The organism is Curtobacterium sp. PhB172, assembly GCF_003752545.1.
GTDB lineage: Bacteria > Actinomycetota > Actinomycetes > Actinomycetales > Microbacteriaceae > Curtobacterium.
The window spans coordinates 1-57671 of record NZ_RKIF01000008.1 but is presented as its reverse complement, the minus strand read 5'-3'; the positions used below and the strand labels follow the sequence as shown (position 1 = coordinate 57671).

Genomic DNA, 57671 nt, shown 5'->3' with positions numbered 1-57671 from the left:
TCGTCTCCGGCGGCGCCGCGCCGTCGCGGTCGCAGGTCATCCCGGGCGTCGTGCTCGCCGGTGCGCAGGAGGCACAGCGTGGTGACGACACCGCGGACGCCGCCCCCGTCGTCCGGCTGTTCGTCCCCGGCACGCAGTCGGCTCGGGTCACCCTCGGCATCTCCACGGCGGACGGCGGCGGTACCACCGTCAACGCCACCGCCGAGCCCGGGGTCGTGACCGACGTCGCGCTCGACGACTTCCCGGACGGCCGGTACTCGTTCACCGTCACCTCGACGCAGCCCGTCGTCGCCGGTGCCCGGACGACCACCCCGACGGCGGACGACGGCAGCGACCTCGGCTGGTTCGCCTCGGCCGAGCCCCTCGGCGACCGGGTGATCACGGCCGTGGCGCCGGGGGAGGGCGTCCGCCTGAACCTCGTCAACCCCACGCAGGAGGACCGGACGGTCACGATCCGCTCCGGGGACGAGAAGCGCACGGTCGAGCTGCTGTCCGGCGCCACGGCGACCGTCCCGGTGCAGACCGCGAAGCAGTTGTCGCTCTCCGGGACGGACGGTGTCGTCGCCGGTGTGACCTACCTCGGAGACGACGGCATCGCCGGGTTCCCGGTGCGGCCCTCGACCCAGGTGTCCACGCCGGTGCGGGTCTACCCCTGACGCCGAGGACGGTGCGGCGCCTCCGGGTGCCGCGGCGTCACCAGTGGCGGTAGCGCTCCGGCGCCAGGTCCCACGGGTCCTTGCCGATCAGCTCGCCGACGGCCCGGAACACGGCCGTCTCGATGATGATCCGCCGGTCCGCGTCGTCCTTCTCGGGGCTGCGGTTCACCCGCTCGACCGGGATCCGGAACACGGTGACCCTGCGGGTGTCGCGGTCGATCCGCCACCGGGGCATCGCGTCGGGCAGGGTGGCATCGGTCGGCATGTCGGCCACCTGGAACACCACGCCCGCCAGTTCGTCGGGCCACAGCCCGATCAGGTAGTGGGCGCTGTCGCCGACGATGCGGTCGAAGGCCTCGGCGCGGGTCGTGATCGGCGCGAGTTCGGGACCGGTCACGCTCGACCGCCCGCCGCGTCCGTGCCGGGACCGGCCTCGACCGCGGTCGACGGGAGTGACGAGGCGGGGCTTGCGACGCATCCCCACATCGTACGCGCGCACCGGGTGCTCCCGGGTGCTCCGCTAGGCTCCGTGTCGACATGGACGTGAGGATCTGCAGCAAGGTCGCGTGCGCCGCGAGCGCTTCGGCGACCCTGACCTACGACTACGGGGACTCCATGGTCGTCGTCGGGCCGCTCTCCACGCGGGTCGAACCGCACGGCTACGACCTCTGCACCCGGCACGCCGCCGGTCTGCGCGTCCCGCGCGGCTGGCAGGTGGTGCGGCGCGAGCCGCTGCAGCGCGAGACCGACTGACGGCTCGCGTCCGCGACGCACCAGCGGCGGTGCACGGGAGGCCCGTGGAACGTGACCGACGTCGGCTGGGGACCCGCGCCTCCCGGCATGGAAGACTGATGGGCATGCCCACCGAAGCCCAGACCGCAGCACCGTACCGCGTCGCCGACCTCTCGCTCGCCGAGGCGGGCCGCCACCAGATCCGCCTCGCCGAGAACGAGATGCCGGGCCTGATGGCCCTGCGCGAGGAGTTCGGGGCGGCGCAGCCGCTGGCCGGCGCGCGCATCGCGGGGTCGCTGCACATGACGGTGCAGACGGCCGTCCTGATCGAGACGCTCGTCGCCCTCGGTGCGCAGGTGCGATGGGCGAGCTGCAACATCTTCTCCACGCAGGACGAAGCCGCCGCGGCGATCGCGGTCGGCCCGACCGGCACACCGGACGCACCAGCCGGCGTCCCCGTGTTCGCGTGGAAGGGCGAGACGCTCGAGGAGTACTGGTGGTGCACCAGCCGCATCTTCGACTGGACCGCCGAGGCCGCTGCCGCCGGAGCCGACTGGGCCGGTCCGAACCTGATCCTCGACGACGGCGGCGACGCCACGATGCTCGTGCACACCGGTGCCGACGCCGAAGCCGCTGGTGCTGCTCCCGTCGCGGGTGCCGACGCGAGCGCCGAGTGGACGATCGTGCTCGACACCGTCGCGGCGTCGATCGAGACGTCGTCCGACCGCTGGACCCGCATCGCCGCGGACATCGAGGGCGTCACCGAGGAGACCACCACGGGCGTGCACCGCCTGTACGAGCTGTCGCGGAACGGACAGCTGCGGTTCCCCGCGATCAACGTGAACGACTCCGTGACGAAGTCGAAGTTCGACAACAAGTACGGCATCCGCCACTCCCTGCCCGACGGCCTGAACCGTGCGACCGACGTGCTGATGGGCGGCAAGGTCGCGTTCGTGGTCGGGTACGGCGACGTCGGCAAGGGTGCGGCGGAGGCACTGCGCGGCCAGGGCGCCCGCGTCATCGTCAGCGAGGTCGACCCGATCTGCGCGCTGCAGGCCGCGATGGACGGCTACCAGGTGGCACGTCTGGCCGACGTCATCGAGACCGTCGACATGGTCATCACGTGCACCGGCAACCTCGGCGTCGTGGGCGTCGACGAGATGCTCGGGCTGAAGCACCTGGCGATCGTCGCCAACGTCGGCCACTTCGACAACGAGATCGACATGGCCGGGCTCGAGTCGCTGCCCGGTGTCGAGAAGGTCGAGATCAAGCCGCAGGTGCACGAGTGGCGTCTGCCGACCGGCCGCTCGATCCTGGTGCTGTCCGAGGGGCGGCTGATGAACCTCGGCAACGCCACCGGGCACCCGTCGTTCGTGATGAGCAACTCGTTCACGAACCAGGTGCTGGCGCAGATCGAGCTGCACACCCGTCGTGACGAGTACCCGACGGGGGTCTACGTGCTGCCGAAGCACCTGGACGAGAAGGTCGCGCGCCTGCACCTCGGTGCCCTCGGGGTGGAGTTGACGACGCTGCGCCCGGAGCAGGCGGCGTACATCGGCGTGCCGGTCGAGGGCCCCTTCAAGCCCGAGCACTACCGGTACTGAGCCGGGGCGCGCCGGGCGCCGCGCTCGCGCGGGAAGCCCGGCGGCCGTGCCGACGCCGTCGCGCCCGCCTCGGTGAGCAACCCGACGCGGGAGCGCAGCGCCTGCACGTCCCGCCCACGGCGCAGCACGACGACCCCGGCGAGGAACACCTCGGCGGGCACCGGCGGCACCGGGTAGGCGAAGGGTGCGACGTCCGCGGCCAGCGCGCGGGCGGCGGACTCCCGGAGTTCGGGGCGCATCACGGCGGCCCCGCGGAAGAACGCGCCGAGCCGGTTCTCGAGTCGCTGTGGCAGCGCCGAGACGTCCGCGATCGTGGCCCAGGCCGTCAGCTCGGGCGGCAGCACCACCTGGGGGTCGCGCTGCTTCGGCAGCCGCTCGTGCTGCACGACGGTGCCGGCGAGCAGGTCCCCGAGGCGCCGCGGACGACTGCCGAACAAAGCCACGAGCAGCGCCACCGACCCGAACGTCATCCACAGCTCGAACAGCCCGACGAGCGCGCGGGTGAACGCGTGCCGGAACCCGATCGCACCGCCGTCGACCCGGACGACCCGCGTGCCGACGGCGTACCGGCCGACGCTGCGGCCCCGGGTCACCGTCTCGACGGCGGCCGGCACGAGCACGAGCACGGAGACGAACAGGGCGATGCTCAGCGCGGCGCCCCACGCCTCGTCGAGGCCGCTCGGCCACAGCCGGGACACCCCGAACACGAGCAGCAGGTACAGGACGAGCAGGCACACCCCGTCGAGGAGCGCCGACGCCAACCGCAGGACGAGTCCGGCGGGCTGCACGTCGAGCGCGACCGCCTCGCCGACCACGAGCTCGTCGGCGGTCTCGTCCAGGGCGAGCGAGAACCGGGCGTCGGCGAGGTCGCGCGGCGTGCGGGGCTTCGACATGGGATCATTCTGTCGGAAGTCGGCCGACACGAGGGGGAACACGTGGACCTGGACGCCTACGCCGAGGTGCACCGCGACCGGTGGCAGGAGCTCGACCGCCTCGCGCGCGCCCGGCACACCACCGGTGCCGACGTCGACCAGCTCGTCTCCGGCTACCAGGCCGCCGCGACGGACCTCGCCCGCATCCGCGGCGCCGCACCCCGCACCGCGACCGGCGACCGGCTGTCGCTCACGCTGTACCGCGCCCGCCTGCGCTTCACCGGCACCCCGGTCGACCCGCTCACCGCGGTCGCCCTGTTCTTCACCCGGCAGCTGCCCGCGGCGCTGTACCGGATCCGCTGGGTGACGATCTGGGTGGCGCTGGCGACCGTCGCGATCGGCGCGATCGTGGCCGTCTGGATCACGACGACACCGGGGGCGACGGCGACCTTCGGCACGCCGGAGGCGCTCCGCCAGTACGCCACCCAGGACTTCGTCGACTACTACTCCGACCACGGCCTCGGCGCGTTCACGGCGCAGGTGTGGACGAACAACGCCTACATCGCGGCCACCATGGTCGCGTTCGGCATCACGGGCGTCTTCGTGCCGTTCTCGATCATGCAGAACGCCGTCGGGCTCGGGGTCTCCGCGGCGATCATGCACTCGCAGGGGCGCCTGGCCGACTTCTTCCTCTACATCGCCCCGCACGGCCAGCTCGAGCTGTACTCGGTGTTCCTCGCCGGCGGGGCGGGCCTGATGATCTTCTGGTCGTGGGTCGCTCCGGGGCCGCACCGGACCCGTGCGCAGGCCCTCGCCGAGGACGGCCGTGCCCTCATCACGATCGCGGTCGGCCTGACGCTGACGCTGCTGCTGTCCGGCCTGGTCGAGGGCATCGTCACCCGTCAGGACTGGCCGTGGCCGGTCAAGATCGGCATCGGGACGATCGCGCTCGCCGCGGTCCTGGCGTACCAGTGGGTGCTCGGCGGTCGCGCGTACCGGGCCGGGGAGCGCGGCGACCTCGACGAGTTCGAGCGCGGCACGTCCGCCCTGGTCGCCGGGTAGCGTCCGCGCGGTTTCAGAGCCGGCCGGTCGCCTTCGCGCGCAGGTAGGCGTCGGCCACGAGCGGTGGGACGTCCTCCGGTGCGCCACGGACGACCTCGGCGCCGCTCCGGCGTGCGACGTCGGCGACGCCGTCGGCATCGAGCAGGGTGCGTTCGGCGGCTGCCCGCCGGTACACGTCGCGCTCCGCGCCGGTGGGGAGGCCCGGCACGCGTCCGCCCGGCGCCGTGCGGATCGTCGTGGCCGGGTCCACCCCGCCGCGTGCGGTCCGCTGCACCGCCGGGTCCTCGATGCTCGTCACCACGACGGCGTGCCGCCGGGTGAGCCGGGGCAGCACCGCCAGCAGGTCACCGGAGGCACCGACCGAGTCGAGGCTCGACGCCAGCACGACGAGCGCCCGCGAGGTCGTGATCGAGTCGACGAGCGCCGGCACGGCGGACCAGTCGGTGGCGGCGAGCCCGGGTTCCGCCATCGCGAGGGCCTCCCCGAAGCGCTGGACCACGTCGGTGCGGGTCGCCCCGTGCACACGGTCGTGGACGGTGTCGTCGAGGACCGCCAGGTCGACCCGGTCGCCGGCGGCCGCGGCCAGGGCACCGAGGAGCAGTGCGGACTCGATGAAGGTGTCGAGGCGCGGTTCGTCGGCCACCCGTCCAGCCCCGGCGCGTCCGGCGTCGACGACGACCACGACCCGACGGTCGCGCTCCGGGCGCCAGGTGCGGACCACGAGGTCCTGCCGTCGGGCGGTCGCTCGCCAGTCGATCGAGCGGACGTCGTCGCCCCGGACGTAGTCGCGCAGCGAGTCGAACTCGGTGCCGTGGCCGCGGAGCTGCAGCGTGGTCTCGCCGTCGAGTTCGCGCAACCGGGCCAGCCGTGACGGCAGGTGCCGTCGCGAGCGGAACGGCGGGGTGACGACGAGTTCGCCCGGCGCCGTGACGACCCGCTGGCGGGCGGCGAGACCGAGCGGACCGAACGCCCGGACCGCGACGCCGGCCGTGCGGCGCCGACCGCGGCGGAACGGGGTGAACCGCATGCGGGCGGTCCGCCGTTCGCCCGCCGGCACTGTCATCCGGACCCGGCGCGGCCGGTGTCCGGCCGAGGGCTCCCACATGTCGCGGACGATGCCCCGGAGCACCCGCCCGCCGTCGTTCGCGAGCACGAGCGTGCCGTCGGCGGTGCTGTCCCGACGGGCCAGTCGCGGCATCCGCCGTTCGACCCGCACGCGTGCCAGGTCGGCGGCGAGGAGCACGTCGAGGGCCGCGGCGAGCAGCACGACGACGACCCACGCCAGGCCGGCCCACCCGCTGGCGAGCAGCACGGTGGGCACGACGGCGACGGCGAGCAGCGCGACGAACCGGCCGGAGACCGCCACTAGATCGGCACCCGCACCTGCTCGAGCACCTGCTGGAGCACACCGTCGGCGCCGACACCCTCGAGCTCGGCGTCGGCGGCCACCCGGAGCCGGTGCCGCCAGACCGGCAGGGCCATCGCCTGCACGTGGTCGGGCGTGATGGCGTCGTAGCCGGTGAGCCACGCCCAGGCCTTCGCGGCAGCGAGCAGGGCCGTCGCACCGCGCGGGCTGACCCCGACGCGGACGGACGGTGCCTGACGGGTGGCGCGGGCGAGGTCGACGATGTACGCCAGCACGTCGTCACGGGCACCGACGGCCCGGACGGCGCGCTGCGCGGCGAGGACCTCGTCGACGCCGACCACGGGGGTGATGCCCGCCGACCGGACGTCCCGCGGCACGAAGCCGTCGGCGTGCCTGCGGAGGACCTGCCACTCGACGTCGCGCGGCGGGATGTCGAGCGTCAGCTTCACCAGGAAGCGGTCGAGCTGCGCCTCGGGGAGCGTGTACGTGCCCTCGAACTCGATCGGGTTCATGGTCGCGGCGACGAAGAACGGGTCGGGCAGCAGCCGGGCGTCACCGTCGACGCTGACCTGGCGTTCCTCCATCGCCTCGAGCAGGGCGGACTGGGTCTTCGGGGGCGTGCGGTTCACCTCGTCGGCGAGCAGCACGTTCGTGAAGACGGGGCCCTCGCGGAACGGGAACGTGCCGGTGGAGGCGTCGTACACGAGCGAACCGGTCACGTCGCCGGGCATCAGGTCCGGCGTGAACTGGATCCGCTTCGTGTCGAGGGACATCGCGGCGGCCAGGCTGCGGACGAGCAGGGTCTTGGCGACGCCGGGCACGCCCTCGAGCAGCACGTGCCCCTGTGCCAGGAGTCCGACGATCATGCCGGACACCGCGCCCTCCTGTCCGACGACGGCCTTGGCGACCTCGGCCCGGACCCGCCCGAAGGCGTCGCGAAGCCCGGGGTCGTGCTGGTTCCGGTCGTGCGGGGCGCGGTGACCCGGTGCGGGGTCGTGCTGGTCGGGGGCAGCTGGCAGGTCGGTCACGGTCGTGCTCCTGGTCGGTCGTGGTCGGTGCTGGGACGGTCGCCCGAGGTGGATCGTCGGACGGCCCGTTCGAGGTCGTCGAGTGCCCTCGTGCCGTCGACGAGGGCGCGGTCGTCGGAGGTCGGACCGCCGACGAGGACGGCGCCGACGCGGTCGTGCGGGATGCCGGTGGCGCGGGCCGCTGCGCGGACGACGTCGTCGACGTGCGCGGACCGGGGGAGTCCGAGCATCCGACCGATCCGGCGCACCGCGGCGACGCGGAGGGTGTCCAGGGCGTGGGTGCGGTCGTGGGTGCGGGCGTACATCCGGGCCCGGCCCTCGGTGGTCTCGGCGGCGCGGACCACGACGGGCATCCGTTCGACGACGAGCGGCCCGAGACGTCGGCCCCGCCACACCGCAGCGGCGACGGCCACCAGGGCGAGCAGCGCGATGCCGCTCGGCACCCACGGCGGTGCGAGGTCGCCGAGGGTCGGGGCGGCGTCGGGGGCGCCGACGGTCGGCGTGTACCAGGTGAGACGGTCGTCCGAGCCGAGCAGGCCGAGGGCGAGCGCGGCGTTCCCGGCGGTCGCGATCGTGTCGTTGCGGAACGCCGACGTGGTGCCGACGAGGGTGACGTCACCGCCGGGCGTCGCCGCGCGGACGAGTCCCCAGGCTCGGTCGTCGCCGCTGCCGGACGGCGCGCAGCGGTCCGCGTCGGGGTCGTCCACCGTGTAGCCGTACCCGGCGGTGGACACCCGCGCGGCCGACGCCGCGGCCGGGATCGCGCAGGACGCGGTGGACACGGTGTCGTCGCCCTCGGGCGCGGTGGCCGTGGTGACGTCGAGGCCGAACGACGTGAACGGCGTGGAGTCGACGCCCACCAGGACCACGTGGTCGGCGGTCCGGGCGATGCGCTCGGCGACGCCTGGGTCGAGGACGCCGTCGGAGTCGTCGACGAACACCGTGCCACCGTCGATCCCGTCGGCACGGTCGGTCACCCGGACGGAGGTGCCACGCTGCTCCAGGACACGGACCAGCGCGGCCGATCCGCTCGCGGTGGTCGAGGTCGGGTCGAGGGGGCGTCGCTCCGGGCCCTCGGCGCCCTGCACCACGGCCGTGAGCACCGCGAGCACGATCCCGACGAGCACGATGGCGATCCAGAAGCCGAACCTGAGTCGGCGGCCCTCTGGCCGGTCCGGCGACGGCGCACCCGTGCGCGGCGCGGCGGCGGTGGCAGTGCTGGCGGTCATGCCGGTACCACCGGCCCCGTGGACCTTGCCGGACGAGCCTGGCGCACGGCACGCTCGGTGTCGAGGACCCGGCGAGCAGTGGCCTCGTCGGCGTCGAGCCCGAGGTAGCGGACGGCGTCGAAGGCCGTCGCGGCGTCGTCGAGCGCCGGGGCCTCGGCGGGGAAGGGCGCGGCTCCCCGCACGGCGATGGTGCGTGCGGTGGCCCCGGGGACGTTCGGGACCAGGTCGCGCTCGCCGAGGCCGCGGGCGGTCGCACGGAAGCCGTCGAGGACCGCGGCCGACCAGTCGCCCCGGCGGATCGCGGACTGTGCGGCCTCGAGCAGTTCGCGGGCGGGCCGGAGGTCGTCGTCGTCGAACACCCCGCCGGTGTCGTCCGCGTCGCTGCGTGCACGACGTCGGGGGAGCCCGCGGGCCACGACGACGAGCACGACGACGGCGACGAGCACCACGATCGCGATCACCAGGGCCGTGCGTGCCGCGACGGGGGAGTCGAGCCCGTCGGCGCGGAGCGACCCGAGCCAGTCGAGGAACGTCCGTGACGCGCGGTCCCACCAGGTCACGTGCGCGCCGTCGTACGCGGGCCGGTCGAGTTCGCGTTCGAGCAGACGGCGGGCCTCGTCGGGGTCGACCGCGGTCATGCGGTCCCGTCCGGCGGGCGGTGCTGCCCCTGCTGCGGCGGGAGTTGCGGCCACGGTTGCTGCTGTCCGGGCCGGGGCTGCTGCGCCTGCTGCTGTCCGGGCCACGCCTGCGGGGGCTGCCCGGGCCACTGCTGCTGCTGCCACGGCTGCTGCTGCCCGGCCCACGGCTGCTGCGGCCACGGCGATCGGGCGACCGGCGCGGACGGTGCGAACGGGTCGGCCGGCTGCCCGGTGTCGAGGTGCGAGGCGATGCGCTGGTCGAGGGCCTCGGTCCGGATCCGTCGGTCGATGGTCAGGAAGGTGACGACCGCCGCGCTCAGCACGTCGGTGACGCACTGCACCGCGATCGCGAGCAGGCTGCCGATGACGATCAGGACGAGGGCGCCCGCACCGATGCCCGAGGACGCGTCGGTCTGCCCGAGCGGGTCGAACACCCCGCCGACGAGCACGGCCCCGATGGTGAGCGGCGCCGTGGCGATCGACGCCGCGACCCCGAACATCACCTGAACGAGCAGCAGGATGCCGAAGGTCCGCCAGAACGCACCTCGGGTGAGCCGCCACGACTGCGCGGCGGCGGCGAAGACCGGCCGGCCCTCGAGCGCGATGGTCGGCACGGTGAAGGCGAAGCGGATGCCGAGCCACGTCAGCACGACACCGAAGCCGAGCACCATCACGAAGACCGCCAGGACGAACCACCCGGCGCCGGCGTCCCCGGCACCGAGCGCCGCGAAGAACCCGACGAACACCACCGCGACGATGATCCCGACGACGAGCCCCGCGCCGATCTGCACGAACATCCACGCGACGACCGGCCACCGCCGCCCGGCGAGCAACGCCCACAGGCCCCGGAAGGTCGCGCGACGGCCGAGCACACGCTGGCCGGTGTCCGCGGCGACCGGTGCCACCAGGAAGCCGCGACCGAGGTACGCCAGGAACGGCAGGCCGATCGTCAGCAGGATCCACAGCGTCACCGAGCCCGCGACGATCGTGTCGCCACCACCGCTGCCGTCGAACGCCGTCATCATCCGCGACTGCAGCGCCTGCTGGCCGAACGTGCTGACGAGGGTGGAGAGCAGCCCGAGCACGCCGCTGAGCAGCACGCTCCAGAGCAGCAGGACGCGGGCGTTGCGGCGGAAGACCGTGAAGGCGCCGCCGAGCACGTCACCGAACCCGAGTGGGCGCAGGGGGATCACCGGACGCGAGCCGGACGGCGGACGACCGCCGGGGGGTCGACCCGGCCCCGGGGCGGGCGGCGGCGGCGCGGAGAAGCGGGGCGGGCCTCCCGGCTGTCCCTGCCACGCGCCCTGCTGCCCGGCACCCCGCTGACCACTGCCAGGCGTCTGCCAATCGGACATGACCTCGGCCCCCTTCGTCGTGTCGGTCCGCGCTGCGACGCGCGGTCCACCTCCATCCTGGCGGAAAACGCCGCGTGACGGGGCCTCGGCTATCGTGTGGGGACACGTGCCGACCCGGCACCACCCGCACGCCACACGGAGTCCACATCACATGACACCGCGCATCCTCGTCGTCGACGACGACCAGGCCCTCGCCGAGATGATCGGCATCGTCCTCCGCTCGGAGGGCTACGAACCCGAGTTCAGCGCTGACGGCAACGACGCCGTCGACGCGTTCCACAGCACGAAGCCGGACCTCGTCCTGCTCGACGTGATGCTCCCGGGCATCGACGGCATCGAGGTCTGCAAACGCATCCGTGCCGAGAGCGGCACGCCGATCATCATGCTCACCGCCAAGAGCGACACCGCCGACGTCGTCCTCGGCCTCGAGAACGGTGCCGACGACTACGTCGTCAAGCCGTTCAACCCGAAGGAACTCGTCGCCCGCATCCGCACGCGGCTGCGGCCGAGCGCCACCGACGCCACGGTGCTGCACGTCGGTGACGTGACGGTCGACGTCGCCGGGCACGAGGTCCGCCGCGGCGACACCGTCATCGCGCTCACCCCGCTCGAGTTCGACCTGCTCCGCGCGCTCGCCGAGAAGCCGAACCAGGTCTTCACCCGCGAGATGCTGCTCGAGCAGGTCTGGGGCTACCACTACAAGGCCGACACCCGCCTGGTGAACGTGCACGTCCAGCGCCTGCGCGCGAAGATCGAGCACGACCCGGACAACCCGAAGACCGTCACCACGGTCCGTGGCGTCGGGTACCGGGCCGGAGGAGCCTGACCGCCGTGCCGCCCGCCCCGCCCGCCGGCACCGCTCCCAGCACGGCCACCGTGTCGATCGGGGTGGTCGGCCGCGGCCGACGACGGATGCGCCGGTGGGTCCGTCGCGGCTGGCGGCCCGTCGCGTACGTGTGGCGTCGGTCCCTGATGTTCCGCTCGGTCGCCATCACCGTGATGACGACCGGGCTGGCGGTCGGGATCATCGGCACCGCCGTCATGGTGAGCATCTCGACGAACGTCTACTCGCAGCGCCGCGACCAGATCGAGTCCGAGTCGGCCCGCGCGACCATCGTCGCGCAGGGGATCTTCGACGCCGCCACCGCGGCCGAGGACAACAACCAGTCGGAGCTCGAGACGCTGCAGAACGAGGCGCAGCAGGCGATCCTGTCGAACACGACGAGCCCCGGCGGCACGAGCATCGCGATCGAGCGGAGCCCGGACCAGTCGACCCCGCAGACGCTGCAGACCATCGCGAGCCAGGACTTCCCGGACGCCGTCATCACGGACGCCCTGCGCAAGGAGGTCGGCGCGAACACCGGCAAGCTCAGCCTGCAGCCGGTGCAGCTCGACGACGACGGCCGCCGCGTGCCCGGGCTGGCCGTCGGCTCGACGCTGCAGATCCCGAGCGCCGGCCAGTACGAGCTGTACCTCGTCTACGACCTGTCCGATGCCCAGCAGACCCTCGACTTCGTGTCGCAGACGCTCTCGATCGGCGGTGTCGCGCTCATGGTGCTCATCGCCCTGGTGACGTCGCTCGTGGTCCGGTTGGTCGTCGTCCCGATCCGCGAGGCGGCGGAGACGAGCCGCAAGATCGCCGCCGGACGCCTCGACGAACGCATCCCGGTGCGCGGCCAGGACGACCTGGCGACGCTCGCACGGAGCTTCAACGGCATGGCCGAAGCGGTCAGTCGGCAGATCACCCAGCTCGCCGAGCTCTCCCGCGTGCAGCAGCGCTTCGTGTCCGACGTGTCCCACGAGCTGCGCACGCCGCTCACCACCATCCGGCTCGCCGGCGACATGCTCTTCGACTCGCGGCACGCGTTCGAGCCCTCGGTCGGTCGCTCGGCCGAGCTCCTGCACGCCCAGGTGGAGCGGTTCGAGCTGCTGCTCGCCGACCTGCTCGAGATCTCCCGCTACGACGCCCAGGCCGTGCAGCTCGACACCGAGCCGTCGGTGCCGGCGGCGCTCGCCGCGGACATCGTCGAGGAGTTCCGGCCCCTGGCCGAACGCGCCGGCATCGACCTGCAGCTCGCCACACCCGGCGGCCACACCACGATGCGACTCGACGCCAAGCGCGTCCGCCGCATCCTGCGCAACCTGGTCGGCAACGCGATCGAGCACGGTGACGCCAAGCCCGTCCAGGTCGTCGTCGACAGCGATGCCCGCACAGTCGCCATCGCGGTGCGCGACCAGGGCGTCGGCATGCCGCCGGAGGACGCAGCACGGGTGTTCGACCGATTCTGGCGCGCCGACCCGAGCCGCAAGCGCACCATCGGCGGCACCGGCCTGGGTCTCGCGATCAGCCTGGGTGACGCGAAGCTGCACGGTGGTCGGATCGACGTGTGGTCCCGCCCCGGTCAGGGGTCGACCTTCGTGCTCACCCTGCCCCGCAACGAACAGGTCACCGCCGCGACGTCGGCGATCCCGCTGCCCGAGCTCGACGAGTCGTACGACGGCCCCCGCGCCGTGCGAGAGGAGTCCTGATGCGCCCCCGTCTCCGTCCCCGCTTCCGGCACGTCGTCGCCGCGGCACTGGCGGCCGTCAGCGTGCTGGCGCTCACCGCCTGCGCCGCGATCCCCGTCGACGGTGCCGTCCGCACCGGGCAGACGATCAAGGACGAGTCGCTGTCCGGTGTCGACTTCCGGCCGGACAAGCCGATCACCGGCTCCGACCAGACGGCGATCCTGCGCGGGTTCATCGCGGCGGCCACCGGCGCACAGGACAACTACGCCATCGCCCGGCAGTTCCTCGCCTCGGACTTCTCGCAGCAGTGGAACCCGCGGCGGGGCGTCACGATCCGCGACGGCAGTGGCACCGTCGAGCGCGCCGACGACCGCGAGCTGACGTACACGCTCACCGCGAGCGCGACGGTGGACTCCGAGGGGGAGTACACCCAGGCGGTCCGCCCGACCTCGTCCACGTTGACGTTCCAGTTCACCCGCGAGGACGGCGAGTGGCGCATCGCCTACGCCCCGGACGGCATCATCCTGTCCCCGGTGAGCTTCGACTCCGTCTTCCAGCAGCACGCCCTGTACTTCTACGACCCGACGTTCCGGTTCCTCGTGCCCGACGAGCGCTGGTTCCTCGCCCGCTCGTCCACCAGCACCCGCATCGCGAGCGCGCTGATGGCCGGTCCCGCCGACTGGCTGAAGGGCGCCGTGGTCTCGTCGTTCCCCGAGGGCACCCAGCTCTCCCTGAACGCGGTCACCATCGACAGCGGCACAGCACTCGTCGACCTGTCCAGCGACGCCCTGCGCGCCAGCACCGTCGACCGCGTCCGGATGCGCGAGCAGCTGAGCAAGTCGCTCGCCTCGGTCGCCACCATCTCGTCGGTGTCGATGACCATCGAGGGCGCGAGCCTGTCCGTCCCGGACTCGAGCGGGGCGAACGCGCAGCAGAACCCGGACGTCGACCCCCGCCCCCTCGTGGACGAAGACGGTGTGGTCGGCTACGCGGCCTCGGGCACCGGCAAGGTCTCGAAGCTCGGCGGTGGCGTCGGCGACACCGTGGCCGGCCTCGACCCGACCTCGATCTCGCTGTCCGCCTCAGGCACCGCGGCCGCCGTCGGCAACCGCGACGGTGCCGTCGTCGTCCGCGGCGACGACCACCTGCGCGTCGACGCCCGCGAGGACCTCGTCGCCCCCGCGATCGACGACCTCGGGTTCGTCTGGGTCGGCCAGTCCTCGGACACCCGCCGGATCACCGCCTACGGCCTCGGCGGCGACCCGCACCAGGTCGCGACGTCGTTGCCGCGCGGCGACCTCGTGTCGTTCCAGGTGTCCCGCGACTCGACCCGGGCACTCGCCCTGATCCAGACCGCCGACGGTCCCGGCCTGTACGTCATGGCGATCATCCGCGGGTCCGACCGCTCCCCGACGTCGTTCGGCGCAGCCGTCCGCGTGCAGGCGGCCACCGGCGACGCCGTCGGAGCGACGTGGGTGAGCGACACCGACGTGGCGTCGGTCGGGCAGACCACGGCCGGGCCGAACGTCGTCCGGACCACCATCGGCGGGCAGTCGAGCACGCTGCCGAAGCCGGACGGTCGCGCGACCTCGATCAGTGGCGGGAGTGGTGGTGCACTGCTGCTCCGGATGTCGAGCGGATCGGTGCTGCAGTCCACCGGCGGCGGCTGGGACACCACCGGCGTGACCGCGGACGTGCTCGGCGTCCAGCGCTGACGACGCGGTCACCCCTCCACACCCACCCCGGCCGGGAGGCCCGTCCACCGTCCGCACCGTCGGCCCACGACCGCCGTCCGGTCGCCACCACACTCGTCGCATGCGCACCGAGGACCCGCTCACCGAGGACCCGCTCACCGAGGACCCGCCCACCGAGGACCGGTCCACGGTGGACCCGCTCACGCCGTGGCGCGACGCGGCGCTCGCGGTGCTCGGCCTGTTCCTGCCGGTGGAGTGCCTGGGCTGCGGACGCCCCGACCGTGCGCTCTGCCGGGCCTGCCGCGCCGCCCTGGCCGTACGCCCGCGTCGGGTCCGACTCGTCGCGGGCGTGCGGCTCGACGCCGCCTTCGAGTACGAGGGACTCGTCCGGACCCTGCTGCTCGAGCTGAAGCTCCGCGGTCGGGTGGACGTCGCACGACCGCTCGGTGCTCGCTTCGGCTCGCTCGTGCGTGCCGCGCTCGCCGAGGCACCCGTGGGCACCGTCGTGCTGCGGGTCCCGCCGTCGCGGGCGGGGGCACGGCGTCGGGGGTTCGACCCCGTGGTGCTGCTGCTCGCCCGCGGCGGCGTCCGTGGCACCGGGCGGCTCCGACGGGTGCGGGTCCGGGGTGGACCGGCGAGCGGGGGGCCGGGCCAGAAGGAACGGACGGCGATCGAGCGGGTCGCCGCGACCGTCGGCACGCTGCGGGCGTGCGGGGTCGACGGGCGGGACGTGGTGCTCGTGGACGACGTCGTGACGACCGGCGTCACGATGGCCGAGGGGGTGCGGGCGGTCCGCGCCGCGGGCGGCCGGGTCGTCCGGTGCGTGGCCGTCGCGAGCGTCGAGGACTGACGGCTCGGTGAACACCGGGTGACCGCTGTGCGTCCGGTGGGTGTCCGGCGGACTCGCCGACGCACCGTGACGCGGGACCTGCGGCGGGTCTAGCCTCGCGGCAAGGCGTTCGGGTTCGCCGGATGGAGGCGACGCGCCGAAGCTCGATGGGAGCCGCGACATGGACGTGACGATCACAGGCCGGAACGTCGGGGTCACCGACCGATTCCGCACCTACGTCGAACAGAAGTCCGAGAAGATCGACGTGCTCGCTGACCGTGCGCTCGCCTTCGAGGTGCGCATCAGCCGCCACCACGAGAAGTCGGGCGGCAGCCAGGGCGAGGACCGCATCGAGCTGACGCTCATCGGTCCCGGGCCCCTCGTGCGGGCGGAGTCCGCGGCGTCCGACAAGTACGCCGCCTTCGACCTCGCCTTCGCCCGCATCATGGAACGGCTGCGTCGTGCTCGTGACCGGCGCAAGGTGCACCGCGGTCGTCACCGCCCGACCTCGGTGGCCGAGGCCGCAGGCAGTGGCTTCGACGGCATGGGGGTGGTCCCCGCTGACGGCCGCCTCATCGAGGACGTCGCCACCGGCGCGGTCCCGGTCGTCGACGCCGACGCACCGGAGGACGAGGACGACGAGGTCTACAGCCCCGTGGTCATCCGGCACAAGGTCTTCGAGGCCGCCCCGATGACCGTCGACGACGCGCTGTACTTCATGGAGCTCGTCGGACACGACTTCTACCTGTTCGTGGACGCCGAGACCCACCGCCCGAGCGTCGTCTACCGACGCAAGGGCTGGGACTACGGCGTGATCGGCATCGACGACCAGACCGGTGCCGCGGCGTCGGTGGACGTCGAGCCGGCCGCCGCGCTCGCCTGACGCGATCGCTGCGGACACCGTCCGACCCGTGTGTGCGCGGTCCGTTCGCGGGCCGCGCACACCGCTGCCCCCACACCGACACCCCTCACAGCGCACGGCACCGGGGGGTTGCTAGCATGACTGGTCGATCGGGCGCGCAGGTCGCGCACGACGACCCCGTAAGGAGCTCACGTGGCAAACGTGCTGGAGAAGGTCCTCCGCATCGGCGAAGGACGCACCGTCCGCCGGCTGAAGGCGTACGCCTCGGCGATCAACGACCTCGAGGACGACTTCTCGAGCCTCACCGACGAGGAACTCCAGGACGAGACGAAGGAGCTGCGCGAGCGGTACGCCAACGGCGAGACCCTCGACGACCTGCTCCCCGAGGCGTTCGCCGCCGTGCGGGAAGCAGCGAAGCGCACCCTCGGCATGCGGCACTTCGACGTGCAGCTCATGGGCGGGGCGGCCCTGCACCTCGGCAACATCGCCGAGATGAAGACCGGTGAGGGCAAGACCCTCGTCGCGACCACGGCGGCGTACCTCAACGCGATCCCGTCACGCGGCGTGCACGTCATCACGGTCAACGACTACCTGGCGTCGTACCAGTCCGAGATCATGGGTCGCGTCTTCCGCGCCCTCGGCATGACGACCGGCTGCATCATCGCCAACCAGACGCCGGCCGAGCGCCGCGAGCAGTACGCCGCGGACATCACCTACGGCACGAACAACGAGTTCGGCTTCGACTACCTGCGCGACAACATGGCGTGGCAGGCCTCCGACATGGTGCAGCGCGGCCACTTCTTCGCCGTCGTCGACGAGGTCGACTCGATCCTCATCGACGAGGCCCGCACGCCGCTCATCATCTCCGGCCCGTCCTCGGGCGAGGCCAACCGGTGGTTCACGGAGTTCGCCTCGATCGCCAAGCGCCTGACCCCGGGCGAGGACTACGAGGTCGACGAGAAGAAGCGCACCGTCGGCGTGCTCGAGCCCGGCATCGAGAAGGTCGAGGACTACCTCGGCATCGACAACCTGTACGAGTCGGCGAACACCCCGCTCATCTCGTTCCTCAACAACTCCATCAAGGCCGTCGCCCTGTTCAAGCGCGACAAGGACTACGTCGTGATGAACGGCGAGGTGCTCATCGTCGACGAGCACACCGGCCGCATCCTGATGGGCCGTCGCTACAACGAGGGCATCCACCAGGCGATCGAGGCGAAGGAGAACGTCGAGGTCAAGGCGGAGAACCAGACCCTCGCCACGGTCACGCTGCAGAACTACTTCCGGCTGTACCAGAAGCTCTCCGGCATGACCGGTACCGCCGAGACCGAAGCGGCCGAGTTCATGTCGACCTACAAGCTCGGCGTGGTCCCGATCCCGACGAACAAGCCGATGCAGCGCATCGACCAGACCGACCTGGTCTACAAGAACGAGAAGTCCAAGTTCGAGCAGGTCGCCGAGGACATCGCCGAGCGCCACGAGCAGGGCCAGCCCGTCCTCGTCGGCACCACGAGCGTCGAGAAGTCCGAGTACCTGTCGAAGCTCCTCGCCAAGAAGGGCGTGAAGCACGAGGTCCTCAACGCGAAGAACCACGCGCGTGAAGCCGCGATCGTCGCCCAGGCCGGCCGACACGGCGCCGTGACCGTCGCGACGAACATGGCCGGCCGAGGCACCGACATCATGCTCGGCGGCAACTCCGAGTTCCTCGCGGTGCAGGAGATGCACGCCAAGGGCCTGTCGCCGACCGAGACCCCCGACGAGTACGAAGCCGAGTGGGACGAGGTCTTCGCCCGCGTCAAGGCCGAGGTCGAGGTCGAGGGCGACAAGGTCCGCGAGGCCGGTGGGCTCTACGTCCTCGGCACCGAGCGCCACGAGTCGCGCCGCATCGACAACCAGCTGCGCGGTCGTTCCGGCCGTCAGGGCGACCCGGGCGAGAGCCGCTTCTACCTGTCGCTCACCGACGACCTCATGCGCCTGTTCAACTCCGGTGCCGCCGAGAGCCTCATGGGCCGCTCGAACGTGCCGGACGACCTGGCGATCGAGAACAAGCTCGTCGGACGCGCGATCCGTTCCGCCCAGGCGCAGGTCGAGGGCCGGAACGCCGAGATCCGCAAGAACGTCCTGAAGTACGACGACGTCCTGAACCGGCAGCGCGAGGCGATCTACAGCGACCGCCGCCACATCCTCGAGGGCGACGACCTGCACGACCGCGCGCAGTCGTTCCTCAAGGCCGTGATCGACGACGTGATCGACACCCACACCGGCGAGGGCTCGCCGGACGACTGGGACCTCGACGCCATGTGGACCGAGCTCGGCACGCTCTACCCGATCTCGATCTCCATCGACGAGGTCATCACCGAGGCCGGCTCGAAGGGCAAGGCCTCGCGTGACTTCCTCGGCCGCGAGATCCTCTCCGACGCCAAGCTGGCGTACTCCACGCGTGAGGAGCTCCTCGGCGACGAGGCGATGCGCGAGCTCGAGCGTCGTGTCGTGCTGTCGGTGATCGACCGCCGCTGGCGCGACCACCTGTACGAGATGGACTACCTCAAGGACGGCATCGGCCTCCGTGCGATGGCGCAGCGTGACCCGCTCGTCGAGTACCAGCGCGAGGGCTACGCGCTGTTCCAGACGATGATGGGCCAGATCCGCGAAGAGTCGGTCGGCTACCTGTTCAACCTCGAGGTCCAGGTGCAGTCCGACGGCGAGAACGCCGTCATCGAGGCCAAGGGTCTCGGCGAGGACGAGGTCTCCGGCCTCGAGTACTCGGCACCGTCGATCGACGGCGAGGTCGAGGTGCGCGACGAGAAGGGCCGCCTCGAGCAGGCGGCCACGGCGCGCGCACAGCAGGCCCAGGCCGAAGCCGAGGCAGCTGCCGAGCCCGAGCAGGGCTCCGCGTTCGGCAACGCAGCCACGGCCTCCGGCCAGGCTGCCGCGGCCGGCAACCGTGCCGAGCGTCGTCAGGCGTCGAAGAAGTAGTCCGCGTGCGCGACAGCGCATCGTGAGCAGCAATGGTCGGGTCCCGCGTCGGGACCCGACCATTGCTGCTCACCAAGCGCACCGACCGGCGGACGGGAGGCCCGTGGCGACACCGCCACGGGCCTCCCGTCCGCGTCAGGCACCTACAGGACGCCGATCGCGGTCGCGCGCCACCTGCCGTCCCGCGTCTCCAACCGCATCGCCACGGCGCGTGCATGACTGCGCGTGTGCACGACGACCGTGGCCTCGGCGACGCCGTCCGCCGGTCGGCAGACGAGCACGCTGCCGACCCGCAGCACCGCTCGGTTCCGCGACCGTCGGCGCACCGAGCGGGCGTGCGCGGCCACGGCTGCACGTTGCTGCAGGTGTCGGTGCACGTCGTCGGTGATCCAGCGGGCGATGCTGTCGACCTCGCGGGCCCCGGTCAGGACTTCGGCGACGCACAGTCCCAGGGCGCGTGCGGTGTCCGCCGGGTCCGGTGGGCCGCTCGCTGGTTGCTCGACCGGCTCTGGTTCGACGATCGTGAGCGGCGGCGAGTGCGCCGTCGTCGTCGTGTGGTCGATCCGGCGTGCCTGCTCCGCCACCCCTGCCCCTTCCGTTGCTGGTGCGAGCGTATGGGGCGTGCAACATGAGAAATACAAAGCTGCTGAGCCTGTGGAGAGGGCGACGTTGTCCACAAGTCGGCGCACCTAGACTGGCTGGGTGTCGACCCTCAGTGACCTCGTCCTCGCGCAAGGCCGTTCCTCCGAAGCCGACGTGGAGTGGCTCCACCTGCTCGTGGGGGACTGGCAGCTGCTCGCTGACCTGTCCTTCGCCGACATGGTGCTGTGGGTGCCGACTGCCGAGGACGGCTCGTTCGTCGCCGTGGCACACGCCCGACCGAGCTCCGCGGCCACGCTGTTCTACCGCGACATCGTCGGCCAGGAGATCCGCGAGGAGTGGCGCGGTCAGGTGACCGAGAGCTTCGCCGGCGCCCGCGTCGTCGACTCGGCCGAGCCCGACTGGTACGAGGACACCCCCACCCGGGTCCGCGCGATCCCGGTGCTTCGGCGCCTCAGTGCCAAGAGCGCGGAGACCACCGAGCGGCCGATCGCCGTCGTCACGCGGCACTCCAACCAGGACGAGATGCGAACGCCGAGCCGCCAGGAACTGAACTTCACCGCGAGTGCGAACGACCTGTTCGGCATGATCGCGACGGGCGACTTCCCGGACCTCGGCGCCCCGGCCGGTCCGCGTCGCGGCGCACCGCGCGCCAGTGACGGCCTGCTGCGCCTCGACACCGCCGGCATCGTGACGTTCGCCAGCCCGAACGGCCTGAGCGCCTTCAACCGGATGGGCTTCGAGGGGGAACTCGAACGGAAGTCCCTCGCCGAGGTCACCACCGAACTCATCGGCGCGCAGCTCGACGTCGACGAGTCACTGCCCCTCGTCGTCACCGGTCGCGCTCCGTGGCGGGCCGACATCGAGTCGAAGGGCGTGACGGTGTCGCTGCGGTCGATCCCGCTCCGCGACCACGGCGACCGCATCGGTGCGATCGTGCTCTGCCGCGACGTGTCCGAGCTCCGGCACCAGGAGCGCGAGCTCATCACCAAGGACGCGACGATCCGCGAGATCCACCACCGCGTCAAGAACAACCTGCAGACGGTGGCGTCGTTGCTGCGCATCCAGGCCCGCCGGACGCACTCCGACGAGGCACGCACGTCGCTGCAGAACGCGATGCGCCGCGTGGCAGCCATCGCCGTCGTGCACGACACGCTGTCGAGCGGCCTGAGCCAGACGGTCGACTTCGACGACGTCTTCGACTCGGTGCTCAAGCTCGTCACCGAGGTCGCCGCGTCGCACAACACCACCGTGCACCCGAAGAAGACCGGCGAGTTCGGGGTGCTGCCGTCCGAGGCTGCCACGCCGCTCGCACTCGGGCTCACCGAGCTCGTCACGAACGCCGTCGAGCACGGGCTGGACGGCCGCGACGGTGAGGTCGAGATCGTCGCCCGCCGGTTCGACGACCACCTGGAGATCGAGGTCCGTGACAACGGCGTGGGCCTGCCCGAGGGGAAGGTCGGCTCGGGTCTCGGCACCCAGATCGTCCGCACGCTCATCCAGGGCGAGCTGGGCGGCACGATCGACTGGCACACCCTGACCGGTAGCGGCACCGAGGTGACGATCACCATCCCGTTCCGCTGGCTGACCGCTCCCGCCTAGCCCCTGCGCCGCGCCGCGCCGCGGGAGTGGTGCGTCGGGTTCGCGCCCGCTCACGGGCATTGCGCCCCGGCTCTTCGGGGCGCAATGCCCCTGCGGGGGCGCGCACGGGCGCCCGCTTCGGGGGGGGGGGCACCCGCCTCCGCGCCCGCTCGTGAGGTTCCGAGATCTGCGCATCTCGGCGGGCGATCGCGCGTGTTCTGGAACCTCGACGGTCGGCGCGCGGCAGGTTGCGGAACCCCGAGGATCAGCGCACGGCGTGCCGCTCCGCCCCGCGCTCCGGTCGCCGCCGCCCACGCGCACGACGACGCCCGCCGCCCCCGAAGGGACGACGGGCGTCGGTGCGTCGGTGTGTCAGTGCGCCGAGCGGACCCGGTCAGGAAGCGCGGCGGGCGCGGGCGGCGCGACGCTTCAGCGCACGACGCTCGTCCTCGCTGAGGCCGCCCCAGACACCGGAGTCCTGGTTGTTCTCGAGGGCGTACTGCAGGCACATCTCGGTGACCGTGCAGCGCGCACAGACCGACTTGGCCTTCTCGATCTGATCGACGGCGGGCCCGGTGTTCCCGACGGGGAAGAAGAGCTCGGGGTCCGCGGTGAGGCAAGCTGCCTTGTCACGCCAGTCCATGTGTGGTGCTCCTTGATGTCGATGCTCGAACGGCAGGCCGGGGCCGGGGTTCGGGGGATCGGAACGCTGACCATGCATGAGGCATGAGGGGACAACTGTGGGGAGGAGTCCGCTGGAAGCGAGTCTGACGCCCGCGTGACGCTCGGGGGAGGAGCGACGAACCACGGGAGACGCACACCACATCGTGCCGTCCAAACGACCTCGAATATCGTTCCATACTGGTAGGGGCAAATCAAGGGTTCCGATGCTGGAGGATCACTGTGCACGATGACGACCCGACCGCGGTCGACCGTCCTGAGCGACGCTCAAGCGCGCTGATCGGCCTGCTGGTGGTGGTCGGCCTCGAGTTCGCGGCGCTCGTCGTGGTCACGGTTGTCCTGGTCGTCGAGTTGATCGTCGCGCCGGCGTCGAGCCTGGCCTCCGGGATCGCGCTGACGATCCTGTCGGCCGTCGCGGCGCTCTGGCTCGGTGCGCTCCTGAACGGCCTGTGGAAGCGTCGCGCCTGGGTGCGCTCGGGGATCATCGTCTGGCAGGTCCTGCAGGGTGCGATCGCCATCGGCGCGTTCCAGGGTGTCTTCCGTGAGCCGGCGGTCGGCTGGGTCCTGCTGATCCCCGCCCTGCTCGGCATCACCTTCGTGCTGTCGCGGTCGGTGACGGCCGCGCTCGCGCGTCCCGTGGAGTGAACGCGACCGACAGACGGACGGGAGGCGCGGTGCCAGCTGGCACCGCGCCTCCCGTCTCGCTGTGGTCCGGTCCTCAGACCAGGCCGAGCTTCTTCCGCAGGCTCGCCACGTGTCCGGTCGCCTTGACGTTGTAGAGCGGCAGCTGCACGCTGCCGTCCTCGTCGACCACGATCGTGGAGCGGATCGTGCCGGTCACGATCTTGCCGTAGTTGTTCTTCTCGCCCCACGCGGCGTAGGCCTTGTGCACCGCCAGGTCGGGGTCGCTCAGCAGCGGGAACGTGAGTGCCTGCTCGTGCTGGAAGGTCTTGAGCTTCGCCTGCTCGTCCTTCGAGACGCCGAGGACCTCGTAGCCGGCTGCCTGCAGTGACGACATGTTGTCGCGGAAGTCGCAGGCCTCGGTGGTGCAACCGGGGGTGGACGCGGCCGGGTAGAAGTACACGATGACCTTCTTGCCCCGCAGTGCGGCGAGCGAGTGTTCGACGCCGTCCTGGTCCGGCAGCGTGAAGTCGGGGGCGGTGTCGCCGGCGGCGAGACGGTCGGTCATGGTGCTCCTGTTCGTTTGGTGCCCACGAGTGGTCGTGAGGGCGCAGAACCCATGCTATTGTTGATTCCCGTTGCGGCACGGAAGCCGGAACATGCACCTCTAGCTCAATTGGCAGAGCAACTGACTCTTAATCAGTGGGTTCTCGGTTCAAGTCCGAGGGGGTGCACCACGACCACGAAGGCCCCGACTCATCGAGTCGGGGCCTTCGTGCGTTCCGGGCGTGTGCACGCGTTCCGAACGGGACACGCCCGAGGTGCTTCCGGCGGTCGGATTCAGTCGGCGGCGACGTCGACGATCCGTTCCGGGCCGACGACGAGGTCGACGGCGCCGGCGGAGGCCGCTGCGAGGTCCGCGGTCAGGATCGCGAGCGCGTCGGCGGGCACCCAGACCTCGAACGTCGCCGCGCGCCCGTAGGCCGTCGCACCGAGGGTCGCGTGGTGGTGCCGGACCCAGTCGCGCAGGACGTTGTCGAGCCGGCCGGCCTCGGCGTGCGGGGCGTCGAAGTGCACCTGCGTGAGCGCCTCGCGTCGGACGAGCGCGGCGGTGTCGAGGGCCTCGGAGACCGAGGTCGAGTAGGCGCGGACGAGTCCGCCGGCGCCGAGCTTCACGCCGCCGAAGTAGCGCGTCACGACGGCGACCACGTCGGTGAGGTCGCGGCGGCGGAGCACCTCGAGCATCGGCACGCCAGCCGTACCCGACGGTTCTCCGTCGTCCGACGACCGGGCCTGGTCGCCGAGGGTGCCGGTGACCATCGCGGTGCAGTTGTGCCGGGCGTCCCAGTGGCGGCGTTTCACCTCGGCGATGACCCGCTCGGCGTCCGCGACGTCCGACACGGGGGTGACCGTGGTGATGAACCGCGACTTCGTGATGACGATCTCGTGCTCGACCGGCTCGGCGATCGTCGCGGGGAAGCTGCGGGCCATGCCCACGAGGCTAACGGCGTGCACCGTGTCCGCCGCGCTACGATGTCGTGCACGCACGGCTGGGGAGGAGTCCGACATGGAGACCGGTGATCCGAGGGGCGGGGTCCTGGACGCCGCCGAACTCGCACGGCGCATCAACCTGCTGCTCGACTTCGAGGAGTCCCAGCGTGGTGCTCCGGTGCCGTTCGCCTCGATCGAGGAGTACGTCGCCGCCCACGGCGGTTCGCTCTCGCGGGCGAAGTGGACCTACATGCTCTCCGGCGACGGCCGACGCAACCGCGACACCGAGCTCCTGCGGCTGCTCGCCGGGTTCTTCGAGGTCGACGAGCGCTTCCTGCTCGAGGACAGCGACGTCCCCGAGCGCATCGGCGCCCAGCTCGCCCTCGTCCGCTCCCTGCGTTCCGCCCGCGTGAGCGGGTTCGCTGCACGCACCTTCCCCGGCGAGCTCTCACCCGAGGCGCTGCGGCGCATCGCCGAGGTGCTCGAGGAGGAATCACAGCGCGGGAGCGTGGCGTGACCGACCCGCTGCTCGAGTCCTTCTGGGCACGCGGTGCGGTCGAGGGGTGGTCCGACGTCGACCAAGCCGTCGCAGCCGCAGCCGTCGTCGTGGACAAGCCCATCGTCGTCCGCGAAGAGGCGTTCCTGGCGACGGAACCCGTGTGCGGCTTCGTCGCGACGCTCGAGCACGCCCACCTGATCATGATCTCGCCGACCGCGTCGCCGACCTTCCGGGCGTTCGTCATCGGCCACGAGCTCGGCCACGTCCTGCACCGGCACCAGGAGCACGCGCCCCAGTCGGCCTACATCCGCGACGTCATCCCGGACCTGCCCGAGTACAAGGTCGAGCGGGCACTGGCGCGGGGGATGTTCTCGAACGCGTACGAGCACGAGGCCGAGGTCTTCGCCGACGCGCTCGCGACGCTCATCCGGCGGCACCGCGGCCGCCCGAGCGCCTTCCGCGGGGTCTTCGGGTGATCGTCGCCGTCGTCCAGGCGGTGCTGCTCATCGCCGGGACGATCGCGCTCTTCGTCCTGCAACGCGGGCAGGACCGCACCCTGGCGGTGACCTTCCTGCTGTTCGCCGGCACCATCGTCACGAACGTCGACCCGCTGTACCGGTGGCTCGACCCACTGCTCGGCGGCTCCAACGTGGTCACCGTGGTCAGTGACTGCCTGATGGTCGCCGGTACGAGCACGCTGCTCTGGGGCGTGGCGAAGGCGGTCGGGGCAGCCCGGCCGTGGCTCCGGAACGCGATCGTGGTGTCGTGCGCCGCGGTGGTGGTCGTGGTGGTCGTCGCCTTCTCGGTGCTGGACAAGCCCGCCACCACGACGACGTTCATGCTCGACGCCGGGTCGCACCCGGCCGCGACCGTCTACTCGATCGCGCAGACGGTGTACCTCGGGGTGGCGCTCGGCGCGACGGGCCTCATCTGCGTCCTCCGCCTGCGCGAGGCCCGGACGACGACGGACCTGGTCGGGCTGTGGGTCCTCGTGCTCGGCGGCGTGCTGGGGGTCGTCCGGATGGTCGTCGTCGTGGTCATGGACCTGGCGCACGTCACGGGGGACCTCGACCGGATGCGCTCCCTCGCGCTGCCGTACGACGTCACGACGCCCGGCGCCGTGATCTGCGTCTCGACGGGGATGCTGCTGCTCGTCGTCGGACACCGGGTCTCGCGACGTCGGCGCACCCGTCGGGTCGACGCGGCGCTGCGACGTCTCGCGCCGCTGCACGCGCGGATCGGTGCCGACAACGCCTACCCGTCGACCGAGGATCCCGCCACGCGGTTGAGCCGCGCGATCGTCGAGGTCAACGACGGGCTCCGGCGGACGCGTGCGCCGTTGACCGATGCCGAGCGAGCCGTCCTCGCCGAGGCCGAGGCCGCGCTCGACTCCGCGTAGCCCGAAGGGGTGGCTCGACGGTCTCCCGACGCCCGTGTAGGGTTTGTAGCAAGTGCTACAGATCCTGTGGCTCGTCGGTGGGACTCGGCCGCGTTGGGGGCGGCCGAGCACCACCGACACTCGTTGTCTAGACTCGGACGGTGCTCGTCTTCGCCGCAGTCGTCCTGTTCATCGGTGCCGTCTTCAACGTCGTCACCTGGCCGCGCTTCTTCCAGCGCGTCGCGAAGGACACCCGCGCGCGGGACGCCGCGGGCAAGCCGACGACGTTCTACACGGTGCACCTCGTGCTGCTGCTCATCGCGCTCGCCATCGCCGTCGCCGCGGTCGTCGCCGGGATCTTGCTGCTGGTCTGAGCCGTCCGCCGTCCGCCGTCGGGCGTCGCTTCAGCGCTGCTTCAGGGCGGCACGGCAGGATCGTCGCCATGCGTGTCCTGGCGGTCGATGACGAGGTGCGACTCGCCGACGGCGTCCGTCGCGGCCTCGAGGCCGAGGGGTGGGCGGTCGACGTCGCCCACGACGGCGTCGACGGCCTGTGGCACGCCCGCGAGTTCCAGTACGACGCGATCGTCCTCGACCTGATGATGCCGGGGATGAGCGGATGGGCGGTCTGCGCCCAGCTCCGGGCCGACCAGGACTGGACGCCGGTGCTCATGCTCACCGCCAAGGACGGCGAGTGGGACCAGGTCGAGGCTCTCGACGCCGGCGCCGACGACTACGTCACGAAGCCCTTCTCACACCCGGTCCTCGTCGCCCGGCTGCGCGCGCTCGTCCGCCGTGGTGCGCGGGAACGCCCGGCGGTGCTGACCCTCGGCGACCTGGTGGTCGACCCGGCCGCACGGACGGTGACGCGTGCCGGGACCCCCGTCGACCTGACGAGCCGGGAGTTCGCGGTGCTCGAGTACCTCGCGCGGCGCTCCGGGCAGGTGTGCTCGAAGCGCGAGGTGATCGAGAACGTCTGGGACGTCGACTTCGAGGGCGACCCGAACATCGTCGAGGTGTACGTCGGGCACCTCCGGCGCAAGCTCGACCGGCCGTTCGGACGGACGTCACTCGAGACCGTCCGCGGTGCGGGCTACCGACTGGCGGCCGACGGTGGCTGACCGGGGGACGGGGCGCAGGCGCCGCTTCCGGTCGGTGCGCGCGCGGACCACACTCGGCGCCGGCGTGGTCGTGCTCGCCGCCCTGGTCGTCGGTGCCGTGGGGTTCGTCGTGGTGCTCCGCCTGGTGCTGCTCGACGGGGTGCGGACGTCCGCCGAGGCCGGACTCGAACAGGTGTCGTCACGGGTCGAGTCCGACGGTGCCGGTGCGGTGACCGACTACGAGGACGTCCTGGTGCAGGTGGTCGGTGCCGGCGGCTCGGTCCTCGCGCACGGTGAGGACGCCGACGCTCCGGCCCTGCCGACCGCCGACGAGTCCCGGTGGTCGCACGACGGCGAACGCTGGTTGCTCGTCGCCGACGACGTCGACCTGCCCGGTGGGGGTGAGGCGACCCTGGTGTACGGCGTCTCCCTCGAGCAGACCGACACGGCCATCCGGACCGCCGTGGTGCTCCTCGCCGTCGGGGTGCCGGTGCTCGTCCTCGTGCTCGGGGTCGTGACCTGGTCCGTGACCGGGCGGTCGTTGCGGCCGGTGGAACGGATGCGCACCGAGGTCGAGACGATCCGTGCCGCGCAGCCCGATGCCCGCGTGGTCGTGCCGGACACCGGCGACGAGATCGCCCGGCTCGCGACGACCATGAACGCCATGCTCGACCGGCTCGACCGATCCGCGGCGGGGCAGCGGCAGTTCGTGTCTGACGCCTCGCACGAGCTGCGGTCGCCGATCGCTTCCCTCCGTCAGCACGCCGAGGTCGCCGTCGCGTACCCGGGCCGGACGGACGTGGCCGAGTTCTCCGACGTCGTGCGGTCCGAGGCCGTGCGCCTGCAGGACCTCGTCACCGGGCTGCTCGAGCTGTCACGGCTCGACGAGGGCGGCGCGGGTGTCCGTCGTCCCGTGGACCTCGACGACCTCGCACTCGAGGCCGTCGCGCGGGCGCGGGCCCGGGTGCCGGGTGGTGCGACCGGCGACCGTGCGATCCGGGTCGACGGCTCCGGGATCTCCGCCGCACGCGTGCTCGGCGACGAACGGCTCCTCACCGGCGTGGTCCGGAACCTCGTCGACAACGCCGTCCGGCACGCCACGTCGCGCGTCGCGGTGGCCCTGGTCGAGCAGGACGGCGCCGCGGTGCTGACCGTCGACGACGACGGCTCCGGGATCCCGGCGGCCGAGCGCGACCGGGTGTTCGAGCGGTTCGTCCGGCTCGACGAGGCCCGCAGCCGCGACGCCGGTGGTGCCGGCCTCGGTCTGGCGATCGTGCGGGACGCCGTCCGGGCGCACGGAGGCGAGGCGATGGTGGCGGACTCGCCGCTCGGCGGGGCGCGGTTCGTCGTGCGCATCGCACTCGGCGGCTGAACAGGCGGCTTCAGGTCTGCTTCAGCACCCCGCCGACATGCTCGTCCCATGACCTTCCGCACCCAGCTCCAGAAGCCCTCTGCCCGCCGCATCGCCGCCCTCGCCGCCCTCGCCGCCCTGCCCGTCGTGGCCGCGCTCGCCCTCACCGGCTGCTCCACCGACGGGTCGTCCGACTCGGCGGCATCGTCCTCGAACGGGTCGGCCGCGACGGACGCCACCACCGGCACGTCGGGTGGCGCGTCCGCGACCGCCGCCTCGGCCACGTCGAACGACGCCCTGCTGGCCGCCGTCGCGACCGCACGCGGGAGCGTCGGCTCCGGCACCGTCATCTCGGTCGAGCAGGAGCAGCGTGGCAGCGCGTACGAGGTCCTCGTCGTGACGAAGGACGGCACCGAGCACGAGGTGCACACCGACGCCGCCGGCACCGGGGTGACCGGTACCCCGCAGACGGAGGCCGCGGACACCGACGACCGTGCCGAGCACGACCGGTTCGTCGCAGCGGCGGACCTCGACGTCAGCAAGGCCGTCAGCGCCTTCGAGGACCTGCACGCCGGTTCGATCACCGAGCTCGGCCTCGACGACCACCTCGGCACGGTGGTCTGGGAGGGTGACGTCGTCGACGGATCCGGCACCAAGCACAGCGTCCGGATCGACGCCGGCTCGGGCGACGTCGTCACCGACCAGGTCGACACCGACGACTGACCCGGCGACCGGCCCGGCGACCGGCCCGACGACCGGCCCGGCGACCGGCCCGGCGACCGACCCGGCGACCGACCCGGCCGACGTCGGCGGTCAGCGGTAGACCTGGGGCATCCGACCTCGGCGTCGGCGACCTCGGGAGACACCATGACGGACCAGATCCCTCGCACCTACCCGCAGGGCGTGCCGAGCTGGATCGACGGACGACACCCGGACCCCGACGCCGCGCAGGCGTTCTACGGCGGCCTGTTCAGCTGGGACTTCGAGGAGCGCCTGCCCCCCGGTGCCCCCGGCTCGTACCGGATCGTGAGCATCGACGGCCGCGAGGTCGGCGCGATCGCCTCGGGTGACGAGCCGGCGTCGTGGACGACGTACATCGCCGTGGACGACGCCGACGCGGTGGCCGCTCGGGTCGTCGAGCTCGGTGGCACCGCCGCTCCGGCGGAGGACGCCGGGCCGGGTGGCGCCGCGGGCCGCAGCGTCGACTGCGTCGATCCGCGCGGTGCGGCGTTCGGACTCTGGCAGGCGCGCGACCGGCTCGGGTCGCAGCACATCAACGCCCCCGGCGGCTGGGTCTTCAGCGACCTCCGCTCGACCGAGCCGGAGCAGGCGATCTCGTTCTACGAGCAGCTGTTCGGCTGGCGGGTTTCGGGCATCGAGGAGGGCCCGAGCGCCATGGTCCGGCTGCCCGGCTACGGGGACCACCTCGCGGCCACCTCCGACCCCGACATCCGCGATCGGCAGGTCGGCGCACCGGAGGGCTTCGCGGACGTCATCGGCGCCCTCGCCCGACTCGACGACGGGCCGGACGACTGGCACGTGTCGTTCAGCGTGGCGGACCGTGACGCCGCCGCCGCACGGGCCGAGGAGCTCGGCGGAGCCGTGCTCGATACCTGGCAGGGCCCGTGGACGCGTGCGGCCGAGCTGCGGGACCCGCAGGGCGCCACGTTCCGCGTCACGCAGTTCGCCCCGGAGGGCGACGCCTGAGCGCAGCGCCCGTGGACCGTCAGCCGGTGGTGAGCGGCGGTCCGAGCACCTTCCGGATCGCCAGTGCGGCGAGTTGCTCGTCCGAGGTGTCGAGCAGCACGCGGAAGGTCTCCGGCTCAGTGACGAACTCGACGCAGACGGCGTCCTCGTCGCACGGTCCGAGCCGCCACCCCGACACCGCGTCCATCGGAACCGAGACCCGCGCCTCGCGCTCGTAGTCGGTCTCGGCCTCCAGGCGGTCGGGGAACACCCGCAGGCGTCCGTACGCGCCTCGCCAGCTCAGCTGGAGATCGAGGGTGGGGGGAACAGACGCAGGGGAGACAGAGCGGTCCGGCACCCGCCGATCGTACCGACGGGTGCCGGACCCACTGCACTCGGCGCGCGACGTGCTGCGCTCCGGGGACAGATCAGACGGTGTCGTCGGACCCCTTGTGCTCGCCGCCGTCCTGGCCGTCGCGACGGACCTGGTTCGCCGGGTCACGGACACCGATCGGGTACGGACCGGTGACGCCCTGTCGGAGCGACGCGATGCGCAGGATGCGGTCGCGCTGCAGGAACCAGCCGACGACGAGCAGCGGGATGACGATCACGAGGGACGCGATCGTGTAGGTGCCGACCGGGTAGTCGATCGCCATCAGCACGATGACCGACGCCAGGAACGCCAGGGTGAGCCACGCGGTCACCGGGGCGCCGGGCAGCTTGAAGGACGGCTCCTTCGCCAGTCCCTGCTTCGCCCACGACCGGAGCCGCATCTGACAGAGGATGATCGTGCCCCACGCCGTGATGATGCCGAGGCTCGCGATGTTCAGCGCGATCTCGAACGCCTGGCTCGGGACGAAGTAGTTCAGGACGACGCCGGCGACGGTGAAGCCGGCGGTGAGCAGGATGCCGGCGTACGGCACACCGCCCTTCGACATCTTGGTGGTCCACTTCGGCGCCGAACCGTTCATGCCCATCGAGTGCAGGGCGCGACCGGTCGAGTACAGACCGGCGTTGAGCGACGACAGGGCCGCCGTGAGCACCACGAAGTTCATGATGCCGCCGACGATCGACCCGACCTGCGGGTTGCCGAGCGACGAGAAGAACGTCACGAACGGGCTCTCGCCCTCCTTGTACGCCGTGTACGGCAGGAGCAGGGAGAGCAGGATGATCGACCCGACGTAGAAGACCGCGATGCGGAACACGACGGAGTTGATGGCGCGGGGGATGACCTTCTCGGTGTTCTGCGTCTCACCGGACGCGGTGCCGACGAGCTCGATCGCCGCGTACGCGAACACGACACCCTGGATCACGATGACCGCGGGGAGCAACCCGTTCGGGAACAGTCCGCCGTTGTCGCCCCAGATCGAGAAGCCCGTGCGGACGGCTTCGCCGCCGGCCTCGACCGGGAACGCGAAGACGAGCCAGATGATCGCGACGACGAGGAACGCGACGAGTGCCGCGACCTTGATGAGCGCGAACCAGAACTCGAGTTCGCCGAACACCTTGACCGCGACCATGTTGGCGGCGAGCACGACGACCAGGGCGATCAACGCGAGGAGCCACTGCGGTGCGGCGGTGAACGCGGACCAGTACTGCAGGTAGATCGCGACGGCGGTGGTGTCGACGATCGAGGTCATCGCCCAGTTCAGGAAGTACATCCAGCCGGCGGCGTAGGCGAACTTCTCGCCGTAGAACTCACGCGCGTAGGAGATGAACGACCCCGACGACGGACGGTGCAGCACGAGCTCGCCGAGGGCGCGCAGGATGAAGAACGCGAAGATGCCGCAGATCAGGTAGGTCAGCGCGAGCGCGGGGCCCGCGGTGTGGAGTCGTCCACCCGCACCGAGGAAGAGTCCGGTGCCGATGGCCCCACCGATCGCGATCATCTGCAGCTGCCGGGGCTTCAGACCGTGCTGGTAGCCCTCTTGCTCGTGCGAGAAGTCGTTCGCCGGAGCACGGTTCACGCCCGTGTCGTTCTGCGCTGTCATGCGCGCCAACCTACATGCGCACGGAACCGGGGCGGCACACAAACCTCCGAACGAGCTGATCTGTAACGAGACGGTCACGATCGCGATCCCCATGTGCGTGGGCGACACGCCGACGACGGGGTACAGCGGTGCCGGGATTCCGGCGGACGTCGATTGTGATCGGGGGACAGGAGACCGTTAGGTTTGAACGTCCCCACAGGCCCGACGGCCGGGGACACGACGACCAGAACGCGTCCGCGGCCAGCAGCGCCGCAGCCGTACGGTCGGCCGGACCGGGACCGCCCCGAGCGTGGTCCCCGCGTGCGTGATCGCTCGCCCTGCGCCGTTGCGCGGGCTCGACGTGGCCGCGCGCACGGTCCCGGACGACCCGTTCGCAACCACACCGTCGCCGCACGTGCGCTCCGTCCGCCGTGGCGACGCGAGGAGCCCAGTTGTCCATCGCACCACCCCAGAGCCGGCACACCCCGTCGCCGGACCCCACCGGCACGTCCCCGGACCCCACCACGTCGCCGGCGGTCAGCGTCCGCGACGTCTACAAGGTGTTCGGCCGCCGACCGGCCGAGGCCGTCCGCCGCCTCGCCGCCGGTGCCACCCGCGACGAGGTCCGCGAGCAGGGATCCGCCGCGGTCATCGACGCGTCCTTCGACGTCCGACCCGGCGAGATCTTCGTCGTCATGGGGCTGTCCGGCTCCGGCAAGTCCACCCTCATCCGGATGCTCAACGGCCTGCTCGAGCCCACCGCCGGCAGCGTCGAGATCGGCGGCCGCACGGTCACCGGCGCGACGCCGAAGGGGATCCGCGACATCCGCCGGTCCAGCGTGTCGATGGTCTTCCAGCACTTCGCCCTGCTGCCGCACCGCACCGTGCTCGAGAACGTCGCGTACGGCCTCGAGGTGAACGGTGTCGACAAGACGACGCGCCTCGCGAAGGCCCGTGAGGTCATCGACCTGGTCGGCCTGGACGTCTGGGCCGACGCGAAGCCCGACGAGCTGTCCGGCGGCATGCAGCAGCGCGTCGGCATCGCCCGCGCCCTCGCCGCCGAGACCGACGTCCTGCTGATGGACGAGGCGTTCAGCGCGCTCGACCCGCTCATCCGCCGTGAGATGCAGGAGCAGCTCGTCGACCTGCAGCAGCGGCTCGGCAAGACCATCGTCTTCATCACGCACGACCTCAACGAGGCCATGTTCCTGGGGGACCGCATCGCCGTGATGCGCGACGGCCGGATCGTGCAGATCGGGTCGCCGGAGGAGATCCTCACCGACCCGGCGAACGACTACGTCGCCCAGTTCGTGCAGGACGTCGACCGTGCCCGTGTGCTCACCGCCGCGAGCGTCATGGAACCGGCCCGCGCCACCGTCCCGCTGACCGTGGGTCCTCGTGGCGCACTGCGCACCATGCGCGACCTGCAGACGGCCGCGCTCTTCGTCACCGGTCGTGGCCGGAAGCTCGAGGGCTGGGTCCGCGACCGCCACGTGATGCGCCAGGTGAAGGCTGGCGACACGAACCTCGATGCCATCGTGAACACCGAGTACGCGCGGGTCGCCCCCGACACGGCGCTGACCGACCTGTTCGAGCTCGCCGTCGAGTCGCCCCTGCCGATCGCCGTCGTCGACGACGAGCAGCGCCTGCTCGGCGTCGTGCCCCGCGTCACCCTGCTGGCCGCGCTCGGCAACGTGCCGACCGCGACGATGCCGATCCCGGTGCTCGAACCGGTCACCCGCATCTCCGACTCCGACATGGACTCGACCCTCGCCGCGACCGGCGAGACGCCTGCCCACACCGGCGAGCCCGCCACCGAAGGAGACCACGCATGATCACCCCCGGTACCAACTCCTTCGGCGACTTCCACCTGCCCCTCGGCACCTGGGTCGCCGCGGTCGTCGACTGGATCACGACCTACCTGTCCGGCTTCTTCGACGTCGTCCGCTACGTGTTCACGTGGATGGACGCGTGGATGGAGTACTTCCTCTCCATCCCGCCGTTCTGGGTCGTCGTCGCGGTCCTCGTCGTGCTCGCGTTCCTGGCGAAGGGCTGGAAGCTCGCGCTCGGCGCTGCCATCGGTCTGCTGTTCATCGTCAGCGTCGGGCAGTGGACGAACGCGATGAACACGCTCGCGCTCGTCGTGGTCGCCGCCGGTCTGGCCGTCGTCCTCAGCATTCCGCTCGGGGTGTGGGCCGCCCGGTCCGACGCCGCGAGCCGGATCATCCGCCCGGTCCTGGACTTCATGCAGACGACCCCGGCGTTCGTCTACCTGATCCCGGCGCTGCTGCTGTTCCGCGTCGGCGTCGTCCCCGGCATCGTCGCGACGATCGTCTTCGCGATGGCCCCCGGCGTCCGGCTCACCGAACTCGGCATCCGCGGGGTCCCGAGCGAGGTCGTCGAGGCCGGTGCCGCCTTCGGGTCGAGCCCGTGGCGCATCCTCCGTCAGATCCAGCTGCCGTTGGCGAAGGCCAGCATCATGGCCGGCGTCAACCAGGTCATCATGCTGTCGCTGTCGATGGTCGTCATCGCCGGCATGGTCGGCGCTGGCGGCCTCGGCGAGCAGATCGTCGCCTCCCTGAACCGCATCGACGTCGGTCTCGGGGCGGAGGCCGGTCTGTCGGTCGTGGTCCTGGCGATCCTGCTGGACCGCCTGACCGCAGCGCTCGGCGGCGACGCGAGTGGTGCCTCCCGGCCGTGGAAGCGCAAGCGCAAGCCCACCGTGACCGCGACGCCGAACGCGGCGACCGCCCAGACCGCCGCCACCACCGAAGCAGCCCCGGCCGACCGCCGGCGCGAGCCGCAGACGACCAGCGCGTGAGGAATGACCACATGATGAAGCGAACCAAGCGCACCCTCGCGGCAGCCGCGCTCGCCGCGGCGACCGCCGTCGGCCTGTCCGCCTGCATGCCGCCCGGCTACTACGGTGCCTCCGGCACCGTCGACAACGGTGACCAGAAGTCGATGCACGTCGTCGTCTTCAACGGTTGGGACGAGGACACCGCCGCCAGCTACCTCTGGAAGCACGTGTTGGAGCAGAAGGGCTACGACGTCCAGCTCACGAACTCCGACGTCGCACCCGCCTACACCGGCCTCGCGTCCGGCGACTACGACGTCGTGTTCGACACCTGGCTGCCGAACACGCACAAGGAGTACATGGACACCTACGGCAAGGACCTGACGGACCTCGGCGCCTGGAACGAGCAGGCGTCGCTGGAACTGGCGGTGCCGGAGTACTCGGACATCGACTCGATCGACGAGCTCAAAGCGCACGCGTCCGACTTCGGCAACAAGATCATCGGCATCGAGCCCGCCGCCGGTGAGACGAAGGTCGTGTCCGACCAGGTCATCCCGCAGTACGGCCTGGACGGCATGGACTTCATCACGAGTTCGACGCCGGCGATGCTCGCCGACCTCAAGGCCTCGATCGCGAAGAAGGAGGACGTCGTCGTGACGCTGTGGCGTCCGCACTGGGCGTACGACGCCTTCCCGATCAAGGACCTGAAGGACCCGAAGGGTGCGCTCGGCAAGAACGAGGAGATCCACACGATCGCCAAGAAGGACTTCGAGCAGGACTTCCCGCAGGCGTCGAAGTGGATGGAGGACTTCTCGATGGACTCCGACACCCTCTACTCGCTCGAGAACGCGCTCGTGAACAGCGGCGCGAAGGCCAGCGAGTACCCCGCGATCACGGAGAAGTGGGCCTCCGAGCACCAGGACTTCGTCGATTCGCTCACGTCCGGCAAGTAGTCAGCAGGTCGGACAGGAGGCCCGGTGCGCGTCGTGCGCACCGGGCCTCGGTCGCGCGCGGGGCCGGTTTTCCTGAACGACGCCTGTCGTTTCGTTGCTTGCATGGAGGGATGGACATCCTCCTCCGACTCCTGGTCGCGATCGGGTTCGCCCTCCTCATCACCGCCGTCGCCGCGGTCGTCCTGCACCTGGTGCTCCGGACGGTCGCGCGACGGGAGCGGTGGGCCGGCGTGCTCTCGCGCCGGGCGAAGCACCCGTTCCGCACCACCCTGCTCGTGGTCCTGCTCTGGATCGCGTTCACCTCGAGCGTCCCGCGCGACGCCGACGCGTACCCGTGGCGCGACGAGGTCGTGCACGGGTTCCTCATCGTCACGATCGCGGTGGGCTGCTGGCTGGCGTGCCAGATCGCGATCTTCCTCGAGGACCTCGGCCTGCACCGGTTCCGCATCGACGTCCCCGACAACCGGCAGGCCCGCCGCATCCGCACGCAGGTCCTCATCATCCGGCGGCTGACGGTCGCCGTGCTCGTCATCATCGCCGTCGGCGCGATCCTGCTCACCTTCGACGGGGTCGAGGCCGCCGGCGCGAGCGTGCTCGCGAGCGCCGGACTCATCTCGGTCGTCGCGGGTCTGGCGGCGCAGTCGACGCTCGGCAACGTCTTCGCGGGCATGCAGCTCGCGTTCTCCGGGTCGATCCGCGTCGACGACGTCGTCGTGGTCGAGCAGCAGTGGGGGCGGATCGAGGAGATCACCCTGACCTACGTGGTCGTGCACCTGTGGGACGACCGGCGCTTCGTCCTGCCGTCGACGTACTTCACGAGTACCCCGTTCGAGAACTGGACGCGCACGAACAGCGAACTGCTCGGTGCCGTCGAGATGGACCTGGACTGGCGGGTCCGGCCGGGCGAGATGCGCGAGGAACTCGACCGGATCCTCGACCGCACCGAGCTGTGGGACCGCCGCGTCAAGGTGCTGCAGGTCACCGACGCCGTGCAGGGGTACGTGCGGGTGCGGGTCCTCGCGACGTCGCACGACGCACCGTCGCTGTTCGACCTGCGCTGCTACATCCGCGAGGAACTCGTCGAGTGGATCCAGCGCACCCACCCCGACGCCCTGCCGGTCCAGCGCGTGCTCATGGTCGACGAGACGGCACCGCGGCGGCGCACGGCGTCGACCGCTGCCGACTCGGCGCTGTTCGCGCCGGGGCAGGAGGACCGCGCGGCACTCTTCACCGGCCCGATCCAGACGTCGGACATCCCGCCTGCGGAGCGCTGACGGGCTCGGGACCCGACACGGGACGGACGGGAGGCCCGGTGCCAGCTGGCACCGGGCCTCCCGTCCGTCGTGTGGTCGCGGCCTGGACCTACGGCTGGCGCGCCTTGACGGCGCGGTCGTCCTCGACCACCGTGCCGATCGCCACGATCGTGGTCGCGATCCACGCGACCCACGTCAGGGCGAGCCGCCAGTCGCGGGGTCCCTGGCGGGTGGTCTGGAGCACGCTGTAGCCGCTGATGAGCGAACTCCACACCGCACCGTTGAACATGAACTTGCGCACAGAGGCCTCCTGTCGTCGTGCTGCCAACGCTACCGGTCAGTACATTGGAGCGCCGCCGGACACCCTGCCCGGCGCACTCGTGGAGGAGCGCCCGTGCGTCAGGCCGTCATCGGAGCAGTGCTGCTCGTCATCGGCGCGGTGTGCGTCGCGCTCGGACTGCTGCCACTCGACGACCTCGGGGTCCTGGCCGAGCGGGTCCTGCCCGTCCTCGGGTTCGTCCTCGGGCTGACGATCGTCGCCGAGCTCGCTGCGGACGCCGGGGTGTTCGACCGACTCGCCGACGTCGCGGCACGTGTCGGCGGCGGACGCACCATCGGGCTGTGGGGCGCGGTCGTCGTCCTCGCCGTGCTCTGCACGGTCTTCCTGTCGATCGACACGACCGCGGTGCTGCTCACCCCGATCGTGATCTCACTGGCGCGCCGGGTCGGGCTGCCGCCGATGCCGTTCGCGCTCACCACCGTCTGGCTCGCGAACACCGCGTCCCTGCTGTTGCCGGTGTCGAACCTGACGAACCTGCTCGCCGTCGACCGGATGGGCCTCGGCGGCCCGCTGCCCTTCGCCGGGCTGATGGCCTGGCCCGCCGTCGCCGGGGTCGTCGTGCCGTGCGCCGTCCTGCTCGTGGTGTTCCGCGGCAAGCTCTTCGGGCGCTACACGCCGGTGTCGGTGCGGCGTCCGTCCGACCCGGTGTCGTTCTGGGCGGCGTCCGGTGTGCTCGTCGCGCTCGTCGTGGCGCTCACCGCCGGGGTGACGGTCTGGATCGCGGCCGTGGCCGGTGCCCTCGTGCTCGTCGTCGTCGCGGCGTTCCGGTCGCCGGCGGAGCTCCGGCCGTCGCGGGTGCCGTGGTCGACGCTGCTGTTCGCCGCCGGGCTCTTCGTCGTGGTCGAGACCCTGCACAGCACCGGGCTCACCGACCCGATCGTGCGGGCGCTCGGCGACGGCACCGGAACGGGGCCGCTCCTGCTGCTCGGCGCCGGGGGAGCGGTGGCGGCGAACGCGATCGACAACCTGCCCGCGTACCTGGTGCTCGAGCCCGCCGCCGGTCACGAGGCCGTGCGGTACGCGGCGCTCCTCATCGGCGTGAACGCCGGGTGCCTGGTCACGCCGTGGGCCTCGCTCGCCACCCTGCTGTGGCACGCACGGCTGTCGGCCGAGGGCGTGCACCTGTCGTGGGGCAAGTACATGCTGCTCGGGTGCATCGCGGCTCCGCTCACCGTGGTCGCCGGGGTGCTCGCGCTGGCGCTCTGACGCGGGGCCGCTGGGGTGCTCGCGCTCCGACGCGCGGTCGCGGTCAGAGCCAGTCGCGGGCCTTGAAGACGCGGTAGAGCACGAGCGACGACGCGACGATGAGCGCGAGCGAGACGTACAACCCGCTCCACGCACCCTCGCCCGGGAACGTCACGTTCTGCCCGAAGAAGCCGGTGATGGCGGTGGGGATCGCGATGATCGCGGCCCAGCTCGTCACCTTCTTCATCACGGTGTTCTGCCGGTTCGACGCCAGGTTGAGGTTCGTGTCGAGGACACTCGAGACGGCGTCGCGCAGTTGCTCGACGGAGTCCGAGATCGACACCAGGTGGTCCTCGACGTCGCGGAAGTAGGGCCGGATGCCGTCCGAGATCGTCTCCGCGTCGCCGTGCAGCAGCGACGCGACGCTGTCGCGGGTCGGGACGACGAGCCGCCGCAGCACGCCGAGGGCCTTGCGGAGGCGGAACGACCGGCGTTGGATCTGCTGTTCGCGGGCGTTGCCCCGCTCGAACAGGTCGTCCTCGAGGTCGTCGATCCGTCGCTCGATGTCCTCCACGGTCTCGGTGGCGTGGTCGACGACGGCGTCGAGCAACGCCCAGACGAGCCACGGCACACCGTGCTCGGCCACGTCCGCGTTCGCGTCGAGCCGGTGCTCCATCGCGGCGGTGTCGACGTCGGCCCCGTGGATGGTGACGAGGGCGTGCTCGGTGACGAACGCCTTCACCTCGTGGGTGACGAGCTCACCGTCCTCGCCGAGACCGCCGACGTCGTAGACCACGAGGAACAGGCTTTCGCGGTACCGGTCGAGCTTCGGGCGCTGGCCCTGCTCGACGGCGTCCTCGACGGCGAGGGCGTGGATGCCGAGCTCCTGTTCGACCTGCACGAGGTCGTCGTGCACCGGGTCGGTGTAGTCGACCCAGACGAAGGTGTCCGCGTCGGCGACGAGGTCCGAGACCCGGTCGACCGGGAAGTCCCGTTCCGCCGCGTCGCCGTTCCGCCACGCCCGTGTCCTGACCATGCGCGTCAGCCTAGTGAGACGGCCGGCCCGGGGATCCCAGGCCGGCCGTCGTCGCGTGCGGTGGTGCGTCAGTAGGCGGAGACGAGCTTCCCGTCCTCGACCTTCAGGTACTGGTTCACGTCGAAGCTGTCCTCACCGTGCTCCGCGTCCCCGAAGTACGAGGTGTAGTCGTACTCGACGACACCGTCCTTCGTGCTCTGCACGACGACCGTGCCCGAACCGGAGGCCTCGACCTCGATCTCCGGCATGGTCGTGACGTCGTAGCGCACCGCACCGTCGGCGTCGTACGGGCCGTACCAGGGGCACCCGCTCAGTGCGCTGAGGTCGGTCTTCTCCGCGCAGCCGTCGATCAGGTCGGACACGTACCGCTCGGCGTCCTGCTGCAGCGCCTTCGTGGCGGTGGGGGTGAAGTCGACGTACCCGGAGGACGTCGCGCCGACCGACACCTGCTCGGTGCCGCCGGTGAAGTACTTCGTCCCGCCGACCTGCACCTCGTAGGTGCCGGGGTAGGCGAGCGAGGTGAACCGGCCGTCGCTGATCTCGCCGATCTCCTTGCCGCCGACCGTGACCGGTGCGCCCTCGAGCACCTCGGACGCGGTCAGGGTGACGGTCTGGGCGAGCGGCTCGGTGACGCGCCACTCGTCCTTCACCAGGAACGCGGTGCCGGTGCGGCGGAGGCTGACCGGGCCGGAGCGGTTCTTGCCGTCCTGGGTGTAGCTCACCGTGGCCACGGCGTTGTCACCGCTCGTCGAGACGCGGCCCACGCGGATGTCCGACGGGCGGTCCTTCGCGCTCTTCAGCACCGCGGTGTCGAGCATGGCGGCGTCGGCCGGTACCTCGCTGAGTCGCGCGGCGGTGTCGGCGTCGCCCTTCGCGATGGCCTGGACGTAGGACTTCACGGTCGGGGCCGGACCCCACACGTTGGCCCGGAGCACCCCGGTGGTGACGGCACCCGCGATGACGACGACGACCACGGCGCCACCGGCGATGAGCGAGCGGACCAGGACCTTCTTGGCGCGCGGCGACATCGGAGCGGGTGCGGGAACGCCGCCGCCGACGAAGGGCTGTTCCGGCTGACCGGGGTGGCCGACGCCGGGCGTCGCCGCCCACGCTGCTGCTGCCGGGTCGCCCGCGGGCGCCGCCGACGGGAACGCAGGGTCTGCCGGCGGGAACGCCGGGCCGGCCGGCGGAAATGCCGAGCCGGCCGGCGGGGACGCCGGAGTCGCTGCCGGGAAGGTCGGTGCGGCCGTGGGGCGCGGGTCCGCTCCGACGAGGCGCGAGATCCGCAGCACCACGCCACCGCCGAGGCGGGGGAGCAGCACGGGCGCGAGGTACCGTGCCACGGCCTCGATCGCGCCGCCCCACAGCGCGAACACGAGCGGCGTCCACGGTGCGATCCCGATCGAACCGGTCCCGCTGACGGCGCTGATGCCCGTCGCCTGGTAGGACACCAGCCCGGTGCCGAGCACGAAGAGCAGGAGTCCGAGGGCGAACCAGACGACCGGGGTCACGACCCAGTCCAGCGTGGTGCGGAACCGGTCGTTGCGGCGGACGGCGAGTGCGAGGCCCGCGACGACCGAGGTCACGACGACGAGCAGGACGACGAGCCAGGTCCAGCCGCCGGCGCCGCCGAAGACCGACGCCGTGCTGCCCGCCGAGCCGAAGCCGGACAGCCCGACGCCGCCGAGGAACCCGAGGGCGGTGAGGCCGACCGCGACGTTGCCGACGAGCACCGGCAGCGCTGCGCCCCACGAGGGCTGTGCGACCAGGGCGACGACGATGACGACGACCGTCACCAGCACGACGAGCACCGTGAGCTGCGACGCCGCGACGCGCAGCGTGCCGAGGACGCGACCGGCGAACACGTTCCGGCCGAGGAGGGCCGACGGGCGTGCGAACACCGCTGCGAGTGCGCCGATCACGAAGGCGCCGAGGATGCTGCCGAGGCCGACCGCGTGCACGGGGTCGATGGAGGCGCCGGAGACGGCGGGGAACCGGATGGCGAGGATGCCCGCGGCGGCGTTGGTCAGCACCGTGGTCACCAGCCCGGACAGGACGGCGGTCAGCAGGATCGGGGTGCGCCCGAGGCCGCGGGTGCGGATGCGACGGGTGAGCACGACGGCCAGCACGACCTGCGCGGCGAGCACGAGCGCCGGGACGACCGCGAGCGCGCCCGACCCTGACCCGAGGAAGCCGATCGAGCCGGACAGGTGCAGGCGGCCGAGGTCGGCGAGGGCGACGAGCTGGGCGGGGGTGCCGAGCAGGACGCTGACGCCGGACAGCAGCGACTGGACGTCGGGGGTGCTCCCGGCGCCGAGGTCGGTCCCGGTGCCGGTCGACCCCGACCCGACGGATCCGGATCCGGATCCGCCCGCTGCCAGCACGGCGACGGTGAGGAGCAGCGAGATCGCGGCGACCACGTAGGCGGCGACCCAGCCACCGACGGCGGCGAGCACGGCCGCCAGCCAGTCACGGCTGGACACGGACCGCAGCAGGCGACCGAACGCATCCGACGACTGCGGGCCGGGCTGCCCCGGCGGGACGGGCGGGTTCGGCGGGTTCTCGCTCATGGCTGGTGGGTCCTCTCCGACCGGGAGGCCGATGCCGCACGCCAGCACCCGTGTCCCCCCGACACGCACCCGCAGCGTAGCGGAACCCGCCGATCCGCCGTGAATCCGCTGTCCGGGCGCTGGTAGGTTCCCACCGTGTCTGCGCCTTCTCGTTCCTCCACCAAGTACGCCTTCGTCGTCGCCTCGAACCGCCTGCCGGTGGACCGGGTCGTCGACCAGGACGGCAACGAGGGATGGCGGCACTCGCCCGGTGGCCTCGTCACCGCCCTCGAGCCCGTGATGCGCGCGAACGACGGGGCCTGGGTCGGCTGGGTCGGCCAGCCCGAGGTCGAGGTCGAGCCGTTCGACAACGAGGGCATCCACATCGTGCCGGTCCCGTTGTCCGACGACGACGTCGAGGAGTACTACGAGGGCTTCAGCAACGACACCCTCTGGCCGCTCTACCACGACGTCATCGAGCACCCGAGCTACCACCGCGACTGGTGGAACGCGTACAAGCGGGTCAACGAGCGCTTCGCCGCCCAGATCGCCGAGATCACCGAGCAGGACGGCATCGTCTGGGTGCAGGACTACCAGCTGCAACTCGTGCCGGCACTGCTCCGGGCCAAGCGTCCCGACCTGACGATCGGCTTCTTCAACCACATCCCGTTCCCGCCGGTCGGCATCTACGCCCAGCTGCCCTGGCGCGCGCAGATCCTGGACGGCCTGCTCGGCGCCGACGTCATCGGCTTCCAGCGCCACGACGATGCGAGCGACTTCCTCCGCGCGGTCCGTCACATCAAGGGCTACACGACGAAGGGGCAGACGATCGACGTCCCCGTCGACGACCCGGACGCGCCGCGCAGCCGCAAGGGGATCACGGTCCGCCACGTCGAGGCCCGGCACTTCCCGATCTCGATCGACGCCGAGGCCTTCGAGGACATCGCGCGCCGTCCCGAGGTGCAGGAGCGTGCCCGCGAGATCCGCGAGAGCCTCGGCAACCCGAAGACGGTGCTGCTCGGGGTCGACCGCCTCGACTACACCAAGGGCATCCGGCACCGCATCAAGGCCTTCGGCGAGCTCGTCGAGGACGGCCGCATCAAGGTCGAGGACGCCGCCCTCATCCAGGTCGCGAGCCCGAGCCGCGAGCGCGTCGACACCTATGCCACGCTCCGCGACGAGATCGAGCTGAGCGTCGGCCGCATCAACGGCGACCTCGGGGTCATCGGCCACCAACCGATCTCGTACCTGCACCACGGCTACCCGCGCGAGGAGATGGTGGCGCTCTACCTGGCCGCCGACATCATGCTCGTCACCGCACTGCGCGACGGCATGAACCTCGTCGCGAAGGAGTACGTCGCGGCCCGCTTCGACAGCGACGGGGTGCTCATCCTGTCCGAGTTCGCCGGTGCCGCCGACGAACTGAAGCAGGCCGTCATCGTCAACCCGCACGACATCGGCGCGCTGAAGGACAGCATCGAGCGCGCGATCGAGATGCCGCGCCGCGAGCGCTCGACACGCATGCGTGCGCTCCGGAAGCGCGTGCGTGACAACGACGTGGCGCGCTGGTCGCGCTCGTTCCTCGAGGCGCTCGACCGGCACGCGCCGCGGAACGCCCAGCTCGACCCGTCCGCCACCGACCCGGCGGACCGACACCGTGAGGCGCAGACCGACAACATGTCGATCTTCGACCAGGACGCCCAGTCCGCCAGGGCTGCCGAGGACACCCGGGAGGCACGTGATGACTGAGACCACCACCGACCAGACCGCCATCGACACGGCTCTCGAGACGCTCGCGGCTGCGCCGCGACTCATCGTCGCCCTCGACTTCGACGGCACGCTCGCGCCGTTCGCCGACGAGCCGTCGCAGGTGGGCGCCCTGCCGGGCTCGTGGGCAGCGGTCCTGACCCTGCACCGTGCGAAGGACACCGAGGTCGTGCTCGTCTCCGGTCGTCCGCTCGGCAGCCTCGCGGCCGTGTCGCACGCGCCGCAGGACATGGCGCTGGTCGGGTCGCACGGTGTCGAGTGGCGCGTGGACGGCCACGACGAGGCCGCCCTGACCGACGACGAGGTCGCCCGGGTCGCACGGATCGGTGCGGCGCTCGACGAGGTCGGCGCGCGGTACCCCGGCGTCGTCATCGAGCACAAGCCGGCCGGCCACGGCGTGCACACCCGTCGCGTGAGCGCCGAAGTCGCCGCGCAGGCGAACGCCGACGCGAGCCGCGCGGCGCACGAGGCCGACGCCGACGTGCTCGAGCGCGGTGGCAAGGACATCGTCGAGTTCGCCGTCCGGCACGTCACGAAGGGCGACGCGATCGCCCGGCTGCGCGAGCTCCACGGTGCCGACGCGGTGTTCTTCGCCGGTGACGACGTCACCGACGAGGACGGCTTCCGCGTGCTCGCCGACGGCGACGTCGGCGTGAAGGTGGGCCCGGGGGAGACCCGTGCCGGGTACCGCATCGCGGACCCGGCGGCGCTGACGGGTGTCCTGAAGCAGCTCGCGAGGATCCGTGCGACGCGCTGACCAGGGTGATCCGGGCCTCCCGGTCGGACTCCAGAACATGCGAACGCATGTTGTTGTCCAACTGGTATCCCAAAGCGTCCTAGACTCGCTCCATGCCTGATATCGACGTCAAGCCGCGCAGCCGGGTCGTCACCGACGGGATCGAAGCAACCACCTCGCGTGGCATGCTGCGGGCCGTCGGTATGGGAGACGAGGACTGGAGCAAGCCGCAGATCGGCATCGCGTCCTCGTGGAACGAGATCACGCCCTGCAACCTCTCGCTCGACCGCCTCGCACAGGGCGCCAAGGAAGGCGTCCACTCCGGCGGCGGCTACCCGCTGCAGTTCGGCACCATCTCCGTCTCGGACGGCATCTCGATGGGCCACGAGGGCATGCACTTCTCGCTCGTCTCGCGCGAGGTCATCGCCGACAGCGTCGAGACCGTCGTCAACGCCGAGCGCCTCGACGGCACCGTCCTGCTCGCCGGCTGCGACAAGTCCCTGCCGGGCATGCTCATGGCCGCCGCACGCCTCGACCTGGCGAGCGTGTTCCTGTACGCGGGCTCGGTCATGCCGGGCTACGTGAAGCAGGCCGACGGCACGATGAAGGAAGTCACGATCATCGACTCCTTCGAGGGCGTCGGTGCCTGCAAGGCGGGCACCATGTCCGAGGAAGAGCTGAAGAAGATCGAGTGCGCCATCGTCCCGGGCGAGGGTGCCTGCGGTGGCATGTACACGGCCAACACCATGGCGAGCGTGGCCGAGGCCCTCGGCATGTCGCTGCCGGGCTCCGCCGCCCCGCCGAGCGCCGACCGCCGCCGTGACTACTACGCGCACCGCTCTGGCGAGGCCGTGGTGAACATGCTCGAGCACGGGATCACCGCCCGCCAGATCCTGACGAAGGAAGCCTTCGAGAACGCGATCGCCGTGGCGATGGCCCTCGGAGGCTCCACCAACGTCATCCTGCACCTGCTCGCCATCGCCTACGAGGCCGAGGTCGAGCTGTCGCTGGACGACTTCAACCGCATCGGTTCGAAGGTCCCGCACCTGGCCGACATGAAGCCCTTCGGCAAGTACGTCATGGTCGACGTCGACCGCAACGGCGGCATCCCGGTGATCATGAAGGCGCTGCTCGACGCCGGCCTGCTGCACGGTGACTGCCTCACCGTCACGGGCAAGACCGTCGCCGAGAACCTGGCCGAGATCGACCCGCCGGCGCTCGACGGCGAGGTCTTCCGCACGCTCGACAACCCGATCCACGAGACCGGCGGCCTGACCGTCCTGCAGGGGACCTTCGCCCCCGAGGGTGCCGTGGTGAAGACCGCGGGCTTCGACGCCGAGGTGTTCGAGGGCCCCGCGCGGGTGTTCGACCGCGAGCGTGCCGCGATGGACGCCCTCACCGAGGGCAAGATCCAGAAGGGCGACGTCGTCGTCATCCGCTACGAGGGTCCCAAGGGCGGCCCGGGCATGCGGGAGATGCTCGCCATCACCGCAGCCATCAAGGGCGCGGGCCTCGGCAAGGATGTACTACTCTTGACCGACGGACGATTCTCAGGCGGCACAACCGGCCTGTGCATCGGCCACATCGCACCCGAGGCAGTGGACGCAGGTCCAGTTGCCTTCGTGCGCGATGGCGACCGCATCCGTGTCGACATCGCGGCTCGCTCGCTCGACCTACTGGTCGACCCGACCGAGCTGGAGGCCCGCCGTGACGGCTGGGCCCCGCTGCCCCCGCGCTACACCCGCGGAGTCCTCGCGAAGTACGCCAAGCTCGTGAAGTCCGCCGCCCAGGGCGCGGTCACGGGCTAGCGTTCGACACACGCACCATCGCCACCTCTCCAGGCAAGGACCACCTCATGCCCACGGAAGCAACTCCGCTGTCCGCGGCCGCCGGTGCACGCCGGTCGCCGGAGATCCTGACCGGCTCGGGAGCCGTCCTCCGGACGCTCGAGCACCTCGGGATCACCGACGTCTTCGGCCTGCCGGGCGGTGCCATCATCCCGTTCTACGACGAGCTCATGGCGTCGAAGACGATCCGCCACATCCTCGTCCGCCACGAGCAGGGCGCCGGCCACGCCGCCGAGGGCTACGCCTCGGCGTCCGGCAAGGTCGGTGTCGCCATCGCGACGTCCGGCCCCGGTGCGACGAACCTCGTCACGGCCATCGCCGACGCCTACATGGACTCGGTGCCCTTCATCGCGATCACCGGCCAGGTGTTCTCGACGCTGATGGGGACCGACGCGTTCCAGGAAGCCGACATCGTCGGCATCACGATGCCGATCACGAAGCACTCGTTCCTGGTCACGGACCCGGCCGACGTTCCGGCGACCCTGGCCGCGGCGCACCTCATCGCGACGACCGGTCGGCCTGGCCCCGTGCTGGTCGACATCACGAAGGACGCCCAGCAGAAGTCGGCGCCCTACGTCTGGCCTCCCAAGATCGACCTGCCCGGCTACCGACCGGTCACCAAGGCGCACGGCAAGCAGATCACCGCGGCCGCGCAGCTCCTGTCCGAGGCCGAGCGTCCGGTGCTCTACGTCGGTGGCGGCGTGATCCGCTCCCGCGCGACCGCCGAGCTGCTCCGCTTCGCCGAGGCGACGGGGGCGCCCGTCGTGACGACGCTGATGGCACGCGGTGCCTTCCCGGACTCGCACCCGCAGCACCTCGGCATGCCCGGCATGCACGGCACCGTCCCGGCGGTGCTCGGTCTGCAGGACAGCGACCTGATCATCGCGCTCGGTGCCCGCTTCGACGACCGCGTGACGGGCAAGGCCGACGAGTTCGCGCCGAACGCCAAGGTCGTGCACGTCGACATCGACCCGGCCGAGATCTCGAAGATCCGCTTCGCCGACGTCCCGATCGTGGGCGACGCCCGTGAGGTCCTGGTCGACCTGCTCGACGCGTGGGGCGGCATCGCCGTCGACGACCGCGCCTCGACGGCCGACTGGTGGACGAAGCTCCGCCAGCTCAAGGTCGACTTCCCGCTCGGGTACGCCGAGCCGACCGACGGGCTGCTCGCCCCGCAGGCCATCATCAAGCGCATCGGCGAGCTCTCCGGTCCCGAGGCCGTCTACGCCTCGGGTGTCGGGCAGCACCAGATGTGGTCGGCGCAGTTCATCAAGTACGAGCGTCCGAACGCCTGGCTGAACTCCGGCGGCGCGGGCACGATGGGCTACTCCGTCCCCGCGGCGATGGGCGCGAAGGTCGCCCAGCCGGAACGCGTGGTCTGGGCGATCGACGGCGACGGCTGCTTCCAGATGACGAACCAGGAACTCGCGACCTGCGTCATCAACGACATCCCGATCAAGGTCGCGATCATCAACAACTCGTCGCTCGGCATGGTGCGGCAGTGGCAGACGCTGTTCTACGACGGCCGCCACTCGTTCACCGACCTCGAGACCGGTCACGACTCGCGGCGTGTGCCCGACTTCGTGAAGCTGGCGGACGCGTACGGCGCCCTCGGCATCCGCGTCGAGAAGGCCGACGAGGTCGACGCCGCCATCCAGCTCGCACTCGAGACGAACGACCGCCCCGTGGTGATCGACTTCGTCGTGAGCCGTGACTCGATGGTCTGGCCGATGGTCCCGCAGGGAGTCAGCAACTCGTCCATCGAGTACGCCCAGGCCCTCGCACCCACCTGGGACGACGAGGACGCCGACATGACGGGGGAAACCGCATGAGCCACGTCCTGTCCCTCCTCGTCGAGGACAAGCCCGGTCTGCTGACCCGTGTCGCGGGCCTGTTCGCCCGCCGCGGGTTCAACATCGAGTCGCTCGCCGTCGGCAACACCGAGGTCGACGGCCTCAGCCGGATCACCGTCGTCGTCGACGTCGAGGACCTCCCGCTCGAGCAGGTGACGAAGCAGCTCAACAAGCTCGTCAACGTCATCAAGATCGTCGAACTGGACTTCTCGCAGTCCGTCCAGCGCGAGCACATGCTCGTGAAGGTCCGTGTCGACAACCAGACACGGTCGGCCGTGCTCGAGGCAGTGAACCTGTTCCGCGCACAGGTCGTCGACGTCGCGAACGACTCGCTCATCGTCGAGGTGACCGGAGACCCCGGCAAGATCCAGGCGATCCTCCGCGTCCTCGAGCCCTACGGCATCAAGGAGCTCGCCCGTGCGGGACTCCTCGGCATGGGCCGCGGACCGAAGAGCATCACCGACCGGGTGCGCTGACCAGCGGTCCGCCACCCCCACAATCCACCAGAACCAAGGAGACACACCCTCGTGACTGACATCGTGTACGACGCCGACGCCGACCTGACGCTCATCCAGGGCAAGAAGGTCGCCGTCATCGGGTACGGCTCGCAGGGCCACGCCCACGCCCTCAACCTCCGTGACTCGGGTGTCGAGGTCAAGATCGGCCTCAAGGAGGGCTCGAAGAGCCGCCAGAAGGCCGAAGAGGCCGGCTTCGAGGTCCTCACCCCGGCCGACGTCACCGCCTGGGCCGACGTCGTCGTCATCCTCGCGCCGGACCAGGTCCAGCGCATCGTCTACGCCGACGACATCCGTCCGAACCTCAAGCCGGGCGCGACGCTCGTCTTCGGCCACGGCTTCAACATCCGCTTCGGCTACATCGAGGCGCCCGAGGGCGTCGACGTGTCGCTCGTCGCCCCGAAGGGCCCGGGTCACACCGTCCGTCGCGAGTACGAGGCCGGCCGTGGCGTCCCCGTGATCGTCGCCGTCGAGGTCGACGCGTCGGGTTCCGCCTGGGACCTCGCCTGGTCGTACTCGAAGGCCATCGGTGGGCTGCGCTCCGGCGGCATCAAGACGACCTTCACCGAGGAGACCGAGACCGACCTGTTCGGCGAGCAGGCCGTCCTGTGCGGTGGTACCTCGCAGCTCATCCAGTACGGCTTCGAGACCCTGGTCGAGGCGGGCTACCAGCCGCAGATCGCGTACTTCGAGGTCCTGCACGAGCTCAAGCTGATCGTCGACCTGATCTGGGAGGGCGGCCTCACCAAGCAGCGCTGGTCGATCTCCGACACCGCCGAGTTCGGTGACTACGTCTCCGGCCCGCGCGTGATCTCGCCCGACGTCAAGGAGAACATGAAGGCGGTGCTCGCGGACATCCAGAACGGTGCCTTCGCGAAGCGCTTCATCGACGACCAGGACGCCGGCGCACCCGAGTTCAAGGCGCTCCGCGCCAAGGGCGAGGGCCACCCGATCGAGGCGACCGGCCGCGAGCTCCGCGCGCTCTTCGCGTGGAAGCAGAACGACGGCGACTACGTGGACGGCTCGGCAGCGCGGTAGTCTTCCGAGGAACACTCGATGACGAGGCGGCGGTGCAGCCCTTGCACCGCCGCCTCGCGACGTGACCCGAACGTTATGCAGCAGCTCTTCTCCAGCCCCGACGCCGTGGACCGGCGTCCCGTCGGCGTGCGCCCGGACGATGTGCGACAGCCGTCGTCCGCGGTCCGCACGAGCGGTCAGGGGCGGACCGACCAGCATGGGATGATCATCGGATGGCGGTGACGAAACGAGCGGTCCACATCGGCGCCGGCAAGATCGGGCGTGGGTTCGTGGGCCAGTTCCTCGTGGCGAGCGGCTACGAGCTCACCTTCGTCGACGTCGACGACCGTGTGGTGTCCGCGTTGAACGAAGCCGGACGCTTCGTGGTGCACGAGGTCGGCGAGATGCCGGTCGAGCACCTCGTCTACGGCTTCCGGGCGCTCAGCAGCAAGACCGACCGCGACCGCGTGATCCAGGCGATCGCCGAGGCGGACGTCGTGACGACCGCCGTCGGTGCCCGGACGCTCCCGCTCGTCGCACCGCTCATCGCCGAGGGACTCGCGGCACGTCCGCTCGAGCGCGGCGACGTCACGATCGTGGCGTGTGAGAACGCGTTCAACGCCACCGACTCCCTGCACGCGAGCATCCGGCGGGCGCCGGTGCTCGAGGACCGCGACATCGCCGCGGTCTTCGCGAACTGCGCCATCGACCGGATCGTCCCCGACCAGTCCGGCGTGCTCGGGCAGTCCGGCGGCCTCGACGTCGTGCTCGAGCCCTTCTACGAGTGGGTCATCGAGCGCACGCCGTTCCTCGGCTCCGACGCCGAACCCCCGACGATCGAGGGCGTCACCTGGGTCGACGACCTGCAGCCCTTCGTCGAGCGCAAGCTCTACACGGTGAACACCGCGCACGCGACGGCCGCCTACCACGGCTACGTCCGGGGCATCCGGCTCATCCGTGAAGCCCTCGAGGACGACGCCGTCCGTGCCGAGGTCGACGGCGTGCTCGCCGAGACCACCGCGCTCCTTGTTGCGAAGCACGGCTTCGACCCGGAGGACCACGCTCGGTACGTCGCGGCGAACCTGTCGCGCATCGCGAACCCGCACCTGCCCGACACCACCGTGCGCGTCGGACGCAACCCGCTCCGCAAGCTCGGCCGACGCGAGCGCTTCGTCGGTCCCGCCGCGCAGCTCGCCGAACGCGGGTTGCCGGTCGAGCACCTGCTCGGGGCCGTCCGCGTCGCGCTCGCGTTCGACGACGAGAACGACCCGGAGTCGATCGAGCTGCACGCGCTGCTCCGCTCCGGCGCGACGGCGCACGCGCTCACCGAGATCCTCACCGGCCTGATGGAGAGCCACCCGCTCTTCCCCGCCGTGCGCGACGTCGTCGCCGAGGTGCTCGCGACGCAGCCCGCCGACGCCTGAGCGCACCTCCCACCGGGAACCCGTGGTCTCCCCGTGCGCCGGTCCCTCGTAGGATCGAGGCATGAACACGGCAGCATCCCCACCCGACGGGTCGGTCGACCCGGACGTGACGAACGCCGTCGACCACGACGACGAGGCGCTCAGCTGGGGTGACGCCGACGACGCCACCCACGTCGACGCCGCGCACAACCCGGTCGCCGTCAAGGACCGTGGCGACCGCGACCCCGAGGCACCGGAGACCTCCGGCGCCCTCGTCGGGTTCGGCGTGTTCGGTGGGCTCTACCTGCTCTACACGGTCGCCTGGCTGCTGACGGCGTCGACCTCGTACGTCTCGGGTGTCGACACCGTCCTGACGGTCTTCGTCGAGGTGCTCCGGTTCCTCGCCATCCTGGCGCCGGCGCTGTGGTTCACGGTGGTGCTGTGGGCCGCCCGCGGCAGCCGGACCCGGACACGACTGCTCTGGATGCTGCTCGGTGCCGTGGTGCTGTTCCCGTGGCCGTTCCTGCTGACGCGGAGCTTCGGGTGACCGCCGCGACGCCGGTCGGCCGCCGGTCGCGCGGTCCGGTCGTCGGCCGCATCGCGGTCTGGCTCGTGTTCGCCGTGCTGTTCGCCTACATGACGGTGCAGGCGGTGGGGAACCTCACGCAGATCTCGCAGCGGGTGGACGAGTTCAACGCGTTCCTCGCGACCACCTCCGGTGGCGAGTCGCTGCAGGCCAGCACGCCCTGGCTGTGGCTGGTCCTGGACATCCTGATCGCCCCGGTCGCCTTCGTGGTCGCCCTGGTGATCACGCGTCGTGCGCGGCTCGCGGTCACCCTCGCCGTGTTCGTCCTCGCCTTCGCGGCGGCGGGCGCCCTCTGGCTCGACCTGCAGCTGTTCGTGCCGAGCCTGCTGCAGTTCTAGGCGCCCGCGGTCGTAACGGGCCGCGCACGTCGATAGCATGGTGGGATACCAACCGTCTCTCGTGAGGAAACAGCAGCTGTGTCGAAGCCGGTCGTCCTGATCGCCGAAGAACTCTCGCCCGCCACGGTCGACGCCCTCGGGCCCGACTTCGAGATCCGGAACGTGGACGGCACCGACCGCCCCGCGCTCCTGTCGGCCCTCGCCGACGCGGATGCCGTGCTGGTGCGTTCCGCCACCAAGGTCGATGCCGAGGCGATCGCCGCGGCCCCGAACCTCAAGGTCGTCGCCCGTGCCGGTGTCGGCCTGGACAACGTCGACATCAAGGCGGCGACCACCGCCGGTGTCATGGTGGTGAACGCGCCGACGTCGAACATCATCTCCGCCGCCGAGCTCACCGTCGGGCACATCCTGTCGCTCGCCCGCCACATCCCGGCCGCGCACGCGTCGCTCGCCGCCGGTGCGTGGAAGCGCTCGTCGTACACCGGCGTCGAGCTCTACGAGAAGACCGTCGGCATCATCGGTCTCGGCCGCATCGGCGCGCTCATCACGCAGCGCCTGCAGGCCTTCGGCGTCCAGGTGATCGCGTACGACCCCTACGTCACGACGGCCCGCGCCCAGCAGCTCGGGGTCGAGCTCGTCTCGCTCGACGACCTGCTGCGGCGTGCCGACTTCGTCACGATCCACATGCCGCGCACGCCCGAGACCCTCGGCATGATCTCGGACGACCAGTTCGCGCTCATGAAGCCGACGGCGTTCGTCGTGAACGTCGCCCGCGGCGGCCTGATCGACGAGGACGCCCTGCACCGTGCACTGACCGCGAACACCATCGCGGGTGCCGGTCTCGACGTCTTCGTGTCGGAGCCCCCGAAGGACTCCCCGCTCGTCTCACTGCCCAACGTCGTCGTCACGCCGCACCTGGGTGCCTCGACGGACGAAGCGCAGGAGAAGGCCGGCGTCTCGGTCGCCAAGTCGGTGCGTCTCGCCCTCGGCGGCGAGCTCGTGCCGGACGCGGTCAACGTCGCCGGCGGCGTCATCGACCCGTACGTCCGCCCCGGCATCCCGCTCGTCGAGAAGCTCGGCCAGGTCTTCACGGCCCTCGCGACGTCGCCCGTCACGAGCATCGACGTCGAGGTCCACGGCGAGCTCGCCGAGTACGACGTCAGCGTGCTCAAGCTCGCGGCGCTCAAGGGCGTCTTCACCGACGTCGTCAGCGACCAGGTCTCCTACGTCAACGCCCCGCTCATCGCGGAGCAGCGCGGTGTCACCGTGCGGCTCATCACCGAGACCGACAGCCCCGAGTACCGCAACGTGCTCACGATCCGCGGCGCCCAGTCCGACGGCCCCGCGATCAGCGTCTCCGGCACGCTCACCGGCCCCAAGCAGGTCGAGAAGCTCGTCGAGATCAACGGGCACGACGTCGAGGTCCCGCTCGACCGGCACCACGTCGTCATGGAGTACGTCGACCGCCCGGGCATCGTCGCGGTCTACGGCAAGGAGTTCGGTGAGGCCGGCATCAACATCGCGGCGATGCAGATCTCGCGCGAAGCCGCCGGCGGCCAGGCGCTCAGCGTCCTCACCGTCGACTCGCCGGTGCCCGCCGAGATCCTCGAGCACGTCGGCCGGGCGATCGACGCCTCCTCGCTCCGCGAGATCGACATCACGCTCTGATGGCCGTCCGGACGCTCCAGCTCGCGGTGATCCGCGGGGACGGCATCGGTCCAGAGGTCGTCGACGAGGCCCTCAAGGTCCTGCACGCCGTGACCCCGGACGACCTCGTCATCGAGGAGACCCCGTTCTCCCTCGGTGCGACGCACTACCTCGAGACCGGCGACATCCTCACCGAGGACGACATGTCCGCCATCGCGTCGCACGACGCGATCCTGCTCGGAGCGGTCGGCGGGGACCCCCGCGACCCCCGGCTCGCCGGCGGGATCATCGAGCGTGGGCTCCTGCTGAAGCTGCGCTTCGCGTTCGACCACTACGTCAACCTGCGACCGACCAAGGTCCACGACGCCGTCGCGACGCCGCTCGCCGACCCGGGCGCGGTGGACTTCGTCGTCGTGCGCGAGGGCACCGAGGGGCCGTACGTCGGCAACGGGGGAGCGATCCGCATGGGCACGCCGCAGGAGATCGCGACCGAGGTCTCGCTGAACACCGCGTTCGGTGTCGAGCGAGTCGTCCGCTACGCCTTCGACCTGGCGAACCGTCGGGCACGGAAGCACCTCACGCTCGTGCACAAGAGCAACGTCCTGGTGCACGCCGGGGCCCTGTGGCAGCGCACGGTCGCGGCCGTCGGGGCGGAGTTCCCGGACGTCACGGTGGACTACCAGCACGTCGATGCGGTCACCATCCACATGGTGCGGGATCCTGCTAGGTTCGACGTCATCGTCACCGACAACCTCTTCGGCGACATCATCACCGACCTGGCCGGCGCGATCAGCGGCGGCATCGGTCTGGCGGCCTCGGGCAACATCAACCCGGACGGCACCTTCCCCAGCATGTTCGAGCCGGTCCACGGCTCCGCGCCAGACATCGCGGGTCAGCAGAAGGCCGATCCCACGGCCGCCATCCTCTCCGTCGCACTGCTGCTCGACCACATCGGTCGCAGCGACCTCGCGACGGCGGTGACGCGGGCCGTCGAGGCGGACCTGGCAGACCGGGGCACCACGCAGCGTCGCACGGCCGAGATCGGCGACGCCATCGCCGCCGCGGCCACGGCACGCACCACCACCGCCTGAGAAGGAGCCCTCCCCATGAGCACCGACACCGCCTTCGGACTCGAGTTCGCCACCACCCCGTCCGCGGACCGTCGCGCCGCCGCCGAGCGCGAGGAGATCCTCGCCGACCCGGGTTTCGGCAAGCACTTCACGGACCACATGGCCACCGTCGAGTGGACGCTCGACGGCGGTTGGCACGGTGCCTCGGTCCACCCCTACGGCCCGCTCTCGCTCGACCCCAGCGCCAGCGTGCTGCACTACGCGCAGGAGATCTTCGAGGGACTCAAGGCGTACCGGCACGCGGACGGGTCGGTGTGGTCCTTCCGCCCGGACGCCAACGCTCGTCGGTTCCAGCGGTCGGCCCGTCGGCTGGCGCTGCCGGAACTGCCGGTCGAGGCCTTCGTCGAGTCGATCCGGCAGCTCGTGCAGACCGACGTCGACTGGGTGCCGTCCGCGCCCGAGACGAGCCTGTACCTCCGGCCGTTCATGATCGCGACCGAGTCGTTCCTGGGGGTGCGTGCTGCGCAGGCGGTGGCGTACCACTGCATCGCGAGCCCGGCCGGGGCGTACTTCACCTCGGGCCCGAAGCCGGTCTCGATCTGGCTCTCGACCCAGTACGCCCGCGCCGGCAAGGGCGGGACCGGTGCCGCCAAGACCGGTGGCAACTACGCGTCGTCGCTGCTGCCCCAGCAGGAGGCCTACGAGCACGGGTGCCAGCAGGTCATGTTCCTCGACTCGGTCGAGGGCAAGTACCTCGAAGAGCTCGGGGGCATGAACGTCGTGCTCGTGAAGTCCGACGGCACGCTCGTCACGCCGGACTCCGACTCCATCCTCGAGGGCATCACGCGCGACTCGATCCTGCAGTTGGCAGAGGACCGCGGGCTCACGGTCGAGAAGCGCCGGGTGACCCTCGACGAGTGGCGTGACGGTGTGGCCGACGGCTCCATCACCGAGGCGTTCGCCTGCGGGACGGCCGCCGTCGTGACCCCGATCGCGGAGCTCCGCGGCGAGGGCTTCACGATCGGTTCGCCGACCGAGGGCGCCGGGGAACTCACGATGTCCCTGCGCGACGAGCTCACCGACATCCAGTACGGCCGTCGTCCCGACCCGCACGGGTGGATGACGAAGCTGACCGACGCGTCCTGATCGACGTCCGAGCGTGGGTAGGGTCGAACGGTGAAGATCGCACGGTTCAGCAGCAAGGGTGAAGACCCCCGGTACGGCATCCTCGACGAGCGGCACCTGGTGGTGCTCGCCGGAGACCCGATGTACCAGGGGTTCGAGACCACGGGGGAGCGTGTCGCACTCGCCGACGCCAAGCTCCTCGCCCCCGTCATCCCGCGGTCGAAGGTCATCGGGGTGGGGCTCAACTACCTCGAGCACGCCTCGGAGATGGACGAGCGCGCCGGCGACGACCCGGTGGTGTTCCTCAAGCCGAACACCTCGGTGATCGGACCCGACGAACCCATCCGTCTGCCGGCGGACATCGGCCGCGTCGACCACGAGGGCGAACTCGCCATCGTGATCGGATCGCTCGCCAAGAACGTCCGGCGCGAGGACTTCGCGAGCGTCGTGCTCGGGTACACGATCGCCAACGACGTGACCGCCCGCGACCTGCAGGCCCGCGACGGCCAGTGGACCCGTTCGAAGGGGTTCGACACCTTCTGCCCGCTCGGTCCGGTGATCGAGACCGAGATCGACCCGTCGGACATCCGCATCGAGACCCGCGTGGACGGCGACCTGCGCCAGGCGGGCTCGACGAACGAGATGGTCCACGACATCCCCTCGTTGGTCGAGTTCGTGTCGTCGATCTGGACCCTGCTGCCCGGTGACGTCATCCTGACCGGTACCCCCGCCGGGGTCGGCCAGATCCGCGACGGCGAGGTCGTCGAGGTGACGATCTCGGGCATCGGCACGCTCAAGAACCCGGTGATCGCGCGCCACTGACCTGGCTCGTCACCACGACGGCCCGTTCCCCCTCGGGGGAGCGGGCCGTTCCGCGTGCGGGGCCGTTCCGGGCGACACGCCCGGGATGCGGCCTGGCTTGGCGCAGCCGTTCGTCCCTGCGTAAAGTAATCACTCGTTGCCACGGCGGCGTAGAACGGAACGGCTGAGACGGTCACTGGGTTTACCCGGGGATCTTGTCCGCCACGGTTCTTCCCCGGGCAGCGGATTCACCAGCCTCTCTGGCGGAGCATCTTCGGGTGTCGAGCGGGGGAGTGCGTCTGGTCCTTGAGAACTCAACAGCGTGCACATTGTCAATGCCAATTTATTGATTGACCTCGTGCCTGGGCAGCTTTGGTTGTTCAGGTCATGATGCAATTCCTTTTGGATTGAAGATTGTCAGTAGACAGTCAACAGTCAGAATCAACTCGGTCTGATGCCCTTTGGGGTGTTGGGTCTGTATTTTTTTA

The 57671-nt window shown here is 71.2% G+C and carries 54 protein-coding genes and 1 tRNA gene (1 of these 55 running past the window's edge); 39 read left to right on the top strand and 16 right to left on the bottom strand.

The annotated features are described in order from the left end of the window. A protein-coding gene (locus EDF42_RS09975) for a DUF5719 family protein (RefSeq protein WP_123672232.1) crosses the window boundary here: on the top strand, positions 1 to 656 show its 3' portion. The gene continues 748 nt to the left of window position 1, outside the view; the window shows 656 of its 1404 coding nt (coding positions 749-1404); the start codon falls outside the window, past its left edge; its stop codon occupies positions 654 to 656. Between the two features lie 37 nt (positions 657 to 693). Here the strand turns inward: EDF42_RS09975 and EDF42_RS09970 are convergent, their stop codons facing one another. After that, positions 694 to 1134, bottom strand: a complete 441-nt coding sequence (locus EDF42_RS09970) for a metallopeptidase family protein (protein WP_123338976.1) — start codon at positions 1132 to 1134, stop codon at positions 694 to 696. A gap of 59 nt (positions 1135 to 1193) precedes the next feature. Here EDF42_RS09970 and EDF42_RS09965 point away from each other — a divergent pair, with 59 nt between their 5' ends. Together EDF42_RS09965 and ahcY are read left to right on the top strand one after the other, a co-directional pair. Further along, positions 1194 to 1409, top strand: coding sequence for a DUF3499 family protein (locus EDF42_RS09965; RefSeq protein ID WP_123338977.1), 216 nt, complete (start codon positions 1194 to 1196; stop codon positions 1407 to 1409). 104 nt (positions 1410 to 1513) lie between these two features. Continuing rightward, positions 1514 to 2992: an adenosylhomocysteinase gene (gene ahcY, locus EDF42_RS09960; RefSeq protein ID WP_123672482.1), complete on the top strand. Its 1479-nt coding sequence runs from the start codon at positions 1514 to 1516 to the stop codon at positions 2990 to 2992. On the opposite strand, the gene EDF42_RS09955 is transcribed toward ahcY, so the two are convergent. Beyond that, entirely contained in the window at positions 2980 to 3885 is a 906-nt protein-coding gene (locus EDF42_RS09955; protein WP_148067715.1) for an RDD family protein, read from the bottom strand. The genes ahcY and EDF42_RS09955 overlap by 13 nt on opposite strands. 42 nt (positions 3886 to 3927) lie before the next feature. Here EDF42_RS09955 and EDF42_RS09950 point away from each other — a divergent pair, with 42 nt between their 5' ends. Beyond that, positions 3928 to 4926, top strand: a complete 999-nt coding sequence (locus EDF42_RS09950) for a stage II sporulation protein M (RefSeq protein ID WP_111085975.1) — start codon at positions 3928 to 3930, stop codon at positions 4924 to 4926. A gap of 13 nt (positions 4927 to 4939) precedes the next feature. Here the strand turns inward: EDF42_RS09950 and EDF42_RS09945 are convergent, their stop codons facing one another. Genes EDF42_RS09945 through EDF42_RS09925 form a run of 5 tightly spaced genes read right to left on the bottom strand, consistent with a single transcriptional unit; the run spans position 4940 to position 10380 of the window. After that, a complete protein-coding gene (locus EDF42_RS09945) occupies positions 4940 to 6292 on the bottom strand; it encodes a DUF58 domain-containing protein (RefSeq protein WP_123672230.1) in 1353 nt (450 codons plus the stop codon). Further along, positions 6292 to 7320 (bottom strand): MoxR family ATPase, encoded by a 1029-nt coding sequence (locus EDF42_RS09940; protein ID WP_235036026.1) that lies wholly within the window; start codon positions 7318 to 7320, stop codon positions 6292 to 6294. Before EDF42_RS09940 ends, EDF42_RS09945 begins: the two co-directional genes overlap by 1 nt. After that, positions 7317 to 8549, bottom strand: coding sequence for a DUF4350 domain-containing protein (locus EDF42_RS09935; RefSeq protein WP_123672229.1), 1233 nt, complete (start codon positions 8547 to 8549; stop codon positions 7317 to 7319). Before EDF42_RS09935 ends, EDF42_RS09940 begins: the two co-directional genes overlap by 4 nt. Beyond that, positions 8546 to 9187, bottom strand: coding sequence for a DUF4129 domain-containing protein (locus tag EDF42_RS09930; protein ID WP_123672228.1), 642 nt, complete (start codon positions 9185 to 9187; stop codon positions 8546 to 8548). The genes EDF42_RS09935 and EDF42_RS09930 overlap by 4 nt, the downstream gene beginning before the upstream one ends. Further along, on the bottom strand, positions 9184 to 10380 hold the full coding sequence (locus EDF42_RS09925) for a glycerophosphoryl diester phosphodiesterase membrane domain-containing protein (protein WP_185040877.1): 1197 nt from the start codon (positions 10378 to 10380) through the stop codon (positions 9184 to 9186). The genes EDF42_RS09930 and EDF42_RS09925 overlap by 4 nt, the downstream gene beginning before the upstream one ends. A gap of 313 nt (positions 10381 to 10693) precedes the next feature. Here EDF42_RS09925 and mtrA point away from each other — a divergent pair, with 313 nt between their 5' ends. The 6 genes from mtrA to secA all read left to right on the top strand — a co-directional run bounded on the left by mtrA (position 10694) and on the right by secA (position 19408). Continuing rightward, complete coding sequence (gene mtrA, locus EDF42_RS09920; protein WP_123292246.1) at positions 10694 to 11368, top strand: MtrAB system response regulator MtrA; 675 nt, start codon at positions 10694 to 10696, stop codon at positions 11366 to 11368. A 5-nt stretch (positions 11369 to 11373) separates the two neighbouring features. Continuing rightward, positions 11374 to 13071 (top strand): MtrAB system histidine kinase MtrB, encoded by a 1698-nt coding sequence (mtrB, locus tag EDF42_RS09915; protein WP_123672226.1) that lies wholly within the window; start codon positions 11374 to 11376, stop codon positions 13069 to 13071. Continuing rightward, complete coding sequence (locus EDF42_RS09910) at positions 13071 to 14765, top strand: GerMN domain-containing protein (protein ID WP_123338983.1); 1695 nt, start codon at positions 13071 to 13073, stop codon at positions 14763 to 14765. Before mtrB ends, EDF42_RS09910 begins: the two co-directional genes overlap by 1 nt. A gap of 100 nt (positions 14766 to 14865) precedes the next feature. After that, the gene (locus EDF42_RS09905) at positions 14866 to 15594 is read left to right on the top strand and encodes a ComF family protein (RefSeq protein ID WP_123672225.1); all 729 of its coding nucleotides are present in this window, start codon (positions 14866 to 14868) and stop codon (positions 15592 to 15594) included. 160 nt (positions 15595 to 15754) lie between these two features. Continuing rightward, the gene (hpf, locus tag EDF42_RS09900) at positions 15755 to 16456 is read left to right on the top strand and encodes a ribosome hibernation-promoting factor, HPF/YfiA family (RefSeq protein ID WP_123672224.1); all 702 of its coding nucleotides are present in this window, start codon (positions 15755 to 15757) and stop codon (positions 16454 to 16456) included. Positions 16457 to 16627: 171 nt separating this feature from the next. Next, the gene (secA, locus tag EDF42_RS09895) at positions 16628 to 19408 is read left to right on the top strand and encodes a preprotein translocase subunit SecA (RefSeq protein WP_123338986.1); all 2781 of its coding nucleotides are present in this window, start codon (positions 16628 to 16630) and stop codon (positions 19406 to 19408) included. Positions 19409 to 19551: 143 nt separating this feature from the next. On the opposite strand, the gene EDF42_RS09890 is transcribed toward secA, so the two are convergent. Continuing rightward, positions 19552 to 19992, bottom strand: a complete 441-nt coding sequence (locus EDF42_RS09890; RefSeq protein ID WP_123672223.1) for an Rv3235 family protein — start codon at positions 19990 to 19992, stop codon at positions 19552 to 19554. 118 nt (positions 19993 to 20110) lie between these two features. Here EDF42_RS09890 and EDF42_RS09885 point away from each other — a divergent pair, with 118 nt between their 5' ends. Beyond that, positions 20111 to 21610 (top strand): sensor histidine kinase, encoded by a 1500-nt coding sequence (locus EDF42_RS09885; RefSeq protein WP_111085963.1) that lies wholly within the window; start codon positions 20111 to 20113, stop codon positions 21608 to 21610. Positions 21611 to 21983: 373 nt separating this feature from the next. Here the strand turns inward: EDF42_RS09885 and EDF42_RS09880 are convergent, their stop codons facing one another. Next, complete coding sequence (locus EDF42_RS09880) at positions 21984 to 22232, bottom strand: WhiB family transcriptional regulator (protein WP_017888820.1); 249 nt, start codon at positions 22230 to 22232, stop codon at positions 21984 to 21986. A gap of 260 nt (positions 22233 to 22492) precedes the next feature. Between EDF42_RS09880 and EDF42_RS09875 the strand changes: the two genes are divergently transcribed. Further along, positions 22493 to 22915 (top strand): hypothetical protein, encoded by a 423-nt coding sequence (locus EDF42_RS09875; RefSeq protein ID WP_123672222.1) that lies wholly within the window; start codon positions 22493 to 22495, stop codon positions 22913 to 22915. 73 nt (positions 22916 to 22988) lie between these two features. Here the strand turns inward: EDF42_RS09875 and bcp are convergent, their stop codons facing one another. Then, positions 22989 to 23459, bottom strand: coding sequence for a thioredoxin-dependent thiol peroxidase (bcp, locus tag EDF42_RS09870; protein WP_123672221.1), 471 nt, complete (start codon positions 23457 to 23459; stop codon positions 22989 to 22991). A 93-nt stretch (positions 23460 to 23552) separates the two neighbouring features. On the opposite strand from bcp, the gene EDF42_RS09865 reads away from it, so the two are divergent. Beyond that, a tRNA-Lys gene (locus EDF42_RS09865) sits at positions 23553 to 23628 on the top strand. Positions 23629 to 23731: 103 nt separating this feature from the next. On the opposite strand, the gene EDF42_RS09860 is transcribed toward EDF42_RS09865, so the two are convergent. Further along, the gene (locus EDF42_RS09860; RefSeq protein WP_395862372.1) at positions 23732 to 24382 is read right to left on the bottom strand and encodes a YigZ family protein; all 651 of its coding nucleotides are present in this window, start codon (positions 24380 to 24382) and stop codon (positions 23732 to 23734) included. Between the two features lie 76 nt (positions 24383 to 24458). Between EDF42_RS09860 and EDF42_RS18945 the strand changes: the two genes are divergently transcribed. The 8 genes from EDF42_RS18945 (at position 24459) to EDF42_RS09825 (ending at position 30416) form a co-directional block, all read left to right on the top strand. Continuing rightward, positions 24459 to 24899 (top strand): hypothetical protein, encoded by a 441-nt coding sequence (locus tag EDF42_RS18945; protein WP_159573933.1) that lies wholly within the window; start codon positions 24459 to 24461, stop codon positions 24897 to 24899. After that, positions 24896 to 25357: an ImmA/IrrE family metallo-endopeptidase gene (locus EDF42_RS18940; RefSeq protein ID WP_111085958.1), complete on the top strand. Its 462-nt coding sequence runs from the start codon at positions 24896 to 24898 to the stop codon at positions 25355 to 25357. Before EDF42_RS18945 ends, EDF42_RS18940 begins: the two co-directional genes overlap by 4 nt. Beyond that, on the top strand, positions 25354 to 26280 hold the full coding sequence (locus EDF42_RS09850) for a hypothetical protein (protein WP_123672219.1): 927 nt from the start codon (positions 25354 to 25356) through the stop codon (positions 26278 to 26280). Before EDF42_RS18940 ends, EDF42_RS09850 begins: the two co-directional genes overlap by 4 nt. A gap of 140 nt (positions 26281 to 26420) precedes the next feature. After that, a complete protein-coding gene (locus EDF42_RS09845) occupies positions 26421 to 26633 on the top strand; it encodes an SCO4848 family membrane protein (protein ID WP_111085956.1) in 213 nt (70 codons plus the stop codon). Between the two features lie 68 nt (positions 26634 to 26701). Next, positions 26702 to 27379: a response regulator transcription factor gene (locus EDF42_RS09840; protein WP_123672218.1), complete on the top strand. Its 678-nt coding sequence runs from the start codon at positions 26702 to 26704 to the stop codon at positions 27377 to 27379. Between the two features lie 64 nt (positions 27380 to 27443). Beyond that, a complete protein-coding gene (locus EDF42_RS09835) occupies positions 27444 to 28730 on the top strand; it encodes a cell wall metabolism sensor histidine kinase WalK (RefSeq protein WP_260235346.1) in 1287 nt (428 codons plus the stop codon). Positions 28731 to 28778: 48 nt separating this feature from the next. Beyond that, the gene (locus EDF42_RS09830) at positions 28779 to 29432 is read left to right on the top strand and encodes a PepSY domain-containing protein (RefSeq protein WP_123338994.1); all 654 of its coding nucleotides are present in this window, start codon (positions 28779 to 28781) and stop codon (positions 29430 to 29432) included. Positions 29433 to 29576: 144 nt separating this feature from the next. After that, on the top strand, positions 29577 to 30416 hold the full coding sequence (locus tag EDF42_RS09825) for a VOC family protein (protein WP_123672217.1): 840 nt from the start codon (positions 29577 to 29579) through the stop codon (positions 30414 to 30416). 19 nt (positions 30417 to 30435) lie between these two features. Here EDF42_RS09825 and EDF42_RS09820 read toward each other — a convergent pair whose 3' ends face one another. Both EDF42_RS09820 and EDF42_RS09815 read right to left on the bottom strand, forming a co-directional pair. Continuing rightward, a complete protein-coding gene (locus EDF42_RS09820) occupies positions 30436 to 30753 on the bottom strand; it encodes a hypothetical protein (protein WP_148053800.1) in 318 nt (105 codons plus the stop codon). A gap of 70 nt (positions 30754 to 30823) precedes the next feature. Then, positions 30824 to 32386, bottom strand: a complete 1563-nt coding sequence (locus EDF42_RS09815; RefSeq protein ID WP_123672216.1) for an amino acid permease — start codon at positions 32384 to 32386, stop codon at positions 30824 to 30826. 539 nt (positions 32387 to 32925) lie between these two features. Between EDF42_RS09815 and EDF42_RS09810 the strand changes: the two genes are divergently transcribed. The 4 genes from EDF42_RS09810 to EDF42_RS09795 all read left to right on the top strand — a co-directional run bounded on the left by EDF42_RS09810 (position 32926) and on the right by EDF42_RS09795 (position 37389). Then, positions 32926 to 34200, top strand: a complete 1275-nt coding sequence (locus EDF42_RS09810) for a glycine betaine/L-proline ABC transporter ATP-binding protein (protein WP_221181021.1) — start codon at positions 32926 to 32928, stop codon at positions 34198 to 34200. Further along, the gene (locus EDF42_RS09805) at positions 34197 to 35186 is read left to right on the top strand and encodes a proline/glycine betaine ABC transporter permease (RefSeq protein ID WP_123672215.1); all 990 of its coding nucleotides are present in this window, start codon (positions 34197 to 34199) and stop codon (positions 35184 to 35186) included. Before EDF42_RS09810 ends, EDF42_RS09805 begins: the two co-directional genes overlap by 4 nt. Positions 35187 to 35197: 11 nt before the next feature. Further along, positions 35198 to 36115 (top strand): glycine betaine ABC transporter substrate-binding protein, encoded by a 918-nt coding sequence (locus EDF42_RS09800; RefSeq protein WP_221180449.1) that lies wholly within the window; start codon positions 35198 to 35200, stop codon positions 36113 to 36115. A 110-nt stretch (positions 36116 to 36225) separates the two neighbouring features. Next, positions 36226 to 37389, top strand: a complete 1164-nt coding sequence (locus EDF42_RS09795; protein WP_123338999.1) for a mechanosensitive ion channel family protein — start codon at positions 36226 to 36228, stop codon at positions 37387 to 37389. Between the two features lie 88 nt (positions 37390 to 37477). Here the strand turns inward: EDF42_RS09795 and EDF42_RS09790 are convergent, their stop codons facing one another. Then, positions 37478 to 37669 (bottom strand): hypothetical protein, encoded by a 192-nt coding sequence (locus EDF42_RS09790; RefSeq protein ID WP_111085947.1) that lies wholly within the window; start codon positions 37667 to 37669, stop codon positions 37478 to 37480. Between the two features lie 93 nt (positions 37670 to 37762). Here EDF42_RS09790 and EDF42_RS09785 point away from each other — a divergent pair, with 93 nt between their 5' ends. Continuing rightward, positions 37763 to 38914, top strand: a complete 1152-nt coding sequence (locus EDF42_RS09785; RefSeq protein WP_123339000.1) for an SLC13 family permease — start codon at positions 37763 to 37765, stop codon at positions 38912 to 38914. A 43-nt stretch (positions 38915 to 38957) separates the two neighbouring features. On the opposite strand, the gene EDF42_RS09780 is transcribed toward EDF42_RS09785, so the two are convergent. Together EDF42_RS09780 and EDF42_RS09775 are read right to left on the bottom strand one after the other, a co-directional pair. Further along, entirely contained in the window at positions 38958 to 39929 is a 972-nt protein-coding gene (locus tag EDF42_RS09780) for a magnesium transporter CorA family protein (RefSeq protein WP_123672214.1), read from the bottom strand. A gap of 68 nt (positions 39930 to 39997) precedes the next feature. Beyond that, positions 39998 to 42499 carry a hypothetical protein gene (locus EDF42_RS09775; protein ID WP_123672213.1) on the bottom strand — a complete coding sequence of 834 codons (2502 nt, stop codon included), beginning with the start codon at positions 42497 to 42499 and terminating at the stop codon, positions 39998 to 40000. 135 nt (positions 42500 to 42634) lie between these two features. Here EDF42_RS09775 and otsA point away from each other — a divergent pair, with 135 nt between their 5' ends. From otsA to EDF42_RS09710, 13 genes are all read left to right on the top strand, one after another. Continuing rightward, a complete protein-coding gene (gene otsA / locus EDF42_RS09770) occupies positions 42635 to 44227 on the top strand; it encodes an alpha,alpha-trehalose-phosphate synthase (UDP-forming) (RefSeq protein WP_123292265.1) in 1593 nt (530 codons plus the stop codon). Beyond that, the gene (otsB, locus tag EDF42_RS09765) at positions 44220 to 45002 is read left to right on the top strand and encodes a trehalose-phosphatase (RefSeq protein WP_123339004.1); all 783 of its coding nucleotides are present in this window, start codon (positions 44220 to 44222) and stop codon (positions 45000 to 45002) included. The genes otsA and otsB overlap by 8 nt, the downstream gene beginning before the upstream one ends. Before the next feature lie 92 nt (positions 45003 to 45094). Further along, positions 45095 to 46789 (top strand): dihydroxy-acid dehydratase, encoded by a 1695-nt coding sequence (gene ilvD, locus EDF42_RS09760; protein ID WP_123292267.1) that lies wholly within the window; start codon positions 45095 to 45097, stop codon positions 46787 to 46789. A gap of 47 nt (positions 46790 to 46836) precedes the next feature. Further along, entirely contained in the window at positions 46837 to 48660 is a 1824-nt protein-coding gene (locus EDF42_RS09755; RefSeq protein WP_123339005.1) for an acetolactate synthase large subunit, read from the top strand. Continuing rightward, the gene (gene ilvN, locus EDF42_RS09750; protein WP_022907763.1) at positions 48657 to 49157 is read left to right on the top strand and encodes an acetolactate synthase small subunit; all 501 of its coding nucleotides are present in this window, start codon (positions 48657 to 48659) and stop codon (positions 49155 to 49157) included. Before EDF42_RS09755 ends, ilvN begins: the two co-directional genes overlap by 4 nt. Positions 49158 to 49208: 51 nt before the next feature. Further along, positions 49209 to 50234, top strand: a complete 1026-nt coding sequence (gene ilvC, locus EDF42_RS09745) for a ketol-acid reductoisomerase (protein WP_111085939.1) — start codon at positions 49209 to 49211, stop codon at positions 50232 to 50234. Between the two features lie 212 nt (positions 50235 to 50446). Next, positions 50447 to 51637: a mannitol-1-phosphate 5-dehydrogenase gene (locus EDF42_RS09740; protein ID WP_123292269.1), complete on the top strand. Its 1191-nt coding sequence runs from the start codon at positions 50447 to 50449 to the stop codon at positions 51635 to 51637. A 61-nt stretch (positions 51638 to 51698) separates the two neighbouring features. Next, the gene (locus EDF42_RS09735; protein WP_111085937.1) at positions 51699 to 52163 is read left to right on the top strand and encodes a hypothetical protein; all 465 of its coding nucleotides are present in this window, start codon (positions 51699 to 51701) and stop codon (positions 52161 to 52163) included. After that, the gene (locus EDF42_RS09730; protein ID WP_123672212.1) at positions 52160 to 52540 is read left to right on the top strand and encodes a hypothetical protein; all 381 of its coding nucleotides are present in this window, start codon (positions 52160 to 52162) and stop codon (positions 52538 to 52540) included. Before EDF42_RS09735 ends, EDF42_RS09730 begins: the two co-directional genes overlap by 4 nt. Positions 52541 to 52618: 78 nt before the next feature. Next, positions 52619 to 54208, top strand: a complete 1590-nt coding sequence (serA, locus tag EDF42_RS09725) for a phosphoglycerate dehydrogenase (protein WP_123292272.1) — start codon at positions 52619 to 52621, stop codon at positions 54206 to 54208. Continuing rightward, complete coding sequence (locus tag EDF42_RS09720; RefSeq protein WP_123672211.1) at positions 54208 to 55278, top strand: 3-isopropylmalate dehydrogenase; 1071 nt, start codon at positions 54208 to 54210, stop codon at positions 55276 to 55278. Before serA ends, EDF42_RS09720 begins: the two co-directional genes overlap by 1 nt. Before the next feature lie 15 nt (positions 55279 to 55293). After that, positions 55294 to 56403, top strand: coding sequence for a branched-chain amino acid aminotransferase (locus tag EDF42_RS09715; protein WP_123339009.1), 1110 nt, complete (start codon positions 55294 to 55296; stop codon positions 56401 to 56403). A 30-nt stretch (positions 56404 to 56433) separates the two neighbouring features. Further along, positions 56434 to 57204, top strand: coding sequence for a fumarylacetoacetate hydrolase family protein (locus EDF42_RS09710; protein ID WP_111085932.1), 771 nt, complete (start codon positions 56434 to 56436; stop codon positions 57202 to 57204). Positions 57205 to 57671: the final 467 nt, after the last annotated feature.

Bases quoted from the DNA above. Each gene is read 5' to 3' on its own strand.
- EDF42_RS09715 (WP_123339009.1), top strand. From the start codon at position 55,294: ATGAGCACCGACACCGCCTTCGGACTCGAGTTCGCCACCACCCCGTCC.
- EDF42_RS09815 (WP_123672216.1), bottom strand. From the start codon at position 32,386: ATGACAGCGCAGAACGACACGGGCGTGAACCGTGCTCCGGCGAACGAC.
- EDF42_RS18945 (WP_159573933.1), top strand. From the start codon at position 24,459: ATGGAGACCGGTGATCCGAGGGGCGGGGTCCTGGACGCCGCCGAACTC.
- EDF42_RS09930 (WP_123672228.1), bottom strand. From the start codon at position 9,187: ATGACCGCGGTCGACCCCGACGAGGCCCGCCGTCTGCTCGAACGCGAA.
- EDF42_RS09840 (WP_123672218.1), top strand. From the start codon at position 26,702: ATGCGTGTCCTGGCGGTCGATGACGAGGTGCGACTCGCCGACGGCGTC.
- EDF42_RS09805 (WP_123672215.1), top strand. From the start codon at position 34,197: ATGATCACCCCCGGTACCAACTCCTTCGGCGACTTCCACCTGCCCCTC.
- hpf (WP_123672224.1), top strand. From the start codon at position 15,755: ATGGACGTGACGATCACAGGCCGGAACGTCGGGGTCACCGACCGATTC.
- mtrA (WP_123292246.1), top strand. From the start codon at position 10,694: ATGACACCGCGCATCCTCGTCGTCGACGACGACCAGGCCCTCGCCGAG.
- EDF42_RS09830 (WP_123338994.1), top strand. From the start codon at position 28,779: ATGACCTTCCGCACCCAGCTCCAGAAGCCCTCTGCCCGCCGCATCGCC.
- EDF42_RS09735 (WP_111085937.1), top strand. From the start codon at position 51,699: ATGAACACGGCAGCATCCCCACCCGACGGGTCGGTCGACCCGGACGTG.
- EDF42_RS09955 (WP_148067715.1), bottom strand. From the start codon at position 3,885: ATGTCGAAGCCCCGCACGCCGCGCGACCTCGCCGACGCCCGGTTCTCG.
- EDF42_RS09795 (WP_123338999.1), top strand. From the start codon at position 36,226: ATGGACATCCTCCTCCGACTCCTGGTCGCGATCGGGTTCGCCCTCCTC.
- EDF42_RS09905 (WP_123672225.1), top strand. From the start codon at position 14,866: ATGCGCACCGAGGACCCGCTCACCGAGGACCCGCTCACCGAGGACCCG.
- EDF42_RS09935 (WP_123672229.1), bottom strand. From the start codon at position 8,549: ATGACCGCCAGCACTGCCACCGCCGCCGCGCCGCGCACGGGTGCGCCG.
- EDF42_RS09910 (WP_123338983.1), top strand. From the start codon at position 13,071: ATGCGCCCCCGTCTCCGTCCCCGCTTCCGGCACGTCGTCGCCGCGGCA.
- EDF42_RS09755 (WP_123339005.1), top strand. From the start codon at position 46,837: ATGCCCACGGAAGCAACTCCGCTGTCCGCGGCCGCCGGTGCACGCCGG.
- EDF42_RS09775 (WP_123672213.1), bottom strand. From the start codon at position 42,499: ATGAGCGAGAACCCGCCGAACCCGCCCGTCCCGCCGGGGCAGCCCGGC.
- EDF42_RS09880 (WP_017888820.1), bottom strand. From the start codon at position 22,232: ATGGACTGGCGTGACAAGGCAGCTTGCCTCACCGCGGACCCCGAGCTC.
- EDF42_RS09720 (WP_123672211.1), top strand. From the start codon at position 54,208: ATGGCCGTCCGGACGCTCCAGCTCGCGGTGATCCGCGGGGACGGCATC.
- ahcY (WP_123672482.1), top strand. From the start codon at position 1,514: ATGCCCACCGAAGCCCAGACCGCAGCACCGTACCGCGTCGCCGACCTC.
- EDF42_RS09965 (WP_123338977.1), top strand. From the start codon at position 1,194: ATGGACGTGAGGATCTGCAGCAAGGTCGCGTGCGCCGCGAGCGCTTCG.
- EDF42_RS09970 (WP_123338976.1), bottom strand. From the start codon at position 1,134: ATGCGTCGCAAGCCCCGCCTCGTCACTCCCGTCGACCGCGGTCGAGGC.
- otsB (WP_123339004.1), top strand. From the start codon at position 44,220: ATGACTGAGACCACCACCGACCAGACCGCCATCGACACGGCTCTCGAG.
- ilvD (WP_123292267.1), top strand. From the start codon at position 45,095: ATGCCTGATATCGACGTCAAGCCGCGCAGCCGGGTCGTCACCGACGGG.
- EDF42_RS09825 (WP_123672217.1), top strand. From the start codon at position 29,577: ATGACGGACCAGATCCCTCGCACCTACCCGCAGGGCGTGCCGAGCTGG.
- bcp (WP_123672221.1), bottom strand. From the start codon at position 23,459: ATGACCGACCGTCTCGCCGCCGGCGACACCGCCCCCGACTTCACGCTG.
- ilvN (WP_022907763.1), top strand. From the start codon at position 48,657: ATGAGCCACGTCCTGTCCCTCCTCGTCGAGGACAAGCCCGGTCTGCTG.
- EDF42_RS09780 (WP_123672214.1), bottom strand. From the start codon at position 39,929: ATGGTCAGGACACGGGCGTGGCGGAACGGCGACGCGGCGGAACGGGAC.
- EDF42_RS09860 (WP_395862372.1), bottom strand. From the start codon at position 24,382: ATGGCCCGCAGCTTCCCCGCGACGATCGCCGAGCCGGTCGAGCACGAG.
- EDF42_RS09800 (WP_221180449.1), top strand. From the start codon at position 35,198: ATGATGAAGCGAACCAAGCGCACCCTCGCGGCAGCCGCGCTCGCCGCG.
- EDF42_RS09740 (WP_123292269.1), top strand. From the start codon at position 50,447: ATGGCGGTGACGAAACGAGCGGTCCACATCGGCGCCGGCAAGATCGGG.